57 protein-coding genes and 1 tRNA gene (2 of these 58 only partly in view) are annotated in these 56,056 nt (G+C 68.1%); 31 read left to right on the top strand and 27 right to left on the bottom strand.

Features of this window, described 5'->3' with window-relative positions; all coding sequences use genetic code 11:
• The 3 genes from fdxA to ASE72_RS07550 all read right to left on the bottom strand — a co-directional run.
• On the bottom strand, positions 1-222 hold the 5' portion of the coding sequence (gene fdxA / locus ASE72_RS07560; protein ID WP_056018438.1) for a ferredoxin FdxA. Its footprint begins 120 nt before the window's first position; only the first 222 of its 342 coding nucleotides appear in the window; it begins with the start codon at positions 220-222; its stop codon lies off the left edge, out of view.
• Between the two features lie 285 nt (positions 223-507).
• A complete protein-coding gene (locus ASE72_RS07555) occupies positions 508-801 on the bottom strand; it encodes an RNA-binding S4 domain-containing protein (RefSeq protein WP_082445884.1) in 294 nt (97 codons plus the stop codon).
• Positions 802-808: 7 nt separating this feature from the next.
• Positions 809-3,301: a helicase-related protein gene (locus tag ASE72_RS07550; protein ID WP_056018433.1), complete on the bottom strand. Its 2,493-nt coding sequence runs from the start codon at positions 3,299-3,301 to the stop codon at positions 809-811.
• Between the two features lie 244 nt (positions 3,302-3,545).
• On the opposite strand from ASE72_RS07550, the gene ASE72_RS07545 reads away from it, so the two are divergent.
• The gene (locus ASE72_RS07545) at positions 3,546-5,078 is read left to right on the top strand and encodes a M23 family metallopeptidase (protein ID WP_443024729.1); all 1,533 of its coding nucleotides are present in this window, start codon (positions 3,546-3,548) and stop codon (positions 5,076-5,078) included.
• A gap of 45 nt (positions 5,079-5,123) precedes the next feature.
• On the opposite strand, the gene ASE72_RS07540 is transcribed toward ASE72_RS07545, so the two are convergent.
• The 5 genes from ASE72_RS07540 to ASE72_RS07520 all read right to left on the bottom strand — a co-directional run bounded on the left by ASE72_RS07540 (position 5,124) and on the right by ASE72_RS07520 (position 11,052).
• The gene (locus tag ASE72_RS07540) at positions 5,124-6,812 is read right to left on the bottom strand and encodes an ATP-binding protein (RefSeq protein ID WP_056018430.1); all 1,689 of its coding nucleotides are present in this window, start codon (positions 6,810-6,812) and stop codon (positions 5,124-5,126) included.
• A 110-nt stretch (positions 6,813-6,922) separates the two neighbouring features.
• Complete coding sequence (locus tag ASE72_RS07535; protein WP_200916208.1) at positions 6,923-7,642, bottom strand: TIGR02186 family protein; 720 nt, start codon at positions 7,640-7,642, stop codon at positions 6,923-6,925.
• Positions 7,643-7,677: 35 nt separating this feature from the next.
• Positions 7,678-8,592 (bottom strand): sulfite exporter TauE/SafE family protein, encoded by a 915-nt coding sequence (locus ASE72_RS07530; RefSeq protein WP_056018425.1) that lies wholly within the window; start codon positions 8,590-8,592, stop codon positions 7,678-7,680.
• A gap of 58 nt (positions 8,593-8,650) precedes the next feature.
• Positions 8,651-9,661: a hypothetical protein gene (locus tag ASE72_RS07525; protein ID WP_235532269.1), complete on the bottom strand. Its 1,011-nt coding sequence runs from the start codon at positions 9,659-9,661 to the stop codon at positions 8,651-8,653.
• Complete coding sequence (locus ASE72_RS07520; RefSeq protein WP_082445832.1) at positions 9,658-11,052, bottom strand: glycosyl transferase family protein; 1,395 nt, start codon at positions 11,050-11,052, stop codon at positions 9,658-9,660. The genes ASE72_RS07525 and ASE72_RS07520 overlap by 4 nt, the downstream gene beginning before the upstream one ends.
• Positions 11,053-11,299: 247 nt before the next feature.
• Between ASE72_RS07520 and ASE72_RS07515 the strand changes: the two genes are divergently transcribed.
• The 3 genes from ASE72_RS07515 (at position 11,300) to ASE72_RS07505 (ending at position 15,441) form a co-directional block, all read left to right on the top strand.
• Positions 11,300-12,064, top strand: a complete 765-nt coding sequence (locus tag ASE72_RS07515) for a hypothetical protein (protein ID WP_056018421.1) — start codon at positions 11,300-11,302, stop codon at positions 12,062-12,064.
• Positions 12,065-12,161: 97 nt separating this feature from the next.
• The gene (locus ASE72_RS07510; RefSeq protein WP_056018419.1) at positions 12,162-14,891 is read left to right on the top strand and encodes an ATP-dependent DNA helicase; all 2,730 of its coding nucleotides are present in this window, start codon (positions 12,162-12,164) and stop codon (positions 14,889-14,891) included.
• Between the two features lie 10 nt (positions 14,892-14,901).
• Positions 14,902-15,441 carry a SixA phosphatase family protein gene (locus ASE72_RS07505; protein WP_056018416.1) on the top strand — a complete coding sequence of 180 codons (540 nt, stop codon included), beginning with the start codon at positions 14,902-14,904 and terminating at the stop codon, positions 15,439-15,441.
• A 48-nt stretch (positions 15,442-15,489) separates the two neighbouring features.
• Here ASE72_RS07505 and ASE72_RS07500 read toward each other — a convergent pair whose 3' ends face one another.
• The gene (locus ASE72_RS07500) at positions 15,490-16,014 is read right to left on the bottom strand and encodes a YceD family protein (protein WP_056018413.1); all 525 of its coding nucleotides are present in this window, start codon (positions 16,012-16,014) and stop codon (positions 15,490-15,492) included.
• Positions 16,011-16,535 (bottom strand): ubiquinol-cytochrome C chaperone family protein, encoded by a 525-nt coding sequence (locus tag ASE72_RS07495; protein WP_056018410.1) that lies wholly within the window; start codon positions 16,533-16,535, stop codon positions 16,011-16,013. Before ASE72_RS07495 ends, ASE72_RS07500 begins: the two co-directional genes overlap by 4 nt.
• A 111-nt stretch (positions 16,536-16,646) precedes the next feature.
• On the opposite strand from ASE72_RS07495, the gene ASE72_RS07490 reads away from it, so the two are divergent.
• From ASE72_RS07490 to ASE72_RS07475, 4 genes are read left to right on the top strand one after another with little or no spacing between them, the layout of a single operon-like run.
• A complete protein-coding gene (locus ASE72_RS07490; RefSeq protein ID WP_056018407.1) occupies positions 16,647-17,156 on the top strand; it encodes an outer membrane protein assembly factor BamE in 510 nt (169 codons plus the stop codon).
• A 56-nt stretch (positions 17,157-17,212) separates the two neighbouring features.
• Positions 17,213-18,787: a lysine--tRNA ligase gene (locus ASE72_RS07485; RefSeq protein WP_056018405.1), complete on the top strand. Its 1,575-nt coding sequence runs from the start codon at positions 17,213-17,215 to the stop codon at positions 18,785-18,787.
• Positions 18,788-18,811: 24 nt separating this feature from the next.
• Positions 18,812-19,816, top strand: a complete 1,005-nt coding sequence (locus ASE72_RS07480) for a histone deacetylase family protein (protein WP_056018402.1) — start codon at positions 18,812-18,814, stop codon at positions 19,814-19,816.
• Complete coding sequence (locus tag ASE72_RS07475; protein WP_056018399.1) at positions 19,788-21,062, top strand: MFS transporter; 1,275 nt, start codon at positions 19,788-19,790, stop codon at positions 21,060-21,062. The genes ASE72_RS07480 and ASE72_RS07475 overlap by 29 nt, the downstream gene beginning before the upstream one ends.
• Before the next feature lie 3 nt (positions 21,063-21,065).
• Here the strand turns inward: ASE72_RS07475 and ASE72_RS07470 are convergent, their stop codons facing one another.
• The 5 genes from ASE72_RS07470 to sucC form a co-directional block, all read right to left on the bottom strand.
• Complete coding sequence (locus tag ASE72_RS07470; RefSeq protein WP_056018394.1) at positions 21,066-22,304, bottom strand: dipeptidase; 1,239 nt, start codon at positions 22,302-22,304, stop codon at positions 21,066-21,068.
• Between the two features lie 42 nt (positions 22,305-22,346).
• Complete coding sequence (locus ASE72_RS07465) at positions 22,347-23,102, bottom strand: energy transducer TonB (RefSeq protein WP_056018392.1); 756 nt, start codon at positions 23,100-23,102, stop codon at positions 22,347-22,349.
• Between the two features lie 166 nt (positions 23,103-23,268).
• Positions 23,269-24,198: an electron transfer flavoprotein subunit alpha/FixB family protein gene (locus ASE72_RS07460; protein ID WP_056018389.1), complete on the bottom strand. Its 930-nt coding sequence runs from the start codon at positions 24,196-24,198 to the stop codon at positions 23,269-23,271.
• Positions 24,195-24,941, bottom strand: a complete 747-nt coding sequence (locus ASE72_RS07455) for an electron transfer flavoprotein subunit beta/FixA family protein (RefSeq protein WP_056018387.1) — start codon at positions 24,939-24,941, stop codon at positions 24,195-24,197. Before ASE72_RS07455 ends, ASE72_RS07460 begins: the two co-directional genes overlap by 4 nt.
• Positions 24,942-25,172: 231 nt before the next feature.
• Positions 25,173-26,375, bottom strand: a complete 1,203-nt coding sequence (sucC, locus tag ASE72_RS07450) for an ADP-forming succinate--CoA ligase subunit beta (RefSeq protein WP_056018385.1) — start codon at positions 26,373-26,375, stop codon at positions 25,173-25,175.
• 190 nt (positions 26,376-26,565) lie between these two features.
• Between sucC and ASE72_RS07445 the strand changes: the two genes are divergently transcribed.
• Positions 26,566-26,895, top strand: a complete 330-nt coding sequence (locus tag ASE72_RS07445; RefSeq protein ID WP_056019222.1) for a pilus assembly protein PilZ — start codon at positions 26,566-26,568, stop codon at positions 26,893-26,895.
• A gap of 89 nt (positions 26,896-26,984) precedes the next feature.
• On the opposite strand, the gene ASE72_RS07440 is transcribed toward ASE72_RS07445, so the two are convergent.
• On the bottom strand, positions 26,985-27,923 hold the full coding sequence (locus tag ASE72_RS07440) for a ribose-phosphate pyrophosphokinase (RefSeq protein ID WP_056018383.1): 939 nt from the start codon (positions 27,921-27,923) through the stop codon (positions 26,985-26,987).
• Between the two features lie 104 nt (positions 27,924-28,027).
• Here ASE72_RS07440 and gltX point away from each other — a divergent pair, with 104 nt between their 5' ends.
• The 6 genes from gltX to ribH all read left to right on the top strand — a co-directional run bounded on the left by gltX (position 28,028) and on the right by ribH (position 32,979).
• Positions 28,028-29,368, top strand: a complete 1,341-nt coding sequence (gene gltX / locus ASE72_RS07435) for a glutamate--tRNA ligase (protein WP_056018381.1) — start codon at positions 28,028-28,030, stop codon at positions 29,366-29,368.
• Positions 29,369-29,432: 64 nt separating this feature from the next.
• Positions 29,433-29,780, top strand: coding sequence for a hypothetical protein (locus tag ASE72_RS07430; RefSeq protein ID WP_056018378.1), 348 nt, complete (start codon positions 29,433-29,435; stop codon positions 29,778-29,780).
• Positions 29,777-30,793: a bifunctional diaminohydroxyphosphoribosylaminopyrimidine deaminase/5-amino-6-(5-phosphoribosylamino)uracil reductase RibD gene (gene ribD, locus ASE72_RS07425; protein WP_056019220.1), complete on the top strand. Its 1,017-nt coding sequence runs from the start codon at positions 29,777-29,779 to the stop codon at positions 30,791-30,793. Before ASE72_RS07430 ends, ribD begins: the two co-directional genes overlap by 4 nt.
• Complete coding sequence (locus ASE72_RS07420; RefSeq protein ID WP_056018375.1) at positions 30,793-31,404, top strand: riboflavin synthase; 612 nt, start codon at positions 30,793-30,795, stop codon at positions 31,402-31,404. Before ribD ends, ASE72_RS07420 begins: the two co-directional genes overlap by 1 nt.
• Positions 31,388-32,557, top strand: a complete 1,170-nt coding sequence (gene ribB / locus ASE72_RS07415) for a 3,4-dihydroxy-2-butanone-4-phosphate synthase (protein WP_056018372.1) — start codon at positions 31,388-31,390, stop codon at positions 32,555-32,557. The genes ASE72_RS07420 and ribB overlap by 17 nt, the downstream gene beginning before the upstream one ends.
• Positions 32,557-32,979 carry a 6,7-dimethyl-8-ribityllumazine synthase gene (gene ribH, locus ASE72_RS07410; protein ID WP_056018369.1) on the top strand — a complete coding sequence of 141 codons (423 nt, stop codon included), beginning with the start codon at positions 32,557-32,559 and terminating at the stop codon, positions 32,977-32,979. The genes ribB and ribH overlap by 1 nt, the downstream gene beginning before the upstream one ends.
• Positions 32,980-33,440: 461 nt before the next feature.
• Here the strand turns inward: ribH and ASE72_RS07405 are convergent, their stop codons facing one another.
• A complete protein-coding gene (locus ASE72_RS07405) occupies positions 33,441-33,941 on the bottom strand; it encodes a hypothetical protein (protein ID WP_056018366.1) in 501 nt (166 codons plus the stop codon).
• Between the two features lie 140 nt (positions 33,942-34,081).
• A complete protein-coding gene (locus ASE72_RS07400) occupies positions 34,082-35,170 on the bottom strand; it encodes an alkene reductase (RefSeq protein WP_056018363.1) in 1,089 nt (362 codons plus the stop codon).
• Between the two features lie 50 nt (positions 35,171-35,220).
• Here ASE72_RS07400 and ASE72_RS07395 point away from each other — a divergent pair, with 50 nt between their 5' ends.
• The 6 genes from ASE72_RS07395 to ASE72_RS07370 all read left to right on the top strand — a co-directional run bounded on the left by ASE72_RS07395 (position 35,221) and on the right by ASE72_RS07370 (position 41,254).
• Positions 35,221-36,198 carry a DMT family transporter gene (locus ASE72_RS07395; RefSeq protein ID WP_082445831.1) on the top strand — a complete coding sequence of 326 codons (978 nt, stop codon included), beginning with the start codon at positions 35,221-35,223 and terminating at the stop codon, positions 36,196-36,198.
• Positions 36,195-36,848, top strand: a complete 654-nt coding sequence (locus ASE72_RS07390) for a COQ9 family protein (RefSeq protein ID WP_056018360.1) — start codon at positions 36,195-36,197, stop codon at positions 36,846-36,848. Before ASE72_RS07395 ends, ASE72_RS07390 begins: the two co-directional genes overlap by 4 nt.
• 103 nt (positions 36,849-36,951) lie before the next feature.
• The gene (locus ASE72_RS07385; protein ID WP_056018357.1) at positions 36,952-37,227 is read left to right on the top strand and encodes a FeoA family protein; all 276 of its coding nucleotides are present in this window, start codon (positions 36,952-36,954) and stop codon (positions 37,225-37,227) included.
• Positions 37,228-37,254: 27 nt separating this feature from the next.
• Entirely contained in the window at positions 37,255-39,117 is a 1,863-nt protein-coding gene (feoB, locus tag ASE72_RS07380; protein WP_056018356.1) for a ferrous iron transporter B, read from the top strand.
• Positions 39,118-39,125: 8 nt separating this feature from the next.
• Entirely contained in the window at positions 39,126-39,716 is a 591-nt protein-coding gene (gene ssb, locus ASE72_RS07375) for a single-stranded DNA-binding protein (RefSeq protein ID WP_056018353.1), read from the top strand.
• Between the two features lie 5 nt (positions 39,717-39,721).
• Positions 39,722-41,254 carry a sensor histidine kinase gene (locus tag ASE72_RS07370; protein WP_443024728.1) on the top strand — a complete coding sequence of 511 codons (1,533 nt, stop codon included), beginning with the start codon at positions 39,722-39,724 and terminating at the stop codon, positions 41,252-41,254.
• Between the two features lie 29 nt (positions 41,255-41,283).
• On the opposite strand, the gene ASE72_RS07365 is transcribed toward ASE72_RS07370, so the two are convergent.
• The 4 genes from ASE72_RS07365 to metX form a co-directional block, all read right to left on the bottom strand.
• On the bottom strand, positions 41,284-41,676 hold the full coding sequence (locus ASE72_RS07365) for a response regulator (protein WP_056018350.1): 393 nt from the start codon (positions 41,674-41,676) through the stop codon (positions 41,284-41,286).
• Positions 41,677-41,793: 117 nt separating this feature from the next.
• Positions 41,794-42,384, bottom strand: coding sequence for a methionine biosynthesis protein MetW (gene metW / locus ASE72_RS07360; protein ID WP_056018347.1), 591 nt, complete (start codon positions 42,382-42,384; stop codon positions 41,794-41,796).
• Positions 42,381-42,815, bottom strand: coding sequence for a GNAT family N-acetyltransferase (locus ASE72_RS07355; protein ID WP_056018343.1), 435 nt, complete (start codon positions 42,813-42,815; stop codon positions 42,381-42,383). Before ASE72_RS07355 ends, metW begins: the two co-directional genes overlap by 4 nt.
• Entirely contained in the window at positions 42,812-43,951 is a 1,140-nt protein-coding gene (metX, locus tag ASE72_RS07350; RefSeq protein ID WP_056019214.1) for a homoserine O-acetyltransferase MetX, read from the bottom strand. The genes ASE72_RS07355 and metX overlap by 4 nt, the downstream gene beginning before the upstream one ends.
• Before the next feature lie 266 nt (positions 43,952-44,217).
• Between metX and hisC the strand changes: the two genes are divergently transcribed.
• Positions 44,218-45,327: a histidinol-phosphate transaminase gene (hisC, locus tag ASE72_RS07345; RefSeq protein ID WP_056019211.1), complete on the top strand. Its 1,110-nt coding sequence runs from the start codon at positions 44,218-44,220 to the stop codon at positions 45,325-45,327.
• Positions 45,327-46,235: a prephenate/arogenate dehydrogenase family protein gene (locus tag ASE72_RS07340; RefSeq protein ID WP_056018341.1), complete on the top strand. Its 909-nt coding sequence runs from the start codon at positions 45,327-45,329 to the stop codon at positions 46,233-46,235. The genes hisC and ASE72_RS07340 overlap by 1 nt, the downstream gene beginning before the upstream one ends.
• A gap of 16 nt (positions 46,236-46,251) precedes the next feature.
• Here the strand turns inward: ASE72_RS07340 and ASE72_RS07335 are convergent, their stop codons facing one another.
• The 4 genes from ASE72_RS07335 to ftsE are packed head-to-tail and all read right to left on the bottom strand — an operon-like array spanning position 46,252 to position 49,062.
• Positions 46,252-46,938, bottom strand: coding sequence for a lysophospholipid acyltransferase family protein (locus ASE72_RS07335; protein WP_056018340.1), 687 nt, complete (start codon positions 46,936-46,938; stop codon positions 46,252-46,254).
• Positions 46,935-47,471, bottom strand: a complete 537-nt coding sequence (locus ASE72_RS07330) for a YdcF family protein (protein WP_056018338.1) — start codon at positions 47,469-47,471, stop codon at positions 46,935-46,937. The genes ASE72_RS07335 and ASE72_RS07330 overlap by 4 nt, the downstream gene beginning before the upstream one ends.
• Positions 47,468-48,343, bottom strand: a complete 876-nt coding sequence (locus ASE72_RS07325; protein ID WP_056018336.1) for a cell division protein FtsX — start codon at positions 48,341-48,343, stop codon at positions 47,468-47,470. Before ASE72_RS07325 ends, ASE72_RS07330 begins: the two co-directional genes overlap by 4 nt.
• Positions 48,340-49,062, bottom strand: a complete 723-nt coding sequence (ftsE, locus tag ASE72_RS07320) for a cell division ATP-binding protein FtsE (protein ID WP_056018334.1) — start codon at positions 49,060-49,062, stop codon at positions 48,340-48,342. The genes ASE72_RS07325 and ftsE overlap by 4 nt, the downstream gene beginning before the upstream one ends.
• Before the next feature lie 222 nt (positions 49,063-49,284).
• On the opposite strand from ftsE, the gene ASE72_RS19570 reads away from it, so the two are divergent.
• The 3 genes from ASE72_RS19570 (at position 49,285) to ASE72_RS20635 (ending at position 50,726) form a co-directional block, all read left to right on the top strand.
• Positions 49,285-50,250, top strand: a complete 966-nt coding sequence (locus tag ASE72_RS19570) for an MJ0042-type zinc finger domain-containing protein (RefSeq protein ID WP_056018332.1) — start codon at positions 49,285-49,287, stop codon at positions 50,248-50,250.
• Between the two features lie 166 nt (positions 50,251-50,416).
• A tRNA-Leu gene (locus ASE72_RS07310) sits at positions 50,417-50,503 on the top strand.
• A gap of 67 nt (positions 50,504-50,570) precedes the next feature.
• Positions 50,571-50,726, top strand: a complete 156-nt coding sequence (locus ASE72_RS20635) for a hypothetical protein (RefSeq protein WP_200916172.1) — start codon at positions 50,571-50,573, stop codon at positions 50,724-50,726.
• A 69-nt stretch (positions 50,727-50,795) separates the two neighbouring features.
• Here ASE72_RS20635 and ASE72_RS07305 read toward each other — a convergent pair whose 3' ends face one another.
• Positions 50,796-51,263: a hypothetical protein gene (locus tag ASE72_RS07305; protein ID WP_156350174.1), complete on the bottom strand. Its 468-nt coding sequence runs from the start codon at positions 51,261-51,263 to the stop codon at positions 50,796-50,798.
• A 449-nt stretch (positions 51,264-51,712) separates the two neighbouring features.
• On the opposite strand from ASE72_RS07305, the gene ASE72_RS20160 reads away from it, so the two are divergent.
• The 5 genes from ASE72_RS20160 to ASE72_RS07285 all read left to right on the top strand — a co-directional run.
• Positions 51,713-51,874 (top strand): hypothetical protein, encoded by a 162-nt coding sequence (locus ASE72_RS20160; protein ID WP_156350173.1) that lies wholly within the window; start codon positions 51,713-51,715, stop codon positions 51,872-51,874.
• 182 nt (positions 51,875-52,056) lie between these two features.
• The gene (locus ASE72_RS07300) at positions 52,057-53,160 is read left to right on the top strand and encodes a type III polyketide synthase (RefSeq protein ID WP_443024727.1); all 1,104 of its coding nucleotides are present in this window, start codon (positions 52,057-52,059) and stop codon (positions 53,158-53,160) included.
• A complete protein-coding gene (locus tag ASE72_RS07295) occupies positions 53,157-53,858 on the top strand; it encodes a methyltransferase domain-containing protein (protein ID WP_056018328.1) in 702 nt (233 codons plus the stop codon). Before ASE72_RS07300 ends, ASE72_RS07295 begins: the two co-directional genes overlap by 4 nt.
• Positions 53,855-54,940 carry an NAD(P)/FAD-dependent oxidoreductase gene (locus ASE72_RS07290; RefSeq protein WP_056018326.1) on the top strand — a complete coding sequence of 362 codons (1,086 nt, stop codon included), beginning with the start codon at positions 53,855-53,857 and terminating at the stop codon, positions 54,938-54,940. Before ASE72_RS07295 ends, ASE72_RS07290 begins: the two co-directional genes overlap by 4 nt.
• 73 nt (positions 54,941-55,013) lie before the next feature.
• On the top strand, positions 55,014-56,056 hold the beginning of the coding sequence (locus ASE72_RS07285; protein ID WP_082445830.1) for a transglycosylase domain-containing protein. 1,126 nt of this gene lie beyond the right edge of the window; only the first 1,043 of its 2,169 coding nucleotides appear in the window; the start codon lies at positions 55,014-55,016; its stop codon lies beyond the right edge, outside the window.

Raw genomic sequence — 56,056 nt, 5'->3', positions numbered from 1 at the left:
CGAGAACGTCGTGTTGAGTTCGAGCCATTGCTCGAGACCGCTTTCGGTATCGGGAAGGATCGCCTCGGCCGGGCATTCGGGCTCGCAGACGCCGCAATCGATGCACTCGCTGGGATTGATCACCAGCATGTTCTCGCCCTCGTAGAAGCAATCGACCGGGCACACTTCCACGCAATCCATGTACTTGCAGCGGATGCAGGCATCGGTGACGACGTAGGTCATTGGGTAACTCCTGGGCCGGATTCCTTTCCGGCAACGAACGCGAAAGCGACTATGCGCGGTTCCCGGTCGCGTCAATCATAGCAAGCCTTCTGCGAGACGTTATCAGGCTTTGCCGCCCCCCGCATCCTCCCCCGCCCAAACCATTCCGTCATCCTGACGAAGGTCAGGATCCAGAGCCACGACCTGCTGCCCTCTGGTATCCTGGATCCTGACTTTCGTCAGGATGACGGGCGTGGCGTTGCGACGTCGCCCGCTTCGACGATCGCTTGTCGCGTAATTCCGCAATTACTCGGACGCCGGATCACGGACGGTGCCGCCCGGCGTGCTGCCGGCGATCAGGTCCTGATAGCAGGCCTGCGCCTCCGGGGCGGGCCCGCGTCTTGCCGGGAGTGCCTCGACACGGATCACCCGGACCTGATCATGCGCCGCAAAGGTCAGCACGTTGCCGACCCGGACCGGACAATGCGCGCGATCGATCGCGCGACCGTCGATCCGCAGATGCCCCCGCTCGGCGATCGCCTGCGCGGCGCTGCGCGTCTTGGCGAGCCGCACGAACCACAGGAACCGATCGATCCGCATCGCGCCTTCAACCATGGCGGACCAGTGCAGCAAGGCCGGCAAAGGCGTTCGCGCGCGACGGGTCGACCGGAGCCGGCGGCACCGGCCGTGCCGGCGGACGCCCGCGCCAGACCCAGCGCGGCGTGTCGCCGGCGAGCGCCTTGAACCCCAGCTCCGCCATCAGCCGGTCGAGCGATGCGGGGTCGAGCCCGATCGAGGTCGCCAATGCCGGGTCGGGCGCAAACGGCGTCCGGCCCTGACGCGCATCATGCGCCGCGCGGGCGATGCGCTCGACCTGATCGACGCGAACCGCCTGAAGCCCAAGCGGACGGAACCCCGCCTCGAGCGTCGCACCATCGCTGCCCCGCGCGAGCACGGTCGCGCCGTCCCGCGGCGCCACGATGTCGCCGCCGCGTGCTGTCGCAAGCGCGCGGCGCCAGCGCGCCGCCTCGGGCTTCATGAGCCGGGGATCGAACAGGTCGAGCGCACCGATCGTGATCCCGATCTTGCGCAGCCATTTGCGTTCGTCCGCGTCGATCGCATCCAGCGACAGTCGCAGCGGCAACCGCGGCGTGATTCCCCCCGCCGCCTCGATCGCGCCGGCGACGATCCGCAACGCCGGCGTCGCCTTTGCGTCGCGGCTGGCGTCGGCGAGCCTGGTCAACGCGCCAAGCCGGCGGGCGAGCATCGTCGCCAGCCAGCCCGCCAGACGCGTCTCGATCCGGTCGCGCGCACTCTTGTCGAGACAGTCGAGCGAGCGGTCGAGCACCAGCCGCGGCCGGGCAAACGAGGCCCCGGACGCCAGCCGTGCGACCGCATGCCCCGCCCAGACGAGCTGCGCGTCATCGTCCAGGTGGATGTCGCCGTCACCGGCATCGACCAGCGACTGCGCACGGCGTGTCCGTTCGCCCGTGAGCCGCTTTTCGGCCGCCGCCAGCAGGAGTCGCTTGTCGCTGGCCCGTGCATCGGCGGCGACCGTGAAGCGGAACCCGTCGAGCCGGCCGATCGGGTGGTCCTCGACCATCACCTCGCCCTCGGGACCGATCACCACCGGCAACGACGCGGCGTCCGCGCCGATCTGTCGCATCAGCGCGGTCGTGCGCTTGTCGACGAACCGCTGCGTCAGGCTGGCATGCAGCGCATCCGACAGCCGCTCCTCGAGTGCGGCGGTACGCGCCGCCCAGTGCGCGGGCTCGGCGAGCCAGTCGGCGCGCTGCGCGATATAGGCCCAGATCCGCGTCGCCGCGATCCGGCCGGCGATCACCGGCACGTCGCCCGCGACCGTGTCGAGTCGCGCGATCTCGTCGGCGAACCATTGGTGCGGGATGTGCCCCCGCCCCTCGCTCAGATGCCCGAACACGCGCGAAACGAATCGCGCATGCGGGTCGAGCCCGACCTTGCGGAAGTCAGGGATCCCGCACGCCGCCCAGAGCCGCGCGACCATCCTGGGATGCCGCGTCCGTTCGCGCACCCAGCCCTCCTCGGCGAGCCGCTTGAGTACGCCGAGATCGAGCGCCTGCGGGGCCGCGCGCAGCACGCCCGCCGGCGGGCGCGCCTCGAGGCTCGCGACGAGCGCGTCGATGCTCGCGAAATCGGGCTCACCCTGTCGCCAGTAGAGATTCTCGAGGCGGGGGAAACGGTGCTCCTCGATCGCGAGCACCTCCTCGGGCAGGAACGCGCCCGGCCCGTCGTCGGACAATGCGCCGAACGTGCCGTCGCGCTGATGCCGCCCCGCGCGCCCCGCGATCTGCGCCATCTCGGCCACCGTCAGGCGGCGCTGGCGCTTGCCGTCGAACTTGTTGAGGCTGGCAAACGCGACGTGCGCGACGTCCATGTTGAGGCCCATGCCGATCGCGTCGGTCGCGACCAGATAGTCCACCTCGCCCGCCTGGAACATCGCGACCTGCGCGTTGCGGGTGCGCGGGGACAGCGCGCCCATCACCACCGCCGCACCGCCCCGCAGCCGCCTGAGCATCTCGGCAACCGCGTACACCTCCTCCGCGGAGAAGGCGACGATCGCCGAGCGCTTGGGCAGGCGGCTGATCTTCTTGGCGCCGGCATAGCTGAGCGTCGAGAAGCGCGGGCGGTTGACGATCTCCGCCTTGGGAACGAGCGCCTTGATCATCGGGCGGAGCGCTTCGGAGCCGAGGATCATCGTCTCCTCGCGGCCGCGCGCGCGGAGCAGCCGATCGGTGAAGACATGCCCCCGCTCGGGATCCGCGCCCAGTTGCGCTTCGTCGAGCCCGACGAACGCGACATCGCGGTCGGGCATCGATTCGACGGTGCACAGCAGCCAGCGCGCATCGGGCGGCATGATCTTCTCTTCGCCGGTGACCAGAGCAACGCGGTTCGCGCCCTTGATCGCCACCACCCGGTCATAGACCTCGCGCGCGAGCAATCGCAGCGGAAAGCCGATCATACCGCTGGAATGCGCGCACATCCGCTCGATCGCGAGATGCGTCTTGCCTGTATTGGTCGGCCCCAGGACCGCGGTCACGCCGCCAAACGCATCGTCACTCATAGCGTTGAACATCGGACCTAATGTCCCCCCGCGCAATGACCGGCGCACGAACTTCGCCACAACACGCGCGTAGCGATCGGCCGGTCCGCGGCCGGCCACGTCTCGTCGTCCGCCGTGGCGCACCCGCGGCGGGTTAATTTGACTTTAGGACCCTTGCTGCACAGGGAATCGGACAACGCCGGGGGGAACGGCGATGTTGGCCATGATTCGAGGCGCCGCCGTGTATCTAGGAACGGACCAGGACTTGGAGCTCGCCGGCGGCCCGGGCCACAGCGCCAGCCGCGGTTTCGGTCGCGCGCCTGCGTCTCGCGTCCTTCCCCGGCATGACGCCGCCGCAGACGCGGCAACGTTCGGCACGGCGATCTTCGGGCAGGCGCGTGACGCCGTCACGCATCTCGACTGGGTCCCCGATCTGGGCGTCGCGATCGGCAGCCGCAGCTGGTGGCGCGGGCTTGCGACCTGCACCGCCTTGTGTGCCGCGACCATCATGCTCGCCCCGGGATTCACGCCACTGACGGGCAACGTCCCCGCACCGCTCGCCGGCGCCGAGCGCGACGAGGCCCGCGCGCTGGGGATCGCACCGCTCGGTCAGGGTGCGTCGACCGGACGGCGGATGGCGGCGAACGACCTCGTCGCGCCGCTGGCGCAGGCGCCCGAGCGTCCGAGCATCGAGCTGTCCGCGACGCTTGGCCAGGGCGACGCGTTCGACCGCGTCCTGATCCGCGCCGGGGTCAGCCGCCGCGATGCCGAAGACGTCGCGGCGCTCGTCGCGCAGACCGTCGACCTGCGCGATATCGCACCGGGCACACGGATCGCGCTGACGCTGGGTCGCCGCGCAGATCGCCGCGTCGCGCGCCCTCTCGACACGCTCCAGGTACGTGCGCGGTTCGATCTCGCGCTGTCGCTGAACCGCGTCGGCAATAGGCTGGCGATGACGCGCAAGCCGATCGCGGTCGACCGGACGCCGCTGCGGATCCAGGGACTGGTCGGATCGAGCCTGTATCGGTCGGCGCGCGCCGCGGGGGCGCCTGCCAAGGTCGTCGAGGCTTATATCAAGGCGGTTGCGACGCGTCTCTCGATCGGCCGCGACGTGACCGCGGCGGACGGTTTCGACCTGATCGTCGCGCGTGAACGTGCCGCGACCGGCGAAACGCGGATCGGCGACCTGCTGTTCGCTGGAATCGACCAGGGCCGCCGCAAGCTGCAGCTGGTCCGGTTCGGATCGACGACGAGCGGCGACGACCGTAGCGATGAGGATTCCGAAGGCCGGGGCGGCTGGTTCGATGCCAACGGGCAGACCGAACGGCGCGCAGTATCGGGAATGCCGGTATCGGGACGGATCACGTCGAGCTTCGGACTGCGCATGCACCCGCTGCTGGGGTTCATGCGCATGCACAAGGGGCTCGACATCGGCGCACCTTACGGCGCGCCGATCCATGCGATGAGCGACGGCGTGGTCGCGTTCGCGGGCCGAACCGGCGGCTATGGCAATTTCGTCAAGCTCGCGCACGGCGGCGGGATGGCGAGCGGCTATGGCCATATGAGCCGGATCGCGGTGTCGTCGGGAACGCGCGTGCGGCAGGGGCAGGTCATCGGCTATGTCGGCTCAACCGGGATCTCGACCGGACCGCATCTTCACTGGGAAGTGTGGAAGAACGGCGCGGCGGTCAATCCGCGCGCGATGTCGTTTGCCAGTGCCGCAACGCTGTCGGGATCGGCGCTGCGTGCGTTCAAGGCGCGGGTCGCGCAACTGCTGGCGGTCCGCGTCGGCGGGTAGCGACGCGGCCCCCGCGCCGCGCCGCGCCCGACGACCGCACCGCCCCTATTTGCCCTGCGCCCGCCATTTGCGGATCGTCCGTTCGAGGATGTGATCCTCGCCACCGACATCGCGCCAGAGCTCGGAGAACAGCGGATCGCCCGATGCCGGGCGACGGGCCTCCTCGAGATCGGCGAACGCGACGCGGATCGGGACGGTCACGCCTTCGCCGCAGATGATGCCTTCGCGGTTGCGGAGCGCGGGGATCGAATCGAGGAAGCCGCGCGCGCCTTCGGGCATCGCCGCGCGGACGAACGCCTGATCGCGATCGTTGTTGAGACGCATCGCGATGATCGTGCCGCACTGCGACAGCACGCCCTCCGCCAGATCCGACGGACGCTGCGTGATAAGCCCCAGCGACACGCCGTATTTGCGGCCTTCCTTGGCGATCCGGCCGAAGATACGCCCGACCGCACTCTTGCTGTCCCGACCCGCAGGAATGTAGCGATGCGCCTCCTCGCAGACGAGCAGGATGGGGCGCTGCGGTTCGTTGCGCGACCAGATCGCGAAGTCGAACGTCATCCGCGCGAGCACCGCGACCACCACCGAGGTGATGTCCGACGGAACGCCGGACACGTCGATGATCGAGATCGGCTTGCCGTCGCCCGGCAAGCGGAAGATCCGCGCGAGGAAGCTCGCCATCGTGTCCGCGACGAGCATCCCCGAAAACATGAAACCGTAGCGCGGATCCGCCTTGATCTCGTCGATCTTCGTCTTGAGCCGGAGATAGGGTGCCGTATCGCCGGCACGGTCCATCTTGCCCATTTCAAGCCCGATGATGTTCGTCAGGTCGCTGAGCAGATACGGGATCGGCGCGTCGACGGTGAGCTTGGCGATCTCCTGCGCAAGCCGGCTCTTCGCCTTGGCCATCAGGAGGCATTTGGCGAGGATGTCGGCATCGAACTGACGATCGGCGCCGCTGCTGGTCAGAAAGACCTCGCAATGCTCTTCGAAGTTCATCAGCCAATAGGGCATCTGGAGATTGGTGACGTCGTGGATCGCGCCGTTGGTACGGAATGCCGAGGCATATTCGCCATGGGGGTCGATCATCACGACATGCCCCTGCGGCGCGAGGTCGCAGATCCGGTGGAGGATCAGCGCGGCGGCCGTCGACTTGCCCGTACCCGTCGCGCCGACCAGTGCGAAATGCTTGCCGAGCATCGCGTCGACATACAGCGCGGCGCGGACGTCGGCGGTCGGGTAGACGGTACCGATGTCGATATTGGCGCGGTCGTCGGCGGCATAGATGGTCTGCAGATCCGCCGTGGTGATCGGATGGACCTCGCAGCCAGGCATCGGATAGCGCGTCACGCCGCGTCTGAAGCCGTGCAGCGTTCCGGTCAGCGCGCTCTCGTCGCCCTCGCCGAGAAAGTCGATCTCGGCCGCGACGCAGGTGCCCGTATCGTCCTCCAGCCTGAGCGAGCGGACATTGGCGACGAGCCAGACGCTGCCGACGCGCATCTTGACCTGGCTGCCGACCTGTCCGGCGGCGGCGAGGATCGGATCCGCGCGATCCTCGAGCGTGGCGATCGCCGACCGGTCGAGCAGGATCCGGCTGCTCGATCCGGCGATCGCGAAGACCACGCCGATCGCGCTCGCCGCGCCGCCGGCCGGCGGCACGGTCGGGGGAGCATCCGCCAGGGTCGCCGCCGCGATGGCGCGCTGGAACAGCTCGGATCCGGGCATTTCGATCATCAACAGTCCATTCTCGCCGCTGGGCTTCGCCTCATTCGGCGGCGACCATGCGGGCAGGAGCGTAAAGATACCGTGACTCGCGAGGCACCTATGACCCGATCCGGGGGCGATCAGATCCGGCGGGCGATCCAGCCCGCGGCCCAGCCGAGGAAGATCGAGAGGAAGACCGCGGCAAGGCCGTAGAGGATCGACGACCGGTCCGCGGCGCGCGCGACGAAGCGTTCGAACCCGGATTTGCGGATGTCGATGTCGCGCACCGCGGCGGCGAGCACGCGGCCGTCGCGGATCAGGAAGGTCTCCGCGGTGAAGCGCCCGACGGGCACGCGTGCAGGGATGCTGACTCGCGCCCGATAGAGGACGTCGTCGGTGATCTCGACCGCGCGCGGCGCCTCGTAATACAGCCCGGCGCGGCGCTTGAGATCGACCAGCCCGCGCTGGAACCGGTCCTGCGTGTCCGATGGTGCGCTCGATGCGGGCGACAATTGCAGGCTGTCGAGACCGAGTTCGTAGATCGCGCGCGTGCGATCGTCGACCAGCCGTGCGACCGGCCTCGACGAGGCGATCGCATAGAAGCTGGGCGCCGACCGATAGCGCAGGCGCGACGCATTGACCCAGATCCCGGCAACCTTCTCCTTCTCGCGCATCACGACCGACTGCGTCGGCCCCTTCACGACGACGACGATGTCGGTCGGGCTTTCGCCGCTCGGCAGCCGGCCACCGGGATAGAGGATCGCGCCGAACAGCAGCAGCTCGGCACCAGTGAAGCTGTAGGCGATCTCGATATTGCGCTGCGACACGTCGGGGACGAGCACGGGTTTGGCCTGCGCCATCATGAGTGGCGCGACCAGGGTCAGCCACACGCGTTTCACGAAAGCGCCACCGAGAAGATTTCCTCCGGCCGCCACACCAGCCCGAGCAGGATCCGCGCACCGACCAGCAAGACCATCACCGCGAGGCCAAGCCGCAGATATTCGGGACGGAACTTGGTCGCGAACCGCGCGCCGATCTGCGCGCCGACGACCGAACCGATCAGCAGCAGCCCGGCAAGGACGATGTCGACGGCCTTGGTCGTGGTCGCGTGGACCATCGTCGCCACCGCGGTGACGAACAGCGTCTGGAACAGCGACGTGCCGACCACCACCGAGGTCGCCATGCCGAGCAGGTAGATCATCGCGGGCACGAGGATGAACCCGCCGCCGATACCAAGCAGGATCGTCAGCACCCCGGTGAAGAAACCGAGCAGCAACGGCGCGAGCGGCGAGATATACAGCCCAGAGGCATAGAAGCGCGTCCGCAGCGGCAGCGCGGCCACGAGCGGATGATGGCGTCGCTTGCGCGGCTTGGCCGGGCGACCGGTCCGCGCGCGCCCGATCGTGCTGATCGATTCGCGCGCCATCATGCCGCCGATCGACCCGAGCATCAGCACATAGACGATCGCGATCACGGTATCGATCTGCCCGCTTTGCTGAAGCAGCCGGAACAGCCATGCGCCGAAGAACGCGCCGAGGATACCGCCCGCGACCAGGACGCCGCCCATCTTCGTATCGACCCCGTTGCGACGGAAATGCGCGAAGACGCCCGAGACGCTGGCCCCGGTGACCTGGCTCGCGGACGACGCGGCGGCGACGGTCGGCGGAATGCCGTAGACGATCAGCAGCGGCGTCGTCAGGAAGCCGCCGCCGACGCCGAACATTCCCGAGAGCAACCCGACGCCGCCGCCAAGCAGGATGATGACAAGCGCGTTGACCGACAGGTTCGCGATGGGAAGATACAGGTCCACCGGACGGGTTTATACGCAAAGCGCGCGCAGGGACCACCCGTTGCTCCTGCGGTTCTGCTCAGAAATCGCTGCCGATCGACAGGGCGGGCCCCGAGCCCGGGCGCGCACGGCCGCCGATCCGCGCACGCCAGTCGAGGGCCACGCGGATTGGTCGCCCGCCGAGCGGGACTGCGACACCCAGCGTCGGGCCGACATCGAGTCGCTCGGCATCGCGCTGCGCACTGCACCAGACACCCAGACCGCCGTCGAGCGCGATGCCGCGACGCTGCAGCACCGGGTGCGTGAGGCGTGCCGCCGCATCGGCATACGCCTCGATCCCGGCGCGCGCGATCGCGCCGGCCTGGCCATAGGCTTCGAGACGGACGCCGGGCGCGATCTCGCCCGGCCCATAGCCCGCGATCACCCCGAGCGTCGGGCCGCCACGACCGCCATCGAGCACGAACCGCTGTTCGGCGACGAACCGGACGGGCAAGCGCGTCGGTTGCCATTCCAGCCCGACCGCCGCTTCGCGTCCACGCCCTTCAAGTGGCGCGGCGAGACGCGCGGCGAGCGAGACCTTGCGCGCCTCGCCCAGCGCGTAGGTAATTCGCACACCGGCTTGCGACGCGCCGAGCTGACCGCCCGACAGCGTCCCGGCAGGACCGCCTCTCGCGAGCAGCCATGCGCTCGCACCGACCCGGCTTCGCCCGGGCGAAACGGGCCGCACCGCGGGAAACACGCGCAGCATCGGATCCGTCTGCACGGGAGCCGGTCGAGCCGCGCCGGATAAGGGCGGGGTCGCAGCGGCGACAGCGGGACGACGCTCGATCACGACTCGCGGCTGCTCGGGCCGAAACTCCCGGTGCAGACCACCGTTGCGCAGGATCGAGACCGCAGACGCGCGGCGCGCCGGCTGTCCGGCCGGTCCGTCATCGCGCGCCGATCGCGGGACTGCGCTGGCGGGCTGCGGGGTGAAAAGGCGGACGATGGCGGGGCCGGGCGCGATGCCGGGGAGCAGGATCGCAGCGCGTATCCCCGCCCATGTTCCGAGTGCGACGACGAGGAACCGGAACGGGCGTCCGCCCTTCATGCGCGGGCAAGCGACCCGGGATCGGGGAACTCATGCCGCGTCTTGTCCCATATCGGAGGCGCGCCGCGAAGGATGGCGACGTACCGGATCAGCGCGCGCGGCGCGGCGATCAGCCCGATATAATTGCCCACGACGAAGCGGGGTATCGACCAGCACGCCTCGCGCAGACCATAGCCGCGCGCGGTGAAGAACATCCGTCCGCCCAGCCGCCAGACGAGCAATGCGGTGTTGACGATCAGCAGCCATGAGGCGGGCGTCTGGATTGCGCTGCGCGCCTCGGGCATTTGCCAGTGCAGCAGCAGTGCAAGCCCCCAGGCCAGCAGCGCAAAATACGCCGTCGCGAGCACCAGTATGCCGAAGGGCGCACGCCGGTCGCGCATCCGCATCCAGTGATCGGTAAAGGCCAGCGGTCGCGCCCAGCCGGTGCGGTCCCATCCCGCCAGCGCGATCCCCGTCATCCAGCGCGCCTTCTGCCGCATCGCCGTGTCGAGCGTCGACGGGAAGAATGCACGGACGGTGATCTGACCGCCGATCCCGTCGCTGGTCCCGTCGCCGATCCACGCAAGACGACCGCGACCGCCGAGCTCGGCGATTCGCAGCCCGAGTTCATAGTCTTCGGTCAGGCTGGTGGCGTCGAACGGATCGCCGCCGCGCGCATGCGCCACGGTTTCGAGCACCGCGGTCGAGATCGCGCACCCGGTCCCCGCGAGCGGCATCGCCGCCCCGACCGCGGTGCGCACGACGAGCTGCTTCATGTGCGCCTCTGCGAATTCGTCCGCATAATGCCCCGAGACGAGCCGCGCGCCCCGTTTGACGAGCGGCAGGATCGGCAGTTGCACGACGGCGTACCGATCGATCAGCGAATCGAACACGCGCAGTTCGAGCGGATGCACGACGTCCTCTGCATCGTGCAGCACGATCGCCTTGGTCCGCCGCCCCGCCTCGGCATCGCTGCGGCGCAACGCGTGCCAGAGCGTGTTGAGGCAATCCGCCTTGGTCGTCGGCCCGTCATGGTCCCCGATCACCACCGTGATCCGCGGATCGCACGCCGCCGCTGCTGCAGCCGCATCGATCGTCGCGCGGTCATTCGGATAGGCACCGACATAGATCCGGTAATCTTCGTGCTCGAATCGCGCGACCGCGGTCGCGAGCATCGCCCCGATGACCGCCACCTCGTCCCACGCGGGCACGAATATCGCGAGCGGCGCGCGGACCAAGGGTGCGGGAAGATCGCGCAGACACGGACGGACGGTCCGACGACACCATATCGATCGACCGATGAAGACAAGATCGACCAGCAGATCGTCTAGTCCACCAATGAGAAGGCCGACACCCGCAAACAGGAATGCCTCCCGCGCGATGATATCGACAATCCATAGGTGTTCGACCATGGCATTCCCCCGGCCGGTACCTATCGCAATTTACCGCCAGCTCGGATTTATGTTGGTCCGAATCGGATGATTGGACGAATATTTATGGGTGCTCCGCATAAAGTCACAAGATCGGGCCGACATTCGCCCGGTCACAGACCGACACCTGATCGCGCGACGAAGCCGCCAATCCCGCGTCCGGGGTCGGCCGGTCAGGACTCCCCCAACAGCGCTGGACCCGACCGAGGAAGCGCGTCATCGTATCGCCATGAACGATGATCCGGGTCCGGCCAAACCGATGATCCACCGCGCGCGCACGGTCGCGTCGGGGTTCGCCGACGTCGGGCTGTCGCATGCCGAGGAGCTGCTTCGCCGCCTGTCGCCCGAGGGCCGCGAGCAGGCGCGGCGTGAGCGCGAGGCGAAGGCGCGGCGACAGCGACGCGTACTGATCCGCCTGGCCATCGCGGCGATCGCTTCGCTGCTGGCCTGGGCAGCGCTCGCCGCGGTCACGGCGCCCGGGGTCGCGCTCGCCGTCGTGTCGGCGTTGATGCTGTTCCTGACGCTCGTGATCATCCGGCGCGCGCCGCCCCGTGCGCCGGGTCGCGAAGCGCTGGTCGAGGCGCCGCTGTCCACCCTGTGCGAGGAAGCCGTGATCTGGATCGCGGCGCAACGTCGCGGCTTGCCCTTGCCGGCGCTCCGGATCACCGAGAGCATGGGCCAACGGCTCGACGCCCTGACACCGCACCTCGCGCGGCTCGATCCGCGCAGCCCGGCCGCGGCGTCGGTCCGCAAACTGATCGCGGTCGAGCTTCCCGACCTCGTCGACGGCTGGCGCAATATCCCCGTCTCGGCGCGGCGGATTTCCCATGCGGATGGGCGGACGCCCGAGGACCATCTGGTCAACGGGCTGCGGCTGCTCGATACCGAACTCGCGCGGGCCGGCGAGCAACTCGGCCGCGCGCCGCTCGACGAGATCGCGGTACAGGGCCGGTATCTCGAACTTAAATACAGCGCGGGCGACCGGCTCCCGTGACGGGTCAATCGCCGCGCCGTCCGGATAGCCGCACCGCCTGGGCGCTTTCACGCGCGCGAGGTTGCCATTTCGTTCCGTCTCGCGCAGGGTCGGGTGCGTGCTTCCCTACCCTGCCCTTCACGCCAGCCACGGCGGCATCTGGATCGCGCAGGGCGGCGAGACGCGCGGGATCGGACGCGGCGAAGCGATCCGGATTGCCGCCGACACGCCCGTCATCATGCTCAATGCCGCGCTGATCGGTCAGCGGCTGGGCTATGCCGATTTGTCGGGGCTCGACCTGCTCGAGCTCTACGCCTTTCTCCGGCCGGCGCAGTTCGCGGTGCCGACGCCCAAGGGGATCGCGCGCGTCACCGGGCTCGACGTGCCCACCGACGATGCCGCGGTCGCACCGTTCCTGTTGCGCGCGGCGGAGGCGATGCTCGCGCTGACCGACAGCGCGACATGGCCCGAGCGCGAGGGGGCGTGGACCGCCGCGCAATCGCTCTATCGCCTGCGCTGGCCGTGGGCGCCGGTGGTGTCCGAGCGGCTTGCCAAACCCGCGACGAACGAGCGCTGGCTGTTCTCGAAACTGCCCGAGTGGGAGGAAAAGGCGCCGCGCCCGGCACCGCGGACGGTCGCGATCGAACCGGGCGACGCCGAGGAGCGGCTCGCGGACCTGACCGGGCACGGTGCGGAGGAGCGGCCGGGACAGCGCGCCTATGCTGCCGCAGCGACGGCGGCGTTCGCGCCGCGGGCGATGCGCGATTCGCCCAATCTGGTGCTCGCGGAGGCGGGGACCGGGATCGGCAAGACGCTCGGCTATCTCGCGCCCGCCTCGATCTGGGCGGAAAAGGCGGGCGGTGCGGTCTGGATCTCGACCTATACCAAGGCACTGCAACGTCAGCTTGGCCGCGAGACCGAACGGCTGTTTCCCGATCCGGCGATCCGCCGGACCAAGGTGGTCACGCGCAAGGGACGCGAGAATTATCTGTGCCTGCTGAACCTCGAGGATGCGTTGCAGGGCGGGTTCGCGGGGCGGGCCGCGGTGCTCGCGCAGCTGGTCGCGCGCTGGGCCGCCTATAGCGCGGATGGCGACATGGTCGGCGGCGACCTGCCCGGCTGGCTGCCGACGCTGTTCCGCCGCAACGGGTCGACCGCGCTCACCGACCGACGCGGCGAGTGCGTCTATGCCGGCTGTCCGCATTACCGCAAATGCTTCATCGAACGCGCCGCGCGTGCCTCGACCGACGCCGACATCGTCATCGCCAACCATGCGCTGGTGATGGTCAACGCCGCGCGTGGACGCGAACTCGCGACGCGACCGACTCGCTATGTCTTCGACGAGGGGCATCACATCTTCGACGCCGCCGATTCGATGTTCGCGACCGCGCTGACGGGTGGCGAGACGATCGAGCTCCGGCGGTGGATCATCGGCCCCGAAGCGAACAGCCGCGGACGCCGGCGCGGACTCGCGGCACGGCTGTCCGATCTGGCGAGCTATGACGAGGCGGGCAATCGCGCGATCGGCGAGGCGGTGGCCGCCGCCGGCGCGCTGGCGAGCGAGGGCTGGCTGCAGCGGATCGGCGAGGGGGCGCCGTTCGGGCCGATCGAGGCGCTGCTCGCCGCGGTGCGCGGGCTGACCTATGCGCGCGCCGAACAGCCCGGCGATGCTGGCTATGGGCTGGAGACCGAACTTGCCGAGCCCGATCCGACGCTGATCGACGCCGCCGCGCCCGCTGCGGCCGCGCTCGACGCGCTGGTGCGGCCGCTGGTCACGCTGGGCCGCCGGCTCGAGGCGGTGCTGAGCGAAGCGCCCGACTGGCTCGACGGCCCGGCGCGCGCGCGCGTCGAAGGCGCGATCGCATCGATCGGCTGGCGCGCCGAGACGGTCGCGGCGTGGCTTTCGCTGCTCGCGCGCGTCGGCGGGCCCGCGGATGCCGATTTCGTCGACTGGCTCGCGGTCGACCGCGTCGAAGGCCGCGAGTTCGACATCGGGCTGCATCGCCGCTGGCTCGACCCGACGCGGCCATTTGCCGAGGTCGTGCTCAAGCCCGCCCACGGCGCGCTGGTGACGTCGGCGACGCTTACCGGCGGCGGCACGGCCGAGGAAGGGTGGCAGGTCGCCGAGTCGCGCAGCGGCGCACCGCACCTGCTGCGCCCCGCGGCCCGGTTCGAGGCGGTCAGCCCGTTTGACTATGCGGCGCAGGCCGAGGTGCTGATCGTCACCGACGTCAAGCGCGGCGACGTCGGCGCGCTGGCGAATGCCTATGCGCGGTTGATCGTCGCCTCGCGCGGCGGGACGCTCGGGCTGTTCACCGCGATCCGGCGGCTGCGCGGCGTGCATGGGCGGATCGCCGACCGGCTGGCGCGCGAGGGGCTGCCGCTGCTTGCGCAGCATGTCGATCCGATCGACACAGGAACGCTGGTCGATATCTTCCGCGACGATCCGGGTGCGTCGCTGCTCGGCACCGATGCGCTGCGCGACGGGGTCGATGTGCCGGGCGAGTCGCTGCGGCTGGTGGTGATGGAGGGCGTACCCTGGCCGAAGCCGACCGTGCTGCACGCCGCGCGACGACTGGCGGGGGGCGGCGCGGTGTATGACGACCGGCTGATCCGTTCGCGGCTGGCACAGGCGTTCGGACGACTGATCCGGCGCGCAGACGATTCGGGCGCGTTCGTGATGCTGTCCGCGGCGATGCCGTCGCGGCTGCTGACCGCGTTCCCGCCGGGCGTTCCGGTGACACGCGTCACGCTCGACGAAGCGGTGACCCGAGTCGCGGCACGGCTTTCCTCGCGGCCTGCGTTGAGGCATGAGGCGGGCGAACCGGCCCGAGGACCCCTGCCATGACGCCCGAGCCATGAAGACGCTGACGCTGCTGCGCCACGCCAAGTCGGGATGGGACGATCCGGTTTCGCGCGACTTCGACCGCCCGCTCAATGCCAAGGGCAAGCGCGCCGCCGCGATGATCGGACGGCACATGCGCACGCTTGGCCTCGCGTTCGACCATGTCGTCGCATCGCCTGCGGTGCGCGTGGTCGAAACGCTCGACGAGATCGTCACGGGCTATGGCCAGACTCTGGCCCCGGAATGGGACCGGCGCCTGTACCTCGCGTCGGCGGGCACCATTCTCGACGTCGTTCGCGACCTGCCCCGCGAGATCGACCGCGTCCTGATCGTCGGGCACAACCCGGGGCTCGAGGATCTGGTGCTGATGATGGTGCCCGACGTCACCCACCCCTTGCGCGATGCGGTCGAGGCGAAATATCCGACCGCGAGCCTTGCCGAGATGACGATCGAGATCGACGACTGGGAAGATCTCGTGAGCGGATCGGCCCGGTTCACGCGCTTCATACGCCCGCGGGATCTGGATCCGACGCTGGGGCCCGACGCGGACTGACCCAATGCGGGCCGGCCCTACGCGAACTGGGACGCCGCGCCGCAGATGTCAGCCCCGGCCTTCCAGCTTGGCCTTCAGACCCGAGAACGCGTTGACCGGCTGATATTCGTCTTCGCTGATCACCCCGGCGGCGCGCAGCGCGGCGGCGGCGTTGGGACCGCGCGGAAACGGATCGAGCGCGAGCGCGAGCGTCTCCGCTGCGGCTTCGCCCAGATCGATCGCGCCGCCGTCGATCGGTACGGTATCGAGCGCATCGTCCGACAGTTCGATTTCTCCCTCCGCGGCGCCGAAATCGGCGACGAAGCGGAGCGCGACGGGCTCGTCGAGCGTCGCGGTGAGCGGCTCGTCGGTGACCGAGCAGGCCTGGATCACGCTGGCCGTGACGTTCCCCTTCGCGACGAAGCCGCCGGCCTCGCGCCGTATCGTGAAGCGCGCCTCGAGCGATTCGACCGAGACGACGTCGAACCGGGCCGCAAGCTTGCCGCGCTCCTCCGCGCTTGCCGCGATCTCGACCGTGCGATCGCGTTCGCCGATCGTGTCGAGACGTTCCGGACGGCTGAATTCGGGGATCATGGCAGCTCTCCGGCCAGAAGGGTCGAAACGGGTACGCCGGCAAGCGCACCATGCAGCGCGGTCAGCGAATCGCGGACATGCGCCAGCGCCGCGGGCGCAGGCGGATCGCCGCGATAGAGGTTCCGCACGAGCGCAGGACCGAGGTCGCCCGTCGCCAGCCCCTCGCGATACGCGCCGAGCCGGCCGCCGAGCATGCTCATCATCTTGCCGATATGCTTGCCGACGATGATGTCGCCGATCCCGAGCTCGCGCAGCTGCCCGTCCATGTCGTCGACGAAGCGTTCCGCGAGCCGCGCGGCGGGGTCACCACCCGACGGCTCGGATTCCATCCGCAGCATGACGAACGACAGCACCGCGGCGATCATGTCGAAGCGGCCATCGACGGTGTCGGGGACCTGCCCCTCGGCATACCAGTGTTCCTCGCGCGCGCGGAGCACGACCGCGTTGTACAACGGCAACGCCGCGTCCTGTCGCTCGCCCAATAGTCTGCCGAACCACCCCAATCCGTGTCGCCTTCTCATCGCCAATGCACTGCGGCTTGTTTGCCCGCGCAACCTCGCATATCGAGGCGAACCGCGGCCGATGCAATCGTGCTGCCGCCAGTAACGTGTGACCCCGCCCCGGGAGAGTATATGAGCGTCCTTTCATTCCGCCTGACACGCCGCACGGCCAGCGTCGCGGCGCTCGCGCTCGCCGGCCTGACGAGCGCGGGTTGCACCCAGCTTCGCTCGCACCAGGGCTATGTGGTCGACGTCGACCTCGTCAACTCGGTCCAGCCCGGCGTCGACAACCGCCAGTCGGTGCTCCAGACGCTCGGCAAGCCGACGCTTGCGGGCCAGTTCGACCAGGGCGACTGGTATTATCTGGCGCGCGACAGCCGCAATCTCGCCTTCCGCAACCCGCGCCCGAACGCGCAGATCACGTTGCAGATCAGCTTCGACCAGCAGGGTACCGTCTCCGCGATCCGTCGCGGCGGGCTCGACCAGGTCGCCTCGATCAGCCCCGATGGCAAGACGACGCCGACGCTGGGTCGTCAGCGCGGCTTCTTCCAGGATCTGTTCGGCAATATCGGCTCGGTCGGCGCGCCGGGGACGGGCGGCGGCGGTGGCGCCAATACGGGGACAGGCCGCACACGGCCGTAACGGCGCAACCGCGTCGCGGACTTTGCAGACCTGCGCCTTCGCGCTAGGGCGCGGCGATGACCGACGAGCTCCGCACCGCCGCCCTGGAATCCAAAGCCTGGCCGTATGAGGAGGCACGCAAACTCCTCAAACGCTACCCGCAGGGCAAGCAGGGCGCGCCGATCCTGTTCGAGACCGGCTATGGCCCGTCGGGCCTGCCGCATATCGGCACGTTCAACGAGGTGCTGCGCACAACGATGGTGCGCAACGCGTTCCACGCGCTGAGCGATACACCGACGCGGCTGATCGCGTTCTCGGACGACATGGACGGTCTGCGCAAGGTGCCCGACAACGTCCCCAATGGCGACATGCTGCGCGAACATCTCGGCAAGCCGCTGACGCAGATCCCCGATCCGTTCGGGACGCATTCGAGCTTCGCCGCGCACAACAACGCGATTTTGCGCGAATTCCTCGACCGCTACGGCTTCGACTATGAATTCGCGTCGTCGACGGAGTATTACACCAGCGGCCGCTTCGACGAGGCGCTGAAGGGCGTGCTGCGGCATTTCCAGGGCATTCAGGACGTAATGCTGCCGACGCTGCGCGCCGAACGCCGCGCGACCTATTCGCCGGTGCTGCCGATCTCGCCGACGAGCGGCATCGTCCTGCAGGTGCCGATCGAGGTGATCGATGCCGAGGCCGGACTGATCGCGTTCGAGGATGAGGGGCAGCGGATCGAGCAGTCGGTGCTCGGCGGCAAGGCCAAGCTTCAATGGAAGGTCGACTGGGCGATGCGCTGGGTCGCGCTCGGCGTCGATTACGAGATGGCGGGCAAGGACCTGATCGATTCGGTGACGCAGTCGTCGAAGATCGCGCGCGTACTCGGCGGCCGCCCGCCCGAGGGCTTCAATTACGAGATGTTTCTCGACGAGAATGGCGAGAAGATCTCGAAGTCCAAGGGCAATGGCCTCAGCCTCGACCAGTGGCTGACCTATGGCCCGCAGGAGAGCCTCGCGTTCTACGCGTATCGCGAGCCGAAGAAGGCAAAGTCGCTGCACATGGGCGTGATCCCGCGCGCGGTGGACGAATATTGGCAGTTCCGCGGCAATTATGCAGCCCAAGACCTGAAGCAGAAGCTCGGCAATCCCGTGCATCACATCCATGACGGCAAGCTGCCCGAGGGCGAGCTGCCGGTGACGTTCGGGCTGCTGCTCAACCTCGTCGGGGTGATGGGCGAGGCGAGCAAGGCGCAGGTCTGGGGGTATCTCGCGAACTATGTCCCCGATGCGTCGGCGGAGAGCTATCCCGAGCTCGACAAGCTGATCGATCATGCGCTGGCGTACGGCCGCGATTTCGTTGCGCCGACGCTCAAGCGGCGTGCACCTGTGGAGCATGAGGTCGCGGCGCTGGAGCGACTCGACGCCGAACTCGCCGCGCTGCCCGCAGAGGCGAGCGCGGAGGACATCCAGAACATCGTCTACGAGATCGGCAAGACCGGCGGGTTCGAAAACCTGCGCGACTGGTTCAAGGCGCTGTACGAGACGTTGCTCGGGTCCGAGCAGGGGCCGCGGATGGGCAGTTTCATCGCGCTGTACGGGATCGACAATTCGCGCAAGCTGATCGCGGAGGCGCTCGCCCGCCCTGCTGCCTGACACCGCTCACAAGGTTATACCCCGATGCGCATGTTCTTCGACGACCGGCAGCGCGCGCATGCGCCGACGCAGGAGCTGCACAATGGCGGCTTCACGACCTATGCGGAGATGCCCGCGCGCGTCGATGCGATCCTGGCCGCGCTGGGTCCGGTCGAGACGCCGGCGGATCGCGGCGAGGCGGCGATCCTCGCGGTGCATTCGCCCGCCTATGTCGCGTTCTTGAAGGACGCGGCGCGGTTGTGGCGCGAAGCAGGGCGGACGGGGGATGCGATTCCCTATGCGTTTCCGATCCGCGGGCGGCGGCCGCTCGACCTGACGCGGATCGACGCGCTGATCGGGGCGCACAGCTTCGACGCGACGACGCCGATCACCCCCGACAGCTGGGCCGCCTCCTATGGCAGCGCACAGTCCGCGCTCGCCGCGACTCAGGCGGTACTGGAGGGCGACGCCGCAGCGTTCGCGCTGTGCCGGCCGCCCGGTCATCACGCGGGCGCGGATTATTGCGGCGGCTATTGCCATCTCAACACCGCGGCGATCGCAGCGCAGGCTGCGCGTGATGCCGGTGTCGCGCGCGTCGCGATCCTCGACATCGACTATCATCACGGCAACGGCACGCAGGACATCTTCTACGACCGCGGGGATGTGTTCTACGCGTCGGTGCATGCCGATCCCAAGACCGACTATCCCTTCTTCTGGGGGCATGCGGACGAAACGGGCGCAGGCGACGGTCTCGGCACCACGCTCAACCTGCCTTTGCCGCACGGAACCAAGATCGACGCGTTTCGCGCCGCGCAGACGGCCGCGCTCGATGCGATCGCGGCGTTCGATCCCGGGCTGCTCGTCGTCAGCTTCGGCGCGGATACGTGGGAGGGGGATCCGATCTCGCACTTCGCGCTGACCACGCCCGATTATGCGGTGCTGGCGACCGATATTGCCGCGCGCGGCTGGCCGACGGCGATCGTGATGGAGGGCGGCTATGCGGTCGATGCGCTCGGCCACAATGTCGACAGCTTCCTGCGGGGATTCTGACATTTCGGGGACGGGGATCGCGGCGGGGACGCCGGCCTATCGCCGACTGACGCTCGCGATGCTGTTCGCGGGGTTCTCGACCTTCTCGCTGCTCTATTCGGTGCAGCCCTTGCTGCCGTCGTTCGCCGCGCAGTTCGCGCTGAGCGCGGAGGCGGCGTCGCTCGCGGTCTCGCTGGCGACGGGGCCGCTCGCGATCGGAATCCTGTTCGCAGGGCTGGTGTCCGACCGGCTCGGGCGGCGACCGCTGATGATCGCGGCGATGTTCGCGGCGGGTGCGCTGACGCTCGCGACCGCGCTGGTGCCGGGGTGGAGCGGACTGCTCGTGCTGCGGTTCCTGACCGGGCTGGCGCTCGCGGGAGTGCCGGCGGTGGCGATGGCCTATGTCGCCGAGGAGGTCGACGCGGCGTCGGTCGGGGGCGCGATGGGGCTGTATATCGCGGGCAGCGCGATCGGCGGGATGGGCGGACGGCTGGTCGCGAGCCTCGTCGCGGATTTCGGCGGCTGGCGGTTCGCGATCGCCGCGGTCGGCGTCGCGGGGCTGGCGATGGCCGAGGCGTTTCGCCGGCTTGCCCCGCCGTCACGCAACTTCCGCCCCAGCGCGGGGCGGCCGGCGGCGCTGGTCCGCGATGCGCGTGCGCTGTTCGCCGACCGGGCGATGCCATTGCTCTATCTCGAGGCGTTCCTGCTGATGGGGGTGTTCGTCACCGTCTACAATTATGCGGGGTTCCGGCTGATGGGGCCGCCCTACGGGCTCAGCCAGTCGGCGGTTGGCGCGGTGTTCCTGCTCTATGTGCTCGGGTCGATCAGTTCGGCCAAGTTCGGGACGCTTGCCGGCCGGCTGGGGCGGCGGACGATCTTCTGGGTGCCGGTGGTCGTGCTGATCGCGGGCGTCGCGCTGACCGCGATGCAGCCGCTGGCGCTCGTGATCGCCGGCATCGCGGTGGTGACGATCGGCTTTTTCGGCGCGCATTCGATCGCGAGCGCCTGGGTCGGGCGACGCGCGCAGGGCGTCGCGGGTGGTGGCGCGCGCGGCCAGGCGGCGGCGTTCTACCTGTTCTTCTATTATATGGGGTCGAGCGTGCTGGGCTCCGCGGGCGGGTTCGCGTGGACGCATGCCGGCTGGCCGGGCGTTACCGGCTTCTGCCTCGTCATCGGCGGTGCGGCGCTGGCGGTCGGTCTGATGCTGCGCGCGGTCCCGCCGCTGATGGTCGAGCCGCCGGCGGCACCGCGGATGCCGGTGCCCTGACCCTCAGCGCGACGCGACGTCGATCGCGTCGCCGGGCGGCAGGGCGGACAGCGACCGCGCGACCGTCGCCGCGGCATCCATGACGCGCAGCATGTTGCCACCCGCGAGCTTCGCCATGTCCGCGTCGCTCCAGCCGCGTCGCGCGAGTTCGGCGAACAGCAGAGGATAGCCGTCGACGCCCGTCATCCCCTGCGGCCCGGTGCCGTTGATGCCGTCATAATCGCCGCCGAGGCCGACATGGTCGCGGCCCGCGACGCGCGCGATATGCTCGACATGATCCGCAACGGTCGCGGCGGTGACGCTGGGTTCGGGATGGTCCCGGTCCCAGGCGACCAGCGGCGCAGGCGAACGCGTCCCATAGACGTTCGCGGGTACGCCTGCCGTCCTGGCGAAGGCGGTCCGGTCGGCATCCCAGGCGCGCCATGCGGTCGAGACGAAGGCGGGGTAGAAATTGACCATGACGATCCCGCCGCGCGCACCGATCGCGGCGAGCAGGTCGTCGGGAACGTCGCGCGGCGCATCGGTCAGCGCCCGCGCGCTGGAGTGCGAGGCCATCACCGGCGCCCTGGCGACCGCGAGGACCGCGCGCATCGTCGCGTCGGAAACGTGGCTGACATCGACGATCATGCCGATGCGGTTCATCTCCGCGACGACCGCGCGGCCGAAATCGGTGAGCCCGTTCGCGCGTGGCGTATCGGTCGAACTGTCCGCCCAGTTCAGGCTCTTGCCATGCGTCAGCGTCATGTAGCCGACGCCGAGCGCGTGATATTGGCGAAGGACCGAGAGGCGCCCGTCGATCTGATGCCCGCCCTCGACGCCGATCAGCGACGCGATTCGCCCGGCGCGTTCGATCCGACGAATATCGGTTGCGCTGGTCGCGTGGTCGAGCGCTGCGGGATTGGCCGCGACGAAGCGGCGGACGATGTCGATCTGTTCGAGCGTCATCTCGACCGCGCGCGACCCGGTCGTGTCGGCGGGGATCCACACCGACCAGAATTGCGCGCCGACGCGGCCCTTTCGCAGGCGGGGAATATCGGTCTGGAGCGGGCGCGTGTCCGCGGCGAGATCGAGCGATTCGACCTTGGCACCGTGCACGTCGCGGATTTCCCAGGCGAGGTCGTTATGGCCGTCGATGACCGGGGTCTTCCTGAGCACCCGGTCGACACGTGCCGCGACGCGGGGGTCGGGGGCGACCGGCGCCGCGCTTGCCTGCGCGGCGATCAGGAGCAGGGCGGAGATCATGCCGCGCCATCGTGCCCGCCGCGTCGGGCGGCGGCAAGGGGATCAGTCGTCGCCTTCGGGGGACCCGAGTTCGTTGACCCATTCCTGGTTGTGGACGACGGTCGACCGGACCGGACGGCCCGCGGCATCGAGCCATGGCCGATAGCGAAAGCGCAATTCGATCAATCGGCACGTCGTCGCATCGAGCACGCCATTGCCGCTCGATCGCGTCACCGAGCAGCCGGTGACCCGCCCGTTCGTCTCGACCGTATAGCGTACGCCGACGATCCCGCCCGCGCCGATGATCGCCTCCGCATTCGGGAAGTCCTTGTTCCGGAAGCGCCCTTTCAGCAGCCGGGGCGGGCTTTCGTCCCCCCCATCGCCGTCACCGTTGCCATAGCGGCCGCTGCCGGTCCCATCGCCCTCGCCCCCCGCGCCGGTGCCCGGCCCCGGAACCGGCGCAGCCCCGGTGGTCGCCTCGCTGCCGACCCCCGGCTTGAGCGCGGCGACGACCGGAGGCGGGATGATCGGGGGGACGATCGGAATGGGCGCGACCAGTTCGGTCGCCTTTGACCGCAGGTTCGCGGGGGATGCCGCGCCTTCGGGGCGATGGCTCCTGGTCGGGCGCGGCAGGACCTTTTCGGGCGGCGGCGGCGGTGGTGGCGGGCCGACCGCGAACGTCTTGAGCGCGTCGGGGATCGCCGACGGGAGGCTGACGCCAAGACCCAGGATCAGGGCATAGCCCAGCGCCGCGCACAGGCCGGCGGCACCCGCGGCGGACAGGATCCGGTCGCGGGGATGGGGTTGGACGCCGTACATGGTTGATATCTGGGGAGGATCGCGGGGAGCGGCAAGCTCGGGCCTGCCGTGGTCATCGCTGTCCGGGTTCCATGGGGGAGGAGGACCGCGGCCATGGGCCTGCCTGTCCTCCCCCTCCGTCAGGCCGCGCCTGCCGCCTCCCCCTGGCGGGGGAGGTGGAGCGGGGTCAGAGCTTCTCAGTCAGTTCGGGGACGATCTTGAACAGATCGCCGACCAGGCCGATGTCCGCGACCTGGAAGATCGGCGCGTCCTCGTCCTTGTTGATCGCGATGATGACCTTCGAGTCCTTCATCCCCGCGAGATGCTGGATCGCGCCCGAGATGCCGACCGCGACATAGACTTCCGGCGCGACGATCTTGCCGGTCTGGCCGACCTGATAGTCGTTCGGCGCATAGCCCGCGTCGACAGCGGCGCGCGAAGCACCGACGCCCGCACCCATCTTGTCCGCGAGCGGATCGATCAGCGCGTGGAACTGGTCGCTCGAGGCCAGCGCACGGCCGCCCGAGACGATGATCTTCGCGCTGGTCAGCTCGGGACGCTCGTTCTTCGCGATCTCCGAGCCGGCAAAGGTCGACAGACCCTTGTCGCCGGTCGACGCAACCGCCTCGATCTCGCCCGAACCGCCCTCGGTCGCGGCCTTGGCGAACGCCGTGCCGCGGACCGTGATGACCTTCTTCGCATCCGACGACTGGACGGTAGCGATCGCGTTGCCCGCGTAGATCGGGCGCGTGAACGTGTCCTCGCTCTCGACCGACAGGATGTCGCTGATCTGCATCACGTCGAGCAAAGCGGCGACGCGCGGCGCGATATTCTTGCCGTGCGTGGTCGACGGCGCGACGAACGCATCGTGATGCCCCATCAGTTCGACGATCAGCGGCGCGACGTTCTCGGCGAGCGCATGCGCGAACGCGGCGTCGTCGGCAACGTGGACCTTGCCGACACCGGCGATCTTGGCAGCCTCGGCCGCGACGCCGTCGACGCCCTGGCCGGCGACCAGCAGATGGACTTCACCAAGCTGGCTAGCCGCAGTTACGGCAGAAAGCGTGGCATCCTTGACGGCCTGACCGTCATGTTCGACCCAGACGAGCGTCTTCACTTGGCGACTCCCATTTCCTTGAGCTTGCCGACCAGCGCGTCGACATCGGCGACCTTGATCCCGGCCGAGCGCTTGGCGGGCTCGACCACCTTCAGCGTGGTCAGCCGCGGCGTCACGTCGACGCCGAAATCCGCGGGCGTCTTCTGCGCCATCGGCTTCGACTTGGCCTTCATGATGTTGGGCAGCGACGCATAACGCGGCTCGTTGAGGCGAAGATCGGTGGTGATGATCGCGGGGAGCGTGAGCGTGTCCGTCTCCGCGCCGCCATCGACTTCGCGCGTCACGTTAACCGAGCCGTCGGCGATCTCGACCTTCGACGCGAACGTGCCCTGGCCCCAGTTCAGGAGCCCGGCGAGCATCTGCCCGGTCTGGTTGTTGTCGTCGTCGATCGCCTGCTTGCCGAGGATGACCATGTCGGGCTTTTCTTCCTCGACGATCTTGGCGAGGATCTTCGCGACGCCCAGCGGTTCGACCTTGGTCTCGCTGACGACGAGGATCGCACGGTCGGCGCCCATGGCGAGCGCGGTGCGGAGCGTTTCCTGCGACTTCTGCTCGCCGATCGAGACGACGACGATCTCCGTCACGCCCTTGTCCTTAAGGCGAATCGCCTCTTCGACCGCGATCTCGTCGAACGGGTTCATGCTCATCTTGACGTTCGCCAGATCGACGCCCGTTCCGTCCGCCTTCACGCGAGGCTTCACGTTGTAGTCAAGCACGCGCTTGACCGGCACCAGCACCTTCATCGGGATTCCTTCCAAGGTGAATCTATTCGTTTCGCCCGCCTGTTACCCGGCAGGCGTTGGCCGGACAGATGGCGGTTTCGCGTCGTTTTCGCAAGTGCGGTACGGAAACATCGGATACCGTAGCGTCACAACGACCGCCGCGTCGGGACAGCTGCGATACCAACGAAAAAGGGCCCGGACGTTTCCGTCCGAGCCCCGTTTTTCGCAAGATCAGTATGCAGTGGGCAGCGGTTACGCGGCGACCTTCTGCACCTCTGCGACGATCTTCTTGGCAGCGTCGCCAAGGTCGTTCGCGGGAACGATCGCCAGACCGGAGTTCGCGAGGATCTCCTTGCCCTTCTCGACATTCGTGCCCTCGAGGCGGACGACGAGCGGAACCGACAGGTTCACTTCCTTCGCCGCCGCGACGATGCCGTCGGCGATGATGTCGCACTTCATGATGCCGCCGAAGATGTTGACCAGGATGCCCTTCACGTTCGGATCCGCGAGGATGATCTTGAACGCGGCCGTCACCTTCTCCTTGTTCGCGCCGCCGCCGACGTCGAGGAAGTTGGCGGGGAACATGCCGTTGAGCTTGATGATGTCCATCGTCGCCATCGCGAGGCCGGCGCCGTTGACCATGCAGCCGATGTCGCCGTCGAGCTTGATGTAGGCGAGGTCGTACTTCGACGCTTCGAGCTCGGCGGGATCTTCCTCGGTCTCGTCGCGCAACTCGAGCAGGTCCTTGTGACGGAACAGCGCGTTGCCGTCGAACGCGACCTTCGCGTCGAGCACCATCAGCTTGCCGTCGTTGGTGACCGCGAGCGGGTTGATCTCGATCTGCTCGGCATCGGTGCCGATGAACGCGTCATACAGCTTCGACGCGGTGTTCGCGGCTTGCTTGGCGAGATCGCCGGTCAGCTCGAGTGCGGCGGCAACGGCGCGGCCGTGATGCGGCATGAAGCCGGTCGCCTGATCGATGTCGATCGACTGGATCTTCTCGGGCGTGTCGTGCGCGACCGCTTCGATGTCCATGCCGCCTTCGGTCGAGGCCACCATCATCACCCGGCCGGTGGTGCGGTTGAGCGTCAGCGCGAGGTAGAATTCCTTGTCGATGTCGACGCCGTCGGTAACGTACAGGCGGTTGACCTGCTTGCCCGCGTCACCCGTCTGGATGGTGACGAGCGTGTTGCCGAGCATGTCGGTCGCGGCCGCGCGAACCTCGTCCTCGGTCTTGGCGAGGCGGACGCCGCCCTTGGCGTCGGGGCCGAGCTCGACGAACTTGCCCTTGCCGCGGCCGCCGGCATGGATCTGCGCCTTGACGACGTAGAGCGGTCCGGGGAGCTTCTTCGAGGCCTCGACGGCCTCCTCGACGGTCAGCGCCGCGAAACCGGCGGGGACGGGGACGCCGAACTTGGCCAGCAGTTCCTTGGCCTGGTATTCATGGATGTTCATCGGGAAGGCTCCACGCAATTTTTAGGAAACTCGGGAATGGGAACGCGTAAAGCACAGGGCGGGCAGAATATCCACCCTGAAGGTTTTTGCATTTGCGTGTCGTTTGCAATAGCGCAATCCCCTAGCCTCGACATCGCGCGTGGATCGAACGTTTGCGGAAAAGTAACCCTTTTTGGAGCATGATCCGGTCATGACACATCCTGCATTCGACTCGCCCGATGCACCCCAAGGTGAAGAGCTTCGTCGGGCCCTGCGCAAATCGGTCCGGATGCGGGCACATCTGCGCGATCGGGGACAGACGCGATTCGAGATCGAAGTGACCGACCTGTCGGCATCGGGGTTTCGCGCGGAGACGAGCTTTACGCTGTGGCCGGGGACGGTGGTGTGGCTGACGCTGCCGGGGCTCGCCGCGCTCGAGGCGGTGGTCGCGTGGCGCGACAAGTTCAAATATGGCTGCGCCTTTGCCAAGCCGCTGCACCCCGCGGTGCTCGACCATATCGTCGCGCTGTCCCAGCGATAAGCGACCGGCTCCGGGCGCGTCGGTGACCGCCGGTCGACGCAGACGCACGTCGCGGCGGACCGCGTCCGTGACCGCGCCGACCTGCAGCGTCAGTCGAACAGGCTCGATACGCTCGTTTCGTCGGCGATCCGCTTAATCGCTTCGCCGAGCAGCGGCGCGATCTGCAGATGGCGGATCTTGCCGCCCGCGGTCTTGATGACGTCGTGGTTGCCGATCGAATCGGTGATGACGAGCTCGCGCAGCTCGGACCCCTCGACGCGCGCGACTGCGCCGCCCGACAGGACGCCGTGCGTCACATAGGCGACGACGTCCTCCGCGCCGGCTTCCTTCAGCGCGGCTGCGGCGTTGCACAGCGTGCCTGCCGAATCGACGATGTCATCGACCAGGATGCAGAAGCGCCCCTCGACTTCGCCGATGATGTTCATCACCTCCGATTCGCCCGCACGCTCGCGACGCTTGTCGACGATCGCGAGCGGCGCGTTGTCGAGACGCTTGGCCAGCACGCGCGCGCGGACCACGCCGCCGACGTCGGGCGACACGACCATCAGGTTCTTGCCCTTGAACCGCGCAAGGATGTCCGCGGACATGACGGGGGCGGCATAGAGATTGTCGGTCGGGATATCGAAGAAGCCCTGGATCTGGCCCGCATGCAGATCGACCGAGAGAACGCGGTTGGCGCCCGCGACGGTGATGAGGTTGGCGACGAGCTTGGCCGATATCGGCGTGCGCGGACCCGGCTTACGATCCTGTCGGGCATAGCCCATATACGGGATCACCGCGGTAATCCGGCGAGCCGACGCGCGCTTCAACGCGTCGATCATGATGAGCAGTTCCATGAGGTTGTCGTTCGCCGGATACCCGGTCGACTGGATCACGAACACGTCCTCGCCACGCACGTTCTCGTTGATCTCGACGAACACTTCCTCATCGGCGAAGCGGCGCACGCTGACGTCGGTCAGCGGTGTTTCGAGATAGGCGGCGATCTCCTGCGCGAGTGGCAGGTTCGAATTGCCCGTCATCAATTTCATCAAAATCGCTCCACCGGAATTGCACGCCCCTTAGTCCGCGTGTCCGCAACGCGAAAGGGGCGAAGGGATTTGCCCGCACGCGCCGGGGTTCGTAGAGCACGGGGATGACCGTCACCACGCGTTTCGCCCCCTCGCCCACCGGCCGGCTCCATGTCGGCAATATCCGCACCGCGCTTCACAACTGGATGTTCGCACGCGCGAGTGGCGGCCGGTTCATCCTGCGGATCGACGACACCGATGCGGCGCGCAGCGAGGAGCGGTTCGTCGAGGCGATCCGCGCGGATCTCGACTGGCTCGGCATGACGCCCGACGGCGAGGAGCGGCAATCCGCCCGCTTTGCGCTGTACGAAGCGCGGTTCGCGGCGCTGGTCGCGAGCGGGCATGTCTATCCGGCCTATGAGAGCGCGCAGGAGCTCGACCTCAAGCGCAAGATCGCCGCGGGTCGGGGGTTGCCGCCGATCTATGACCGCGCCGCGCTCGCGCTGAGCGACGAACAGAAGTCGGCGTTCGAACGCGAGGGCGTTGCCCCGCACTGGCGGTTCAAGCTGGATCACGACGCCCCGATCGCGTGGGACGACCTGATCCGCGGGCCACAGCATTTCGAGGCCCGGACGATGAGCGATCCGGTGATCCGCCGCGCGGACGGATCATGGCTCTATATGCTGCCCTCCGCGATCGACGACGCCGATATGGGGATCAGCCATGTCGTGCGTGGTGAGGATCATGTGTCCAACACCGCACTTCAGCTGCAGATGTTCGATGCGCTCGGCGTGGCGCCGCCGCGGTTCGCGCACGAGGCGCTGTTGACGGGCGCGGAGGGCAAATTGTCGAAGCGCCTCGGCTCGCTCGGCGCGGATCATTTCCGCGAGATCGGCATCGAGCCGCAGGCGATCCGGGCGCTGCTCGCACGGATCGGGACGAGCGACCCGGTCGAGCCGATCGCCGACGCGGCACCGCTGATCGCGACGTTCGATTTTGCACGATTCGGGCGCGCGCCGGCACGGTTCGACGAGGCGGAACTGTCGCAGGTCAATGCGCGCATCCTCCACGCGCTGCCCTATGCCGCGGTCGCGGATCGTCTGCCTGCAGGGATGGATGCGCAGGCGTGGGAGGCCGTGCAGCCGAACCTGGTGACGCTTGCCGACGCAGCGGACTGGTGGGGCGTGATCGAGGGACCGGTCGCGATCGACACGGCGACGGACGATGCGGAGCGCGCCTATCTCGACCAGGCGCATGCCGCCGCCGCGGCGATCGACTGGTCGAACGACCCCTGGCATGCGCTGACCGGCCGGCTGAAGACGGAAACCGGGCGCAAGGGCAAGGCGCTGTTCCTGCCGCTGCGGCGTGCGCTGACCGGGCGTGACCACGGGCCGGATATGGCGGCGCTGCTGCCGCTGATCGGTCGCGAGCGTGCGCTCGCCCGATTGGGCGCGCGGGAGGACTGACGGGCGTGCGAAGTTGCGCTTGCAGCACTGGCCTCGCCGGGGCGGGATGCCTATCTTGACGCGCATGGGCTTTTTCAGTCGTTTTTCCCCGGTTCGCGCCTATCGCGATCTCCGTCTCTTCTTCAGCCACCGGCAGCCGTACGAACTCGGCTTCCTTGCGCTGGCGATGCTGGTCACGGGGTTCCTGATCTACGCCTTCTCGAAGGACAGCTACGCCGAGCGCGAGTATCGGCCGAACATCGTTTATGTCGAGCAGTGGCCGGCGGATCGCACCGACGAGCAGATCCTCGCGCAGCAGAAGATCGACGCGCCGATCAAGGCGGCGCGAATCGCCGAGCAGAAGAAGCGCGAGGAAGAAACCCGCGCGTCGTTCAAGCGGATGGACGACAAGCTCAAGGCCATGGGCATCTGAGCCGCGCCAGTCCCGGTGACGCGCGGTTCATCGGTGCAGCGATCGCGCTCGCCGGGCGGAGCCGCGCGCGGACCGCCCCCAACCCCAATGTCGGGTGCGTGATCGTCGCCGCGGATGGTCGCGTCGTCGGGCGCGGCTGGACGCAGCCGGGTGGCCGGCCGCATGCCGAGGCGATGGCGCTCGCACAGGCGGGCCCGCGGGCACGCGGCGCGACCGCCTATGTGACGCTCGAGCCCTGCGCGCATGTGTCGCCGCGCGGCCCGGCCTGCAGCGACCTGCTGATCGCGGCGGGGGTCGCACGCGTCGTCGCGGCGCTCGAGGACCCCGATCCGCGGACCGCCGGGCAGGGTTTTGCGCGATTGCGCGCCGCAAGCGTCCGCGTGGACACCGGCGTGGGGGCGCAGGCCGCCGCGCGGTCGATGGCGGGCTTCCTCACGCGGCGCGCGGCGCGGCGGCCGCACGTGACGCTGAAGCTTGCCACCTCGCTCGACGGGTGCATCGCGCTGCCCGACGGGTCGAGCCGGTGGATCACCGGGCCGCAGGCGCGCGCGCACGCACATCTGGAGCGGAGCCGCCACGACGCGATTCTCGTCGGGCGCGGCACCTACGATACCGATGCGCCGCGACTCGACGTCCGCCTGCCCGGTCTGGAGGACCGGTCGCCGATTCGCGTGCTACTGTCACGGACACGCGCGGCCCTCCCCCATCCGGCCGAGACGCCCGGTCCGGCGTGGCACGTCATCGCCGAGCCGCGCGCGATTGCGGGGCTTCCCGTCGACCATGTCCTCGTCGAAGGCGGCGCGGCCGTAGCGTCCGCGTTTCTTGCCGCCGACCTGGTCGACCGGCTTCTGCTGTACCGCGCGCCGATCCTCATCGGGGGCGGAAAACATACGCTCGGCGATATCGGCCTGACCGACCTCGGCAAGGCGCATGGCCGCTGGGCGATCGTCGATTCACGGCAACTTGGCAGCGACCGGCTCGAGGTCTACGAGCGCGAACGAAACGAGGGATAATGTTCACCGGAATCGTCACCGACATCGGCACCGTCACAACCGTGGAGTCGCGCGGCGACACCCGCGTCGTCGTCAGCACCGCCTATGATACCGCCACCGTCGATCTCGGCGCGTCGATCGCCTGTTCGGGCGTGTGCCTGACCGTCGTCGACAAGGGGCCGCACTGGTTCGCAGTCGACGTCTCGAGCGAGACGATCAGCCGCACCGCCAGGGACCAGTGGACCCAGGGTCGCAAGTTCAACCTCGAACGCGCGATGAAGCTCGGTGACGAGCTTGGCGGGCATATCGTCTCGGGCCATGTCGATGGCCTCGGCACCGTCGTCGCGGTGACCGAGGAAGGCGGCTCGCACCGCGTCCAGATCCGCGCCGGCGCCGAGATCGCGCCGTTCATCGCGGCCAAGGGCTCGGTCACGGTCGACGGCGTCTCGCTCACCGTGAACAGCGTCCAGGACGTCGACGGCGAGGTCGAATTCGGCCTCAACATCATCCCGCACACCTGGGCGGTCACGACGCTCGGTACGATCCACGTGGAACAGTCGGTCAACATCGAGATCGACGTCCTCGCCCGCTACCTCCAAAGAATGGAGCATTATCGTGCCTCTGCCCGCTGAACGTACCGCCGAACTCGGGCGCCTGAAGCACGGCTATCTGTCGAGCCCCGAGGAGATCATCGACGAGGCGCGCAACGGCCGGATGTTCATTCTGGTCGATGACGAGGACCGCGAGAACGAGGGCGACCTCGTCATCCCCGCGCAGATGGCGACGCCCGAGAAGATCAACTTCATGGCCAAATATGGCCGCGGACTGATCTGCCTCGCGCTGACCAAGGCGCGGACCGAGGAGCTCGGGCTCGAGCTGATGAGCCGCAACAACGGCACGCGGCACGAAACCGCGTTCACCGTGTCGATCGAGGCACTCGAAGGCGTCACCACGGGCATTTCGGCGGCGGACCGCGCGCGCACCATCGCGGTGGCGATCGATGCGACCAAGCAGAAGGCGGACATCGTCACCCCCGGCCATGTCTTCCCGCTGGTCGCGCGCGACGGCGGCGTGCTGATCCGTGCCGGGCATACCGAGGCGGCGGTCGACGTCGCGCGGCTCGCCGGGCTCAATCCCTCGGGCGTGATCTGCGAGATCATGAACGAGGACGGCACGATGGCGCGGATGGACGACCTCGTCACCTTCGCGCAGTTCCACAACATCAAGATCGGCACGATCCGCGACCTGATCGCGTATCGCCGCCGCTACGATCATCTCGTCGAAAAGCGCGCCGAAGCCGAGTTCACCAGCGAATGGGGCGGTGGCTGGAGCGCGCTGACGTTCTGGAACAAGGCGACGGGCACCGAGCAGGTCGCGCTGGTCAAGGGCCGGATCGACCCCGCAAAGCCGACGCTCGTCCGCATGCATGCGCTGTCGCCGTTCGCCGACATCTTCGGCGAATCGGGCGATCGCGGCCGGATCCTCGCGCGGTCGATGCAGATGATCGCCGACGAGGGTGCGGGCGTGATCGTCGTCATCAATCGTCCGCGCGGCAACGCGTTCACCTCGGCGGTGCTCAAGAAGGCCGGCGCGGAGATCACGCCGGACATGGAGGAGCTGCGCGACTACGGCGTCGGCGCGATGATCCTGACCGAACTCGGCGTGCACGACATGGTGCTGATCACCAACACGCATCACACGCTGGTCGGGCTTGACGGCTATGGCCTGTCGATCGTCGGCGAACGTCCGATCGCCCCCCTCGATACCGAAAAGGCTGCTTACTGATGGCGCATATCCTCATCGTCGAAGCACGCTTCTACGACCATCTGAACGACCTGCTCGTCGAGGGCGCACGCGCGGCGATCGAGGCCGCGGGGCACAGTCACGAGACGATCACCGTTCCGGGCGCGCTCGAGGTCCCCGGCGCGATCGCGCTGGCGGCGGAGAGCGAGACCTATGACGCCTATGTCGCGCTGGGCGTCGTGATCCGCGGCGAGACCTATCATTTCGAGATCGTCGCGGGCGAGAGTGCGCGCGGGATCATGGCGCTGACGATGGACGGGCTGCCGATCGGCAATGGCATCCTGACCACGGAGAACGAGGCGCAGGCGCTCACCCGTGCCCGCCCGACCGAGGGCGACAAGGGCGGCGGCGCGGCGAAGGCGGCACTGGCGATGCTGGCGCTCAAGGACCGGTTCATTCCGTAAACGAGAGGGTACAACCTCGGCGCCGATCGCGGTCGGCCCGACGATCGCGGGGTCCTTGGGTCTGACTAAGGCACATGGTGATCGCAACGATGCTGCCGATGGCCCTCCTGCTGTCGCAGGGTGCGCCGTCGCGCGCGGGCCGCTTCTAGGCGTCAGTCGTCTTCTTCGCTGGTCGATAACGGGGGCCGGGGGCCTCCGGACCATCCTGCGGCCGTACGCCGTCCTTTGGCGTACAGACGCGTAGCGAAGGCTGACAGGCGATCCCGATATTGGAGCAATGGTGCGTGCCATCGATCGTCGTGCACGCCCGACATTGCTGGTGCACCGTGCTACAGGCTTGCGGTGCGGCAACCATCAGAGCGACAACCGTCAGCATCGTGCAGATCCCCGTTCGGGCACAGACTGTATCGAGCACAGCCTATTCCCATATGCCTCACGGGGTCCAGTGATCCGCGCTGACTCTATGCGTCAGCCGCCGGATCCTGCTCGCGCAACGCCGCTTCGACCTGTTCGACCGTGATCCCGAATGCGGCGGCGAGAGCCGTCACCGAGGCGCCCCGGGCGGCAAGGGTGCGGATGCGGGCGGGGTCCTGGATGGTGGTGTAGCCGCGCGTGTCACGCTGCGTCTTGTTCTCTTCGCCGCTGCGCGCGCGGGCGCCGGAACTGCGCCGCTTGGCAATCTTGAGCGCTTCCTCGTCGTTGGCGGGGGGTGCGTCGAGCCGGGCCTGGATCCGTTGCGCCTCTTCGGCCCGGCGCAGTTCACGCGCACGTTCACGCTCGTGCGACTGGGCCTCGCGCTGCGCGGCCCTCGACTCGGCGCGCTGCTCGGCGCCGGCGAGGCGGTCGCGCGCGCGCTGCTCGCGCCCGCTTGCCCGTTCCTCGGCCCGTCGTGCGGCGCGGTCGGCAGTCCCGGGCAAGAGTGGCCCTGCCCCCCTGCCCCCGCTCGGCCAGCCGTCGGTCATATCGTCGTCCTGTCGTCACCGGCGCGCCATCAGCGGCGCGGCGTGCGCGCTGCTAGGCGATGACGTCACCGCTGACAATCGAACGCATTGCAGGTGGTCGCCCGCCCCGCAGCCTTCGCCGCAGGGCGGGCACGAACGCGTTACGCGTCCGCGGTTTCGAGCGCCGGATAGTCGATATACCCCTCGGGACCCTGGCTGTACCAGGTCTTCGGGTTATCCTGCGCCAGCGGCGCGCCCGTACGCAGACGCTCGGGCAGGTCGGGGTTCGCGATGAACGTCCGCCCGAAGCTGATCGCGTCGGCAATGCCCGTATCGAGTTCGGCCTGCGCCTTTTCGCGCGTGTCGTAATCCGAGTTCACGACGAGCACGCCCTTGAACACCTTGCGGATCGCCGGGCTCAGCTTTGGCACATCGGTCTTGCCGAAGGTGCCATCGGGGCCGGGCTCGCGCAGTTCGAGGAACGCGATGCCAAGATCGGATAGCGCCTTGGCGGCGGCAGTGAACAGCGGCTCGGGGTTGCTGTCATCGACGCCCTGCGAATCGCCGTTGGGCGAGAGGCGGACGCTGGTGCGATCCGCGCCCGCGACCGAGATCACGCGCTCGACGACTTCGCGGAGCAGGCGGATGCGGTTCTCGATGCTGCCGCCATACTCATCGGTGCGGCTGTTCGCGTTGTCCCGCAGGAACTGGTCGATCAGATAGCCGTTCGCAGCGTGGATCTGGACGCCGTCGAAGCCCGCGGCGAGCGCGTTCTTCGTCGCCAGTTCATAGTCCTCGAGCAGCCGCGGAATCTCGTTCAGCTCGAGCGGACGCGCGACCTCGAAATCCTTCTTGCCCTCAAACGTGTGCGCCTGGCCTTCGGTTTTCGTCGCGGACGACGAGACGGGCTGACCGCCGATCACCGAGGAATGGACCTGGCGACCCATGTGCCAGAGCTGCGCGATGATCCGGCCGCCGGCTGCGTGGACCGATTCGGTGACGGGCTTCCACGCGTCGACCTGCGCCTGCGTCCACAGACCCGGTGCGAATGGCCAGCCCAGGCCTTCGCGGCTGATACCGGTGGCCTCCGAGATGATCAGCCCGGCGCTCGCGCGCTGCGTATAATAGTCGATCATGAGGTCGGACGGGACGGCGTCCTTGTCCGAACGCCCGCGGGTGAGCGGCGCCATGAGGATGCGGTTGGGCGCGTCGACGGCGCCGAGTGTGATGGGATCGAAAAGGCTTGGCATGGGGGCTCCTTAATGCCTGACGGGGGCAAGATAGGACGCTACAGCGCGGCATGCATCGCCCCGCCCCGCAAAGAATATCTAGCGTGCCCGAAACGCCAACGACGACGACGCTCGCCGCCCCCGGCACGCTGGCATTCGGCGCGCTGCTGATCGCCAACGTTGCGCTCGCATTCGGCCCGTGGTTCGTCCGTGCGACCGAGGTCGGACCGGTCGCGGCGGGGTTCTGGCGGCTGTCGCTGGCGGTGCCGTTTCTCGTCCTGCTCGCGGCGCAGCAGGGCGCGCGACCGACGCGACTCGGGCGCGGCGTCTGGGTCGGACTGATCGCGGGCGGCGTGTGCTTTGCCGCGGATCTCGGCAGCTGGCATCTCGGCATCCTGCGCACCACGCTCGCCAACGCGACGCTGTTCGGCAATGCGGCGACGCTGATGTTCCCGATCTACGGGTTTCTCGTCGCGCGGACCTGGCCGACGCGGACACAGGGCTGGGCGCTGATGCTCGCGGCGGCGGGTGCGGCGCTGCTGCTCGGGCGGTCCTATCAGCTCGATGCGAAGAATCTCGCGGGCGACCTGCTCTGCATCCTCGCGGGGCTGCTCTATACGGTGTATTTCATCCTGATGGCGCGCGCGCGGACGACGCTTGCCCCCTTGTCCGCGCTGGTGCTGTCGACGCTCGCGGGGATCGTGCCGTTGCTGGTGTTCGCGCTGGCGATGGGCGAGCGGGTCGTGCCGGCGCACTGGGGGCCGCTGATCGGCCTAGCGCTGTGCAGCCAGGTGCTGGGCCAGGGGCTGATGATCTATGCGCTCGGCCGGTTTTCGCCGCTGGTGATCGGGATCGCGCTGCTGATCCAGCCGGTGGTCGCGGGGACGGTCGGGTGGATCGTCTATGGCGAGCGGCTCGGCCTGCCCGATCTCGTCGGCGTGGTCATGGTCGCGATCGCGCTGGTGCTGGTACGCCGGACGCCGGCGGATCGCCCCCCTATTGAAGAGGCGCTCGACACGCCTGATCTTGGACGGCAGGAGACGGTATGACCCAAGACCTCACGCTCGACGAAATCCGCGTTCGGCTCAGCCCCGGGATCGCCGCCAACGCCGCGTTCGATGGCTGGAGCGACGCCGCACGCGACATGGCGGCGGATGCGGCGGGGATCGACACCGACGTCGCCGCGCTCGCGTTCGAAGACGGTGCGCTCGACATGATCGACGCCTGGTTTGCCGAGATCGATCGCGCGATGCTCGCCGCAGTTCCGCCTGAACGGATCGCGACGATGAAGATCCGCGAACGGATCACCGCGCTGATCGAGGCGCGGCTGCAGGCGACCGCCGCCGATCGCGAATCGCTGCGGCGCGCGGTGGCGATCCTCGCATTGCCGCAGAACCTCGCGCGCGCGGCGCGCCTGGGGTGGCGGACGGTCGATACGATCTGGCGCGCGGCGGGCGATGTCGCGACCGATTATAATCATTACACCAAACGGACGATCCTGCTCGGGGTCTATGCCTCGACGGTGACGGTGTTCCTCGACGACGACAGCGAAGGGTTTGCCGACACCCGCGCGTTCCTCGCGCGGCGGATCGCGGGCATCATGGCGTTCGAAAAGGCCAAGGCGGGGTTCCTCAAACGGACCGAGCACGGCTTCAGCCTCTCGCGATTTGTCGGCCGGCTGCGCTATCCCGCGGCGTGAACGCGCGGGCGGGCGATGGAGCGGGGCCAATCTGCGTCCGCTGTCATGGCGGGGCATGGTTGGGGCTTTCCTTTGCGGAGCGTTACTGATAATCACTCGCATCATGGACACTCGCCGCGACCGTTCCGTCAGCCTTGAAACGCTGCCCCGCAAGCAGCATGCGATCGTCAAGATGATCGACTGGACGCGTCTGGCGGGTCCGGAAGCACGCCGCCTGCGCGAACTCGGGTTTGACGAGGGTGTCGATGTCGAGGTCCTGCACCGCGCGACGCTGGGCCAGGGCCCGATCGCGTGCCGGATCGGTCGCATGACCGTTGCGCTGCGTCGCGCCGTCGCGGGGGCTATCCACGTATCGCTGACGCCAGCGGCTGCCGAATAAGCAGCGCGCGATCAGCATCATAGCATTATGAACGCAGCACCGCTGGTCGCGCTCGTCGGCAATCCCAATGCCGGCAAGAGCGCGCTGTTCAACGCGTTGACGGGTGCGCGGCAGAAGGTCGGCAATTATCCGGGCGTGACGGTCGAGCGCAAGGCCGGGCGGCTGGTGCTCGATGACGGGCGTCCGGTCGAGCTGGTCGACCTGCCCGGTGCGTACAGCCTCGAACCCTCCTCCCCCGACGAGCGCGTAACGCGTGATGTCGTCACCGGAACGCAGGACGGCGAACGCCTGCCCGACGCGCTGGTCGTCGTCGTCGACGCCGCCAATCTCGACAACCACCTGCGCTTCACGCTTCAGCTGATCGCGCTTGGCCTGCCCGTCGTCGTGGCGCTCAACATGGTCGATCTGGCCGAGCGCGACGGGTTGAAGCTCGATGCCGCGGTGCTCGCACGCGAACTCGGCGTGCCGGTGATCCCGACCGTCGCGGTCCGCAAGCGCGGGCTCGACGCGCTGCGTGAAGTATTGACGCAGACCGTCGTCAGCGGCCCGATCCGGCTGCGCAAGTCGGATGGCAGCGTGCAGGACGACATCGTCACGCTGCAGCGCCGCGCGCGCGACATCGCAACCGCCGCGACTCTGTCCGAGACGCCGGTACGACGCTGGACGCACATGCTCGACGCGGTCGCGCTGCATCCGGTCGGCGGGCCGCTGCTGCTGCTGTCGATCATGTTCCTGATGTTCCAGGCGGTGTTCAGCTGGGCGCAGCCGTTCATGGACGCGATCGACGGGGGCTTCACCGCGGTACAGGGCCTGATCCGCACCGAGATGGCGGATTCGCTGCTCCGGTCGCTGCTCGTCGACGGGGTGATCGCCGGCGTTGGCGCGGTGATCGTGTTCCTGCCGCAGATCCTGATCCTGTTCCTCTTCATCCTCGTGCTCGAGGCGAGCGGCTACATGGTCCGCGCGGCGTTCCTGATGGACCGCGTGATGGCGAGCGTCGGGCTGTCGGGCCGCGCGTTCATCCCGCTGCTGTCGAGCTTCGCCTGCGCGATTCCCGGCATCATGGCGACTCGCACGATCGACGACGAGAAGGACCGGCTGACGACGATCCTGATCGCGCCGCTGATGACCTGTTCCGCGCGGCTGCCGGTCTACACGCTGATCATCGGCGCGTTCATTCCCAATACGCAGGTGTTGCCGTTCGTCGGGTTGCAGGGGCTGGTGATGCTCGGGCTGTACGTGATGGGCATCGTCGGCGCGTTCGTCGCCGCGCTGGTGCTGCGCCGGACGGTCACCAAGGGTGTGTCGTCGGGCTTCATGATGGAGATGCCCAAATACCAGTGGCCGCAGTGGCGCGACGTCGGCATCGGGCTGTGGAGCCGCGCGCGGATCTTCCTCAAGCGTGCGGGCGGCATCATCCTAGTATCGACCGTGATCCTGTGGGTGATGCTGAGCTTTCCCAAGCCGCCCGAGAATAGTCGCGTCTCGGCGGTCGACTATTCCGCCGCCGGCCGGATCGCCAACGGCATCGCGCCCGTGTTCGCGCCGATCGGCTTCAACCGCGACATCGTGCTCGCGCTGATCCCCGCAATGGCGGCGCGCGAGGTTGCGGTCGCGGCGATCGGTACGGTCTATGCTATCGACGATCCCGACAGCAACCAGGGCGGCAAGGCGATGGTCGAGAATCTGCGCGGCCGCTGGAGCCTGCCGACCGCGCTCGCCTTCCTGATGTGGTTCGTCTTCGCGCCGCAGTGCATTTCGACGATCGCCGTCACCCGTCGGGAGACAAACGGGTGGAAATGGCCGGCCTTCATGGTTGGCTATTTGTTCGCCGCCGCCTACATCATGGCTGGCATTACATACTGGCTGGCGGTGTTCGCCGGCCTCTGAGGGGCATCATGGCAGGCAGCGTCAACAAGGTCATCATCGTCGGCAATCTGGGGCGCGACCCCGAGAGCAAGGCGTTCCAGAACGGCGGCAAGGTCGTCAACCTGCGCATCGCGACGTCCGAGTCCTGGAAGGACAAGATGTCGGGCGAGCGCAAGGAAAAGACCGAATGGCATTCGGTCGCGATCTTCAACGAAGGTCTCGCCAACGTCGCGGAGAAGTATCTGCGCAAGGGCTCGAAGGTCTATATCGAGGGCGCGCTCCAGACCCGCAAATGGCAGGACGCGCAGGGCCAGGACAAATACTCGACCGAGATCGTGCTGCAGGGCTTCAACAGCGTGCTGACGATGCTCGACGGCCCGAATGGCGGCCAGGGCGGTGGCGGCGGCGGTGGTAGCCGCGGCGGCGGCGACGACTGGGCCGGCGGTGGCGGCGGCAACGACTTCGGCGGTGGCTCGTCGGGCGGCGGCGGTTACGGCGGCGGCGGCGGTCGTGGTGGCAGCGCGCCATCGGGTGGCGGCAGCGGTGGCGGGGCACGCGGCGGCAGCTTCGGCCAGACCGGCGGCTTCTCGGACGATCTCGACGACGACGTTCCGTTCTAAGCTCCGTGACGACGCTGTATTCCGTCCCGACGTCGGTCGGTTTCGACGAGGCCGAGCGCGCGCGCGTGATCTCGGCCTACGACGTCGCGGGCGCGCGTGCGAAAGGTCAGCTCGACGACATCGTCGCGTTCGCGGCCGAGTTGTGCGGCGCGCCGATCGCGTTGCTGAGCCTGGTCGAGGAGGAATATCAACGCTTCCTCTCGCGCAGCGGCACCGATCTCGACCAGACGCCGCGCAGCATGTCGTTCTGTGCGCACGCGATGCACCATCATGACGTGATGGAGGTGCCCGACGCGCGCATCGATCCGCGCTTTACCGACAACGCGCTGGTGACCGGTGCGCCCTATGTCCGCTTCTATGCCGGTGCGCCGCTCGTTTCGAGCGAAGGCGTTCCGCTGGGAGCGCTGTGCGTGCTTGCACCCAACGCACGCGAAGGGCTGACACGGTTCCAGCGCGATGGGCTGACGCTGCTCGCCAAAGCGGCGATGGGGCGGCTCGACGATCGCCGCACCGCGCGTGAGCAAGCGGTTTCCGAGGCCGAGGCCCGGCGGACGCTGGAAGCGAGCGACCTGAAGTTCCGCACGCTTGCGGACACCATGCCGCAGATGGTGTGGTCGACGCTTCCAGATGGTTTTCACGACTATTTCAACGCGCGCTGGTACGAGTTCACGGGGACTCCCGTGGGCACGACCGATGGCGAGGGCTGGAACGACATGTTCCATCCCGAGGACCAGGATCGCGCATGGGCCGTCTGGCGCCAGTCGCTCGAGACCGGCGAGCCCTATAACATCGAATACCGGCTGCGGCATTTCGACGGCACCTATCGCTGGGTGCTGGGGCGCGCCTTGCCGGTGCGCAGCGCGGACGGGGCGATCCTGCGGTGGTTCGGGACGTGCACCGACATCCATGAGCAGAAGCTCGCCTATGAAGAGCGCGAAGTCATCAGCCAGGAGCTGAGCCACCGGATCAAGAACATCTTCGCGGTGATCGCAGGGCTCATCACCTTCTCGGCGCGCGGCCGCCCAGAATTTGCCGGGATCGCAACCGACCTTCGGCACCGGATCAACGCGCTGGGTCGGGCACATGATTTCGTCCGACCGCACAGCGCGCAATCGCGCCCGCATGCGGAACAGGACAGCCTCATCGGACTGCTCGGTGACCTGTTCGAACCCTATCAGCAGCTCGGTTCGGACCGGATTGCGGTGCACGGCGACGACGTGCGGATCGACGATCGGTCGGCGACGCCGATCGCGCTGCTGTTTCACGAACTGGCGACCAACGCGACCAAATATGGTGCGTTGTCGAACGCCGATGGCGCGGTGTCGATAACCTTGGAGCGCGGCGACACGCTGGTGGCAATGACCTGGCGCGAGACCGGCGGGCCCGCGGTGGTCGATCCCGACGATCGCGCGGGGTTCGGGAGCCAGTTGATCGAAATGAGCGCGGTGCGGCAACTGGGCGGGACGGTGGTTCGCGACTGGCGCCCGACCGGGCTGTGCGTCGCGATCACGATACCGCTATCGTCATTCAGTCGGTGATCACGCCGGTCGATCCGCCGCGCAATTGGTCAGACGATCGCGGTCCGGAGCTGGACGAGTTCTGAAACCGGGGGTGCCGCGCCCGTCGTGGCGAGCTGCGCTGCCGCAAGGATCGCGGCGTCGCTGAACGGCTTGCGGATATAGCCCAGGCAATCGGCATCGCCGATCTGACCTGGATTGGCGGTCACGAACACGACCTTCACACCGTGATCGCGCGCGATCGCCGCTGCGATCTCGGGCCCGGTGGGTCCATCGCGCAGGTTGATGTCGACAAAGGCGAAGTCGCACTGCGCCGCGGCAGTGAGCGCACCCGCGCGATCAGCCGCGATCGCGGCAACGGTATAGCCGGCGTCAATCAGGATCCGTTCGAGATCCAGTGCGACGAAAATCTCGTCTTCAACGATCATGGCTGTCTTCGTCATCGGCTAGGCAACACATGATACCGACAGGGGTTCCCGCCGGTCTTAACCATCCCGTGCATTCGCGACACGGCGTGACAATTATGTTGCGACGCTTCGAACAAGCGTGCGGGTGTCGAATCACGCCGCGCGCAGGAGGAAGATCGCATGCTCGGCGAGCAGGTTCGCTGCCGCCGACGTCGTCTGCTTGTCGCCCGAGAGAAACCAGCTGCGCTCGATGACGACGCCCCGCTGTCGCAGGAACTCGCGAAAGTCGTCGATCGTGACATGATGGATGTTCGGCGTGTCATACCAGCGTTCGGGCAATTGCCGCGTCACCGGCATCCGGCCACCCCACAGCAGCGACAGCCGCACGCGCCAATGCGCGAAATTGGGGAAGCTGACAAAGGCACGGTGCCCGATCCGGAGCAGCTGATCGAGCACGAGATCGGGTGCGCGCGCGGTTTGCAGCGTCTGACTGAGGATCGCATAGTCGAAGCTCGCATCGGGGTAGCCCGCCAGGTCGATATCTGCGTCGCCCTGGATCACCGACAGCCCGCGCGCGACCGCCGACGCGACGTTGCGCGCGTCGATCTCCAGCCCGCGCGCATCGACGCCGCGGGTGTCGCGCAGCGCGGCCATCAGCGCGCCGTCGCCACAGCCGATATCGAGCACGCGGCTGCCTTGCGCGACATGCCCGGCGATGACGGCGAGGTCGGTGCGTAACGTCATGGTGCGGTCCGTAACTGATCGGCAAGCCCGGGGGCGAGCCGCTCCATGTAGCGATCGGCGCGGACCAGCGGGTGGAAGCCGAGCCCCGCATAGACGCCGTGCGCATCAGCGGTGACGAGGCCGATCCGCCGAAGCCCGGCAAACGACGGATGATCGAGGAACCAGCCGACCATCCGCCGCCCGAGCCCCTGCCCGCGTACCGACTCGTCGACCCAGACATCGGCCAGCCACGCAAACGTCGCGTGATCGGTGATCATCCGCGCGAAGGCGACCTGCGCGTCGTCGCGGTACGCACCGAGGCAGTGCGATCCCGCGATCGCGCGTTCGACGAGCGCACGCTCGATCCCCGGCGACCAGTAGCTGCTTGCCAGCCAGCTATGGATGCGGTCGACCTGCAACCGGCTCGCATCGTCCGACAACGTGATCGTCATCGCCCCGCCCTCAGGAATCCGTCGACGACCCGGTTGAGATCGGGCGCCTCGAGCAGGAACGCGTCGTGGCCGTACGGGCTCGACAGCTCGACGAAGCTGACCGGCGCGCCGGCGGCGTTCAACGCCTGAACGATCACGCGCGATTCGGCGGTCGGATACAGCCAGTCGGTGTCGAAGCTGACGAGGCAGAAGCGCGACCTGGTCGCGCGGAAGGCGTTGGCGAGCAGCCCGCCATGCTCCTCCGCAAGATCGAAATAGTCCATCGCGCGCGTGATGTAGAGATAGGAGTTCGCGTCGAACCGGTCGGTGAAGGCGAGCCCCTGGTGGCGCAGATAGCTCTCGACCTGGAAATCGGCGTCGAACCCGAACGACTTGGCGTCACGCGCCTGGAGGCGGCGGCCGAACTTCTCGGTCAGCCCCGCTTCGGACAGATAGGTGATGTGCGCCGCCATCCGCGCGACGGCCAGCCCGGCGGTCGGCGCCGAATCGTCGTGATAGTCGCCGCCACACCAGTTGGGATCGGCCATCACCGCCTGACGCCCGACCTCGTGGAACGCGATATTCTGTGCGGTGTGGCGCGCGGTCGAGGCGATCACGACGCACGCCTTGACGCGCTCGGGGAACGTCGCGGGCCAGCTCAGCGCCTGCATCCCCCCCATCGATCCGCCGACGACCGCGTGGAGCACGCCGACGCCGAGATGATCGAGCAGCATCGCCTGCGCGCGGACCATGTCGCGGATCGTGATGACCGGAAACGCCATCGCCCACGGGCGCCCGGTCGCCGGGTTGATCGTCGCGGGGCCGGACGAGCCCATGCAACTGCCGAGCACGTTCGCGCAGACGACGAAGTGGCGCGCGGGGTCGATCGGCCTCCCCTCGCCCACCATGCGGGTCCACCAGCCGGGCTTGCCGGTGCGCGGGTGGTTCGACGCGACGTGCTGGTCGCCGGTCAGCGCGTGGCAGATCAGGATCGCGTTCGAGGCATCGGCGTTCAGCGTGCCATAGGTCTCGTACGCGATATCGACCGGCGACAGCAGCACGCCGCCGTCGAGCCTGAGCGGTCCGGGCAGCGTGACGCGGCGCGCGAGGCCGAAGCGGCTATCGGTCACGGGGTCGATGGTCGCAGGATCGAGCATGCCGCGCGCTACCATAGGCGGCGGCGGTCATGCCAGCGCGACGTCCACATCCACGCCCCTCCCCCGACGGGGAGGACCGGGCAAACCTTCCCGTCATCCTGACGAAAGTCAGGACCCAGGGTCACAGGCGGCGACATTGGTGGCTCTGGATCCTGACTTTCGTCAGGATGACGGGCGAGGAGAAGGCAAGCTCGATGCCGACCTTTCGCCCCTGGGACACACAAGCATTTGCCACCGTGGCACGCGGGCCGCTATGCCCCGCGGCCATGACAACTATAGCGCCAGCCCCCGCCCCGAAGCCCTGGATCATGGGGATCGCCCCCTATACGCCCGGTCGTTCGACGACCGACGATGGTCGCACGGTGATCAAATTGTCGTCGAACGAGAATCCGCTGGGTACCAGCCCCGCGGCGAAGGCGGCGTTCGATGCCGCCGACCGGACGCTCGAACGCTATCCCGATGCGAGCGCGGCCGAACTGCGCGAGGCGCTGGCCGCGCATTACGACCTCGATCCGGCGCGCGTGATCTATGGCACCGGATCCGACGAGATCCTCCACCTCGTCGCGGGCGCCTATGCGGGGCCCGGCGACGAGATCATTCATGTCCGCTACGGATTTGCGGTGTACGAGATCGCCACCCGCCGCGTCGGTGCCGAGCCCATCGTGGTCGACGATCGCGATTACGCGACCGACGTCGATGCGATCCTGGCCGCGGTGACCGAGCGGACGCGCGTCGTGTTCGTCGCCAACCCGAACAACCCCACCGGCACGTTCACCCCGCGGGCCGAGATCGCCCGGTTGCACGCCGGCCTGCCGCGCTCGGTGCTGCTGGTGCTCGATCAGGCCTATGCCGAATATCTGAGCCCCGAGGAGGATGACGCGGGTCTCGCGCTCGCGATGACCGAGGCCAACGTGCTCGTCACGCGGACCTTTTCGAAGATCCACGGTCTTGCCGCCGAGCGGATCGGCTGGGGCTATGCCTGCGCGCCGATCATCGATGCGATGCACCGCATCCGCGCGCCGTTCAACGTCACCACCGCGGGCCAGGCCGCAGCGGTCGCGGCGCTGGCCGATACCGGCTTCGTCGACGCGACCCGCGCGCACAACGACCAGTGGCGCAGCTGGTTCGTCGAGCAGGTCGCGCAGATGGGCAATGCGGGTCTGCGCTGCGTGCCGTCGAAGGCGAATTTCGTGCTGGTGCTGTTCGAGGGCGGGCTCACCGCCGACACCGCGTATCACGGGCTGATGGAGGCGGGCTATATCGTCCGCTGGCTGCCCGGACAGGGCCTGCCCAACGCGCTGCGCATCACGATCGGCACCGAGGACGAGACCCGCGGCGTGATCGCGGCGTTGCGCACGCTGGTCGAGCGGGGCTGATGCTGCCGTTCGCGCGCGTCACGATCCTCGGGCTCGGACTGATCGGATCGTCGATCGCGCGCGCCGTCGGGCACGCGATGCCGACCGTCCGACTGACCGGCTATGACGCCGATGCCGAGGTTCGCGCGACCGCCGATCGGCTCGAGCTCTGCCATGACGTCGCCGACAGCGCGGGCGCGGCGGTGATCGATGCCGATCTGGTGATCCTGTGCGTACCGGTCGGCGCGATGGGCGCCGCCGCCGCGGACTTCGCCGCGGACCTACCCGCGGAGGCCATCGTCAGCGACGTCGGCAGCAGCAAGACCGAGGTCGCGCGCGTGCTTGCCGAGGCGCTGCCCGGTGCGACGATCATCCCCGCGCACCCGGTCGCCGGTACCGAGCGGAGCGGCCCCGAAGCCGGCTTCGCCACGCTGTTCAACAATCGCTGGTGCATCGTCACGCCCCCGGAGGGCGCGGACGCGGTCGCGGTCGAGCGCGTCGCCGAATTCTGGCGTCGGCTCGGCGCGCAGGTCGAGTTCATGGCGCCCGACCATCACGACCGCGTGCTGGCGATCACCAGCCACCTGCCGCACCTGATCGCCTATACGATCGTCGGTACCGCGAGCGATCTCGAGGAGGTCACGCAGTCCGAGGTGATCAAATATTCGGCAGGCGGCTTCCGCGACTTCACGCGCATCGCCGCGTCCGACCCGACGATGTGGCGCGACGTGTTCCTGACCAACCGCGAGGCCGTCCTGGAGATGCTCCAGCGGTTCTCCGAGGATCTGAGCGCGCTGCAGCGCGCGATCCGCTGGGGAAAGGGCGACGAGCTGTTCGACCTGTTCACGCGGACCCGCGCGGTACGGCGGTCGATCGTCGAACAGGGTCAGGACGACGACGCCGCCGATTTCGGACGCGCGCACGACTGACGCTGCGGCCGGCGCGTCAGCCGTCGAGCGCGTTCATCGCCGCATGAACGCGCGTCTCGGCCTCCTCGCGATTGAGGCCCGGTGGAATGACCTCGCCGAAGCGGAACGTGATGACGCCTGGCCGCTTGGGCCCCTTGCGCGGCCAGACGAGGCCGCTGTCGCACGCGATCGGCACCGTCGGCAGGCCGAGCGCACGGTACAGGCCGGCGAAACCGGGCTTCAGCGGCGGATGGTCGCCAGGCAGGACACGCGTGCCTTCGGGAAAGATCAGGATCGAGCGGCCGGTCGCCTTGGCGGCGGTCGCCTCGCGGATGATGCCGCGCATCGCCTTGGCCGAGGCTTCGCGGTCGACGACGATCGCGCCGTAGCGCCGCGCGGCCCAGCCCCAGAAGGGGATCTGCGCCAGCTCGCGCTTGAGCACCATCGCAGGCCCGTCGAGCATCGCCTGCAGCTCGAGTGTTTCGAACATCGCCTGATGCTTGCAGGCATAGAAGGCCTGGCCGGTCGGTCGCGTCCCCTCGACACGGATCCGGATGCCGAGAATCCACCGCGCCGCCCAGCGGTGAAAGCGGGTCCAGACGGTCGAGTGCACGATCACCGCGCGTGACCCGAACAGCGCGCTGATCGGCACGGTCATGACGATCGGGGCCGATATTCCGTAAAAGACGATCATGAAGACGATCGTGCGTATCCAGGCGATCATGCGCCAAATCCTATCCACAATGCGATCCGACGCAGGATCAGCTTGTTATATTCGTTGACCAGCGTGCCCAGTCTCGGACTGCCGGGCACGCCGTCGCCCAGCACGATGACCTTGGGGCCAAGCACGGCCGACAATTCCATCCGCGCGCGCGGCAGATGCCAGTCCGACGTGACCAGCCTGACCGTGCGATAGTCGTGCGTCTCGACCCATTGCGCGGTCTCCTCCGCGTTCGAGCGTGTGTCGACCGCATCGGCGCCAAGATCGATGCAACAGTCGAACAGCCGCGGCGAGGTACGGTATTCGAGCGCAAGGTCGATCGGCCTGACCCCCGGCGCGACCCCGGTGACCAGCATCCGCTTGGCCTGGTGATCGCGGAGCAGCGCAAGCCCCCGGTCGATTCGCCCCGGTCCGCCGGTCGGCACGACGATCGCGTCGGTCGTCGTGCCGTCGAGCGGCTGCGGCAGCAACAGCATGAATGCCGCGAACCCCAGCGCCCAGGCGAGCACGGCGATACCGAACAGCCGGACGATCACAGCGACGTCCTCAACGCCCGGACGATCGTCAGCCGCGCCGCCGCGGTCGCGAGGAGGAGGAAGACGAGCGGGAGTGCGGCGAGGATGATCCAGTCGCTCGACGACAGGCCGATCCCGTTGAGCAGTTCGGAGCCGAGCCCCTCGAGCCGCGTGGCGATGAACAGGATCACCCCCGCTGCGGCAAGCGCCCCTCCACTGCCGCCGATCGCCGCGTCGAGCGCGACCCGCCGCTGGAACAGGCGCGCGACCTGCCGATCGGTCGAGCCGAGCATGTGCATGACCTCGATCGTCGCGCGGTGCATCTCGAGCCCTGCGCGCGCCGCGAGCACGACGACCGCGGCGGTCGCGCTGGCCATCAGCAGGACAAGAGCGAAGGCGAGCCAGGTCAGCGCCTGCATGAAGCTGCTGACCGGGGACATCCAGTTCTCGTGCCGGTCGACGCGTGCGGCGGGCGTGACCGCCCGGACCGCCTCCACGACGCGGGCGATGCCGCGGTCGTCCTGCCCCACGAGATCGACGTCGATCATCGCCGGAACGGGCAGGTCGGGGTCTGCGCCGTCGCTGCCGAGCCATGGCCGGAGCAGTCGCGTGAGCGCGGCGCGATCGACCGGCTGCGCGCGCGCGACCTCGGGACGGCGGCGAAGGACCGTCAGAATACGCCCGGCATCGCGATCGCGGCGGACCGCGTTGCCGTCGACGATCTGGACGGTCAGCCGCCCCGCAAGCTGGCGCTCGAGCAGACGCGCGGCGCTTGCGGTCCCCAGCCCCAGCGCGAGCGCGAGCATCGTGAGGAACAGCATGATCCCCATCACCCACGTCATCGCACGGACGCCCCCCGCCTCGTCGAGGACGCGGTGTTCGGGGGCGTTCACGCGTCCATCCGCGGCGGCGGCGGATAGCGCAGCGACCCCGTCGGATCGAGCAGCCTTCCCTTGTCGAGCCGCATCATCTGCGCATTGGGAATGCGGTTGAGCAAATGGAGGTCGTGCGTCGCGACCACCACCGTCGTGCCGAGCTTGTTGAGCGAATCGAACAGATGCAGCAGGCGCTCGGCCATGTCGGGATCGACGTTGCCGGTGGGCTCGTCGGCGACGAGCATCTCGGGGCGTGCGATCACCGCGCGCGCAATCGCCACGCGCTGTTGCTCGCCACCCGACAGCGTCGCGGGGCGGGCATCGGCGCGCGCGGCGAGCCCGACCCAGGCGAGCATCTCCTCGACCGGCTGGCGAATGCTTGCTTCGGCCATCCCCGCGACCCGCAGCGGCAACGCGATATTGTCCCAGGTCGAAAGATGCGGGACGAGGCGGAAATCCTGGAACACGACGCCGATCCGCCGCCGGAACCCCGGCATCCGGTCGCGCGGGAGCAGTACGGCGTCCTCCCCGAACAGGCGGATGATGCCGCGACTGGGCCGCTGGGCGAGGTACAGGAGCTTGAGCAACGACGTCTTGCCCGCGCCGCTTGCCCCGGTGAGGAAATAGAAGGCGCCACTGCGCAGCGTGAACGAGATGTCCGACAGCGTCTCCTGCCCGGCATCCTGACCGGTACCGTAACGCAGACCCACATTCTCGAACTGCACGATATTCGCCATGAACCCGGTTGCGTCCGCTGTTGTTCGCCTGTGCCCTGCGCTGCGCTTTCGCATGAAAGCTTGCGCAGCTTCAAGCATGCGGCGACCGCAGCGGGATCGCGACCCGTCGATGATGCGTCCGCATGCCCGATACTTGCCGCCGATACTTGCCACGAGCCGCGGCGGCGTGCTTAGTTTCGGCACGAACGGCCCCGTCCCGCGGCCGGCAGTGAAGCGTGCCCGATGATCCTCCAATGCCCCGAGTGCAGCACCCGTTACCTGGTGCCCGACAGCGCGATCGGCGCCGAGGGCCGGACCGTCCGCTGCGCCAATTGCCGGCACAGCTGGTTCCAGGCCGCCGCGCTCGTCGAACCGCCCGCCGACGCGTGGCGCGATGCCGCGCCCGACGAGGCCTCCGCCACGGCAAAAGCGGATTTCGCCCCCTTGTCCGGCACGACGCCGTTCTCGTCCTTCCCGATGTCGGCGGCCCAGACCGCGGACGATCTGCCCCCGCCGATCATCAAGCCGTTTGCGCCGGCGCCCGCCACGGTGCCGATCATCCCGCCAGCGTCGTCATTGTCGTCGCCGGCATCGTCGCCCTCCTTGTCCTCGGCATCGTCTATCGAGACGGCGTATGCCGCCGACGCGGATGTGGGTCCGGCCGCCGCGACCCAACAGACCTATGCCAATTCCAGGGGCGGCGATGCGAGCGACCGCCAGAGCGGCATCGCGAATTACGATTCGTTCACGCAACCGGCACCGTTCCGCGCGCGCCGCAACACCGCGCGGCTCTGGACGATCGGCGCGGTGGCGGCCGGGTTGCTGATGCTGCTTGGCGTCGCCGCGATCCTCTATGTCGGCGCGCCCGGGCTCGCCAGCCAGCTCGGGCTGGTCGCAGGATCCGCCGAGACGCCGTTGCGGCTGCGCGACAATCCGATCGAACGGCGCGAGCTGGAGAACGGCTCCGAGCTGTTCGCGGTCAGCGGGCAGGTCACCAACCCGTCCGATTCGACGCAGCGCGTTCCCGATATCCGCGCCGAATTGCGCGATGCGCAGGGCCGGATCGTCTACAGCTGGACGATCACGCCGCAGAAACGCACGCTCACCCCAGGCGCGGCGATCGATTTCAACTCGGCCAAGCTGGATGTACCCGCCGATTCGAAGCGGCTCGAGCTGAGCTTTGCGGGCGAAAGCGGCGCGGCACGCTGATCGATGTGCCGCGCCGCGCGGCCATAGGTCGCGCGAATGCGGGGACATGCGGATAAATCGTGCTGCCGGGCGCCAAAGGTGCGGAAAGGGCGTTGCGGGATCGTAAAAGCCTTGCTAGTGGCACCGGCCTACCAGCTAGCCGGCTTGTCCGGTAAGTGTTTCACGTGCGGCCGTGGCGGAACTGGTAGACGCGCAACGTTGAGGTCGTTGTGGGCGAAAGCCCGTGGAAGTTCGAGTCTTCTCGGCCGCACCACTTTTCCAGATTGAACCAGGGCAGAGCCTTCCCTGCGGGGACAGCGCATCGCCGAGTGGAGTCCGTGATGGCCGATTCGATCGACGACCAGATCATCGAGACGCCAGACGGCCCGATGACGTTCGCCCAGTGGAAAAAGAAGAATCCGGTCCAGCTTCCGTCACGGCGGACCAAGGGCAAGAAGCTGCCCAACAAGGTGAAGCTGACGACCGACGAAGTCTGACGCGTGAGGCAGGGCGTATATCGCCCGAATCCCGGGCGCGACCGCCGGTCGCCACCCCCCTCCCCTTGATCAGCGCCGGATGATCGCGGTCAGGAACCCTGTCACCGCGTCGTATCCGGTGCTGCTCAGCGAAATCTCGATGCGGCGGCGGTCGGCCGGATCGCTGACCCGGTCGATCAGCTTGAGCTTGTGAAGATGCTCGATCCAGCGTTGCGACGTCGTGACGGGGGCATCGGCCATGCCGACGAGCGTCTTGACGTTGGTGGGACGAGGATCGTCATGCGCGACGAACAGCGCGATGAGCATGTCCCAGGCCGGCTCATGGAACAGTTCGGCGGGAAGGAACTGGCGCCGAAGCTTGCGATGCGCGAGGATTTCCCGCGCCCGCGCGAGCAGCATCGGCGTGCTGATCACGCCATCATCATCCTCCGCGCGCGCGTCCAGCAACCGCTCCGCATTGGCATTGAACTCCTCACTCATCGCCGAAAGCCGCGACCCGAGATCCTTGATCAGACCCGCAACGATTTCGTCCTTCACCATATGCTCCCGCTTGCCCCCAGGGCGGTCAGATAGGAATCCCGTGCCATCCGGTCGCCATCGCCAGTTGTGTCCCGGCAGGTAACGCCAGCTACTAAATCCGTGGTGATAGACAGCGTTCCGCTTCCTTAGACACTGTCGGTGGGCAACTCTGCCGATCTAATGAAATATCGAGCAGCCCCATGGGATGGTCAACCATCATTCATGTACCATGATTTGTCACGCTATTCTTGCGTCAAATTCGAACGCGAAGCCAGATCATCCGCGATTGTTTTCCGCCGCATCGGGTACGGATAGGTTCATTATGGATTAATCTGGCTGCGGTAGGGAACACACTGAAGAACAAGTGGTTAGACCGCCGACCAATCTAGTACCTATTTTTCTTCTTGATCTGAATTACAATGAGCGCACAAACCCCCGATGATACTGGTTGCCCGAGGAGACGCGCGATGAATGCCGCACGAACCTATGAGCTGCTCCAGGAAGCCTGCCAGGCGCTCGAAGAGGCCGGGGACCATGCGATTTCGGCCTATGTCGGCGTGAGCATGGCGATGGTGCAGGCCAAATATAAAGTCGGTCGCGATCATCTCGAGCCGCTCGACCAGGGCTGACGCTGACGCCGGCGCGTATCCCGCGACCGGGATTGCTGCCGGGTCCGCTGGTTCGCACGGCTGAACCGTACGCAAACGCCTGACGAAACCGTTTTTGCGGTCCCCGAGCAATTGATATAGCGGCGATCCGGTCCGATCGTCCTGCATCAAGCGTTGGGCAGGGGAACGTACGAAAGGTTATCGTGACTCCCCGTCTGTCTGCCGTGCCGGTGTATCTGAACGCGATCGGGACCGCCGTGCCCGATCATGACATCCATCATGCCTTTATCGGCTGGGCGCGGTCGCGGGTCGATCCCGCGTCCGCCAGGCTGTTCGACAGGATGGCGGCGCGATCGGGTATCGCGCATCGCTGGTCGGTGCTGCCGCCGACCTTGCGCGACCTGCCCGACACGACGCCCGGATCGCCCGTCGACGCGGGCGGCTTTTATGCGACCGTGCCGCATCCCGGAACCGCGGACCGGATGGCGATCTATGCCGAGGCGGCGCCACGTCTCGCGATCGACGCGATCGGCACGCTGCAGGATGAGATGGCGCTCGGATCGATCACGCATCTCGTCGTGGCGAGCTGTACCGGGTTCGTCGCGCCGGGAATCGACCAGATCATCGCGCGGAAGATCGGGCTTTCGTCCTCGGTCGAACGACTGCTGATCGGATTCATGGGGTGTTACGCCGCGATCGTCGCGTTGCGCAGCGCGCGTCATATCGTGCGGTCCGATCCTGACGCACGCGTGCTCGTCGTCACCGTCGAATTGTCGACGTTGCACCTGCAGGCGGTATCCGAGATCGAGCCACTCCTCGCGATGCTCCAGTTCGGCGACGGGGCGGCGGCGGCGCTGGTCACCGCCGAGCCGATCGGATTCGAATTGCAGGCGCCGTTCGCGACGACGTTGCCAGACAGCGAGGCCCTGATCCGCTGGGACATCACCGATGCGGGGTTCGCGATGCATCTGTCGGGCGAAGTCCCCGGACGGATTGCGCAGGCGCTGACCGATCCTGCGTTCCGGGCCGCCGCCAGCGGGGGACAGCCCGCCGAGACGATCGATGGCTGGGCGGTCCATGCCGGCGGGCGATCGATCCTCGATGCGGTCACGCATGCGATGGCGTTGCAACCCGACGCACTCGATGCCTCGCGCGCGGTGCTGGCCGACAACGGCAATATGTCGTCGGCCACGCTGATGTTCGTCCTGAAGCGGCTTCTGACGGGCCCGCGGATCGAGCGCGGGGTGGCACTCGCGTTCGGACCGGGGCTTGCGGCGGAAGGTCTGGGCTTCCGGAGCGCACCATGAGCCTCGCGGTCCGCGCGCTCGACGAGGAACTGATGGACGCGGACGATCTCGCGCCCGAAACCTACGCGGCGGTGGTCGCCGATCTGGCCAGGGTCAACGTCGTCACCATGGCCGCGCGGCCTACCCTGGCGTTTCTCAACCGCATCACCGCGAACCGGAAGCGGTTGCGGTTGCTCGATGTCGGGTTCGGCGACGGCGACATGCTGCGGACGATCGAACGCTGGGCGACGGCGAGGGGGCTGCAGACCGAACTGGTCGGCGTCGATCTCAATCCGCGCAGCGAGCAGGCAGCGCGGGCACACACCGCGCCCGGGTCGACGATCCGCTACGTCACCGGGGACTATGCGGAGCTTGCGGGCGAACCGGATGCGGAACCGCGGTGGGACGCCGTCATCAGCAGTTTGGTCGCGCATCACATGAGCCATGCGCAGCTGATCGCGTTCCTGCGCTTCATGGAGGCCAATGCGCGGTGCTGGATGGTCAACGATCTGCATCGCCACGGCTTTGCCCATTGGGGCTATCCGATCCTGGCGAGACTGGCGCGCTGGCATCCGATCGTCCGTCACGACGGGACGCTGTCGATCGCGCGCTCGTACCGGCCGGATGAATGGCCGGCGATCCTGGCCGAGGCGGGGATCGCCGACGCGCGCGTGTTCCGGGCCTTTCCGTTCCGCCTCTGCGTCGAACGCCTGCGGTGACCGATACGCGCGCGCTGATCGTCGGCGGCGGGCCGGCGGGGGCGGCGGTCGCGATCGACCTCGCGCGGGCGCGCGTCCCGCATCTGCTGCTCGAGCGCAGTCGCGTCACGGGCGATGCGCTGTGCGGCGGGTTCCTGAGCTGGCGAACGCTCGAGACGCTCGCCCGGCTGGGGATCGATCCCGACACGCTCAACCCGGTGCGGACGACCGCGGTCCGGATCTTCGCCGGCGACCGCATCGCGCGCGCCGATCTGCCTTACCCTGCGGTCTCGGTATCGCGCCGCCACCTCGATACGGTGCTGCTGGCGGCGGCGGCCGGGCAGGGCGCGGCGATCGAGCGCGGTGTGACCGTGCGTGAGATCGAGGCGGACCGGCTGCGGACCGCGGATGGCGCGCTGCTCACGACGCCGGCGCTGTTCCTTGCAAACGGGAAGGCCGATGTGCGCGGGACAGCGCGCCCCGAATCGGCACGCGGCGCCGATCCGACGCTGGGCATCCGCGTCCGCGTGATCCCGTCCCCGGCACTGGCGAAGGCCCTGGCAGGGCGGATCGACCTGTACCTGTTCGATCGTGGCTATGCGGGGCTCGCCTTGCAGGAGGATGGCAGCGCCAATTTGTGCATGGCGGTCCACCGGTCACGCTTGCAGGACGCAGGATCGCCCGCGGACCTGCTGGCGACGCTCGGGCGCGAGATGCCGGCGCTGGGGGAATGGGTCGCCAGGCTCGCGCCCGGGGCTGCGATCGATGCGATTGCGAACGTCCCCTATGGCTGGCGGCAGCGGACGGGGCAGGCGGGGCGATACCGGCTGGGCGATCAGGCGGGCGTCATCCCGTCGCTCGCGGGCGAGGGCATGGGGATCGCGCTTGCAAGCGGTCTGGCGGCGGCGCGGGCGTACCGGGCCGACGGCGCGGGAAACGCCGCCGCGTGGCAGCAGCGATTGTCGGCGTCGCTGGCACGCCCGATCGGCGTCGCAGGCGCGGTCCGGCGGGTGGCGGAAAGCACCGCTGCCGCGCGATTGATCCCGTTCGCGCATCCCATGCTGATCCGGATGCTCGCACGGGCGACGCGGATCGGCGGGTGAAACGCACCGCGGCAGGCCGCGCGGTCGAAACGCTTGTCGGCGGGCCGGATAAGGCGTAATTCGTCAACCCTTCATGGCTCGCGCGCGTCCCGCTTCCCGCTCCCCTCGGCCTCGCTCCCCATGGCGCCGCCGACTTGTCCTCCTCCTGAAGGTGCTGATCGGCCTCGCTGTGCTTGCCTTCGGTGCGCTCGTGATCGCCGTGTACATCGCGCGATCGCAGCTGCCGAGCTTCGAAAGCCTCAAATCGTCTCCCAATGGACAGATGATCCGCGTCCATGCCGCCGATGGCAGCGTGATCGTGTCGATGGGGCCGAGCTTCGGCGAATGGCTGCCCTATGGCCAGATCCCTGCGGTGATGCGCGACGCGACGATTGCGGTCGAAGATCGCCGCTTCAGGTCGCATATCGGCGTCGACCCGGTCGGCATCGCGCGGTCGGTCAAGGTCCGCTTCGATCGCGGGCACTGGACGCAGGGCGGATCGACGATCACCCAGCAATTGGCGCGCAACGTCTTCCTCAACAACCAGAAGAAGTTCGGGCGCAAATTCCGGGAGGGCATCCTCGCGTTCGCGCTGGAGCGCAAGTTCAGCAAAGACGAGATCCTCGAGCTGTACCTGAACAAGGTCTATTATGGCGGCGGCGCGTACGGGATCGACGCCGCATCGCGCAAGTTCTTCGGCCATGGCGCGGATCATCTGTCGCTGGCCGAGGCTGCGGTGATTGCGGGGCTGGTCAAGGCGCCGTCCAACTATTCGCCGACCGCCGATGCCGAGGCCGCGGTGGGTCGTGCGGGCGTCGTGTTGCAGACGATGGCCGAGACGGGGGTGATTTCGGCCAGCGAGGCCGCCGACGCGGACGTTCAGGGGCTCAAGCTCGCGCCCGAGCCCAGGCAGAACAGCGTGCGCTACTTTACCGACTGGGCGCTTCCGCAGCTCGATACGCTGATCGACGAGACCGAGGCACCGCTCGAGGTGTGGACGACGCTCGACCTGTCGATGCAGCGCCACGCCGATGCCGCGATCCGGGCGAACACGCCCGCCGGCGCGCAGGGTGCGCTCGTCGCGCTCGACCGCGATGGTGCGGTCAAGGCGATGGTCGGCGGCAAGGATTATGTCTC

Origin of the sequence: Sphingomonas sp. Leaf20, from assembly GCF_001421535.1 — a bacterium.
GTDB lineage: Bacteria > Pseudomonadota > Alphaproteobacteria > Sphingomonadales > Sphingomonadaceae > Sphingomonas.
The sequence above is the reverse complement of the archived record's forward strand: the minus strand, read 5'-3'. Positions and strand labels throughout refer to the sequence as shown.

Excerpts from the sequence above, each read along its gene's own strand:
- ASE72_RS07555 (WP_082445884.1), bottom strand. The coding sequence starts at position 801 with ATGCGGATCGATCGGTTCCTGTGGTTCGTGCGGCTCGCCAAGACGCGC.
- ASE72_RS07550 (WP_056018433.1), bottom strand. The coding sequence starts at position 3,301 with ATGAGTGACGATGCGTTTGGCGGCGTGACCGCGGTCCTGGGGCCGACC.
- ASE72_RS07540 (WP_056018430.1), bottom strand. The coding sequence starts at position 6,812 with ATGATCGAAATGCCCGGATCCGAGCTGTTCCAGCGCGCCATCGCGGCG.
- ASE72_RS07535 (WP_200916208.1), bottom strand. The coding sequence starts at position 7,642 with ATGGCGCAGGCCAAACCCGTGCTCGTCCCCGACGTGTCGCAGCGCAAT.
- ASE72_RS07525 (WP_235532269.1), bottom strand. The coding sequence starts at position 9,661 with ATGAAGGGCGGACGCCCGTTCCGGTTCCTCGTCGTCGCACTCGGAACA.
- ASE72_RS07520 (WP_082445832.1), bottom strand. The coding sequence starts at position 11,052 with ATGGTCGAACACCTATGGATTGTCGATATCATCGCGCGGGAGGCATTC.
- ASE72_RS07515 (WP_056018421.1), top strand. The coding sequence starts at position 11,300 with ATGAACGATGATCCGGGTCCGGCCAAACCGATGATCCACCGCGCGCGC.
- ASE72_RS07505 (WP_056018416.1), top strand. The coding sequence starts at position 14,902 with ATGAAGACGCTGACGCTGCTGCGCCACGCCAAGTCGGGATGGGACGAT.
- ASE72_RS07500 (WP_056018413.1), bottom strand. The coding sequence starts at position 16,014 with ATGATCCCCGAATTCAGCCGTCCGGAACGTCTCGACACGATCGGCGAA.
- ASE72_RS07495 (WP_056018410.1), bottom strand. The coding sequence starts at position 16,535 with ATGAGAAGGCGACACGGATTGGGGTGGTTCGGCAGACTATTGGGCGAG.
- ASE72_RS07490 (WP_056018407.1), top strand. The coding sequence starts at position 16,647 with ATGAGCGTCCTTTCATTCCGCCTGACACGCCGCACGGCCAGCGTCGCG.
- ASE72_RS07485 (WP_056018405.1), top strand. The coding sequence starts at position 17,213 with ATGACCGACGAGCTCCGCACCGCCGCCCTGGAATCCAAAGCCTGGCCG.
- ASE72_RS07480 (WP_056018402.1), top strand. The coding sequence starts at position 18,812 with ATGCGCATGTTCTTCGACGACCGGCAGCGCGCGCATGCGCCGACGCAG.
- ASE72_RS07475 (WP_056018399.1), top strand. The coding sequence starts at position 19,788 with ATGTCGACAGCTTCCTGCGGGGATTCTGACATTTCGGGGACGGGGATC.
- ASE72_RS07470 (WP_056018394.1), bottom strand. The coding sequence starts at position 22,304 with ATGATCTCCGCCCTGCTCCTGATCGCCGCGCAGGCAAGCGCGGCGCCG.
- ASE72_RS07465 (WP_056018392.1), bottom strand. The coding sequence starts at position 23,102 with ATGTACGGCGTCCAACCCCATCCCCGCGACCGGATCCTGTCCGCCGCG.
- ASE72_RS07455 (WP_056018387.1), bottom strand. The coding sequence starts at position 24,941 with ATGAAGGTGCTGGTGCCGGTCAAGCGCGTGCTTGACTACAACGTGAAG.
- sucC (WP_056018385.1), bottom strand. The coding sequence starts at position 26,375 with ATGAACATCCATGAATACCAGGCCAAGGAACTGCTGGCCAAGTTCGGC.
- ASE72_RS07445 (WP_056019222.1), top strand. The coding sequence starts at position 26,566 with ATGACACATCCTGCATTCGACTCGCCCGATGCACCCCAAGGTGAAGAG.
- ASE72_RS07440 (WP_056018383.1), bottom strand. The coding sequence starts at position 27,923 with ATGAAATTGATGACGGGCAATTCGAACCTGCCACTCGCGCAGGAGATC.
- gltX (WP_056018381.1), top strand. The coding sequence starts at position 28,028 with ATGACCGTCACCACGCGTTTCGCCCCCTCGCCCACCGGCCGGCTCCAT.
- ASE72_RS07430 (WP_056018378.1), top strand. The coding sequence starts at position 29,433 with ATGGGCTTTTTCAGTCGTTTTTCCCCGGTTCGCGCCTATCGCGATCTC.
- ASE72_RS07420 (WP_056018375.1), top strand. The coding sequence starts at position 30,793 with ATGTTCACCGGAATCGTCACCGACATCGGCACCGTCACAACCGTGGAG.
- ribH (WP_056018369.1), top strand. The coding sequence starts at position 32,557 with ATGGCGCATATCCTCATCGTCGAAGCACGCTTCTACGACCATCTGAAC.
- ASE72_RS07405 (WP_056018366.1), bottom strand. The coding sequence starts at position 33,941 with ATGACCGACGGCTGGCCGAGCGGGGGCAGGGGGGCAGGGCCACTCTTG.
- ASE72_RS07400 (WP_056018363.1), bottom strand. The coding sequence starts at position 35,170 with ATGCCAAGCCTTTTCGATCCCATCACACTCGGCGCCGTCGACGCGCCC.
- ASE72_RS07395 (WP_082445831.1), top strand. The coding sequence starts at position 35,221 with ATGCATCGCCCCGCCCCGCAAAGAATATCTAGCGTGCCCGAAACGCCA.
- ASE72_RS07390 (WP_056018360.1), top strand. The coding sequence starts at position 36,195 with ATGACCCAAGACCTCACGCTCGACGAAATCCGCGTTCGGCTCAGCCCC.
- ASE72_RS07385 (WP_056018357.1), top strand. The coding sequence starts at position 36,952 with ATGGACACTCGCCGCGACCGTTCCGTCAGCCTTGAAACGCTGCCCCGC.
- feoB (WP_056018356.1), top strand. The coding sequence starts at position 37,255 with ATGAACGCAGCACCGCTGGTCGCGCTCGTCGGCAATCCCAATGCCGGC.
- ssb (WP_056018353.1), top strand. The coding sequence starts at position 39,126 with ATGGCAGGCAGCGTCAACAAGGTCATCATCGTCGGCAATCTGGGGCGC.
- ASE72_RS07365 (WP_056018350.1), bottom strand. The coding sequence starts at position 41,676 with ATGACGAAGACAGCCATGATCGTTGAAGACGAGATTTTCGTCGCACTG.
- metW (WP_056018347.1), bottom strand. The coding sequence starts at position 42,384 with ATGACGTTACGCACCGACCTCGCCGTCATCGCCGGGCATGTCGCGCAA.
- ASE72_RS07355 (WP_056018343.1), bottom strand. The coding sequence starts at position 42,815 with ATGACGATCACGTTGTCGGACGATGCGAGCCGGTTGCAGGTCGACCGC.
- metX (WP_056019214.1), bottom strand. The coding sequence starts at position 43,951 with ATGCTCGATCCTGCGACCATCGACCCCGTGACCGATAGCCGCTTCGGC.
- hisC (WP_056019211.1), top strand. The coding sequence starts at position 44,218 with ATGACAACTATAGCGCCAGCCCCCGCCCCGAAGCCCTGGATCATGGGG.
- ASE72_RS07340 (WP_056018341.1), top strand. The coding sequence starts at position 45,327 with ATGCTGCCGTTCGCGCGCGTCACGATCCTCGGGCTCGGACTGATCGGA.
- ASE72_RS07335 (WP_056018340.1), bottom strand. The coding sequence starts at position 46,938 with ATGATCGCCTGGATACGCACGATCGTCTTCATGATCGTCTTTTACGGA.
- ftsE (WP_056018334.1), bottom strand. The coding sequence starts at position 49,062 with ATGGCGAATATCGTGCAGTTCGAGAATGTGGGTCTGCGTTACGGTACC.
- ASE72_RS19570 (WP_056018332.1), top strand. The coding sequence starts at position 49,285 with ATGATCCTCCAATGCCCCGAGTGCAGCACCCGTTACCTGGTGCCCGAC.
- ASE72_RS20635 (WP_200916172.1), top strand. The coding sequence starts at position 50,571 with ATGGCCGATTCGATCGACGACCAGATCATCGAGACGCCAGACGGCCCG.
- ASE72_RS20160 (WP_156350173.1), top strand. The coding sequence starts at position 51,713 with ATGAATGCCGCACGAACCTATGAGCTGCTCCAGGAAGCCTGCCAGGCG.
- ASE72_RS07295 (WP_056018328.1), top strand. The coding sequence starts at position 53,157 with ATGAGCCTCGCGGTCCGCGCGCTCGACGAGGAACTGATGGACGCGGAC.